General features: G+C 71.0%; 48 protein-coding genes and 1 pseudogene (1 of these 49 cut by a window edge). 29 read left to right on the plus strand and 20 right to left on the minus strand.

The genetic code is table 11. The annotated features are described in order from the left end of the window. Positions 1–146 precede the first annotated feature (146 nt). Positions 147–611: an ATP-binding protein gene (locus ACIREE_RS01675; RefSeq protein ID WP_404144813.1), complete on the minus strand. Its 465-nt coding sequence runs from the start codon at positions 609–611 to the stop codon at positions 147–149. Between the two features lie 394 nt (positions 612–1005). Here ACIREE_RS01675 and dapE point away from each other — a divergent pair, with 394 nt between their 5' ends. Together dapE and ACIREE_RS01685 are read left to right on the plus strand one after the other, a co-directional pair. Continuing rightward, positions 1006–2085 carry a succinyl-diaminopimelate desuccinylase gene (gene dapE, locus ACIREE_RS01680; RefSeq protein ID WP_404144814.1) on the plus strand — a complete coding sequence of 360 codons (1080 nt, stop codon included), beginning with the start codon at positions 1006–1008 and terminating at the stop codon, positions 2083–2085. Between the two features lie 87 nt (positions 2086–2172). Continuing rightward, on the plus strand, positions 2173–2922 hold the full coding sequence (locus ACIREE_RS01685; protein ID WP_404144816.1) for a TIGR00730 family Rossman fold protein: 750 nt from the start codon (positions 2173–2175) through the stop codon (positions 2920–2922). Between the two features lie 10 nt (positions 2923–2932). Here the strand turns inward: ACIREE_RS01685 and folP are convergent, their stop codons facing one another. Next, on the minus strand, positions 2933–3793 hold the full coding sequence (gene folP, locus ACIREE_RS01690; RefSeq protein WP_404144818.1) for a dihydropteroate synthase: 861 nt from the start codon (positions 3791–3793) through the stop codon (positions 2933–2935). A 143-nt stretch (positions 3794–3936) separates the two neighbouring features. Here folP and ACIREE_RS01695 point away from each other — a divergent pair, with 143 nt between their 5' ends. Both ACIREE_RS01695 and ACIREE_RS01700 read left to right on the plus strand, forming a co-directional pair. Continuing rightward, the gene (locus ACIREE_RS01695; protein ID WP_404144820.1) at positions 3937–4329 is read left to right on the plus strand and encodes a DivIVA domain-containing protein; all 393 of its coding nucleotides are present in this window, start codon (positions 3937–3939) and stop codon (positions 4327–4329) included. Between the two features lie 5 nt (positions 4330–4334). Next, positions 4335–4937: a DNA-3-methyladenine glycosylase I gene (locus ACIREE_RS01700; protein WP_404145312.1), complete on the plus strand. Its 603-nt coding sequence runs from the start codon at positions 4335–4337 to the stop codon at positions 4935–4937. 7 nt (positions 4938–4944) lie between these two features. On the opposite strand, the gene ACIREE_RS01705 is transcribed toward ACIREE_RS01700, so the two are convergent. Beyond that, positions 4945–5748, minus strand: a complete 804-nt coding sequence (locus ACIREE_RS01705; protein ID WP_404144821.1) for an enoyl-CoA hydratase/isomerase family protein — start codon at positions 5746–5748, stop codon at positions 4945–4947. A 325-nt stretch (positions 5749–6073) separates the two neighbouring features. Between ACIREE_RS01705 and ACIREE_RS01710 the strand changes: the two genes are divergently transcribed. Further along, positions 6074–6241 carry a DUF3117 domain-containing protein gene (locus tag ACIREE_RS01710; protein ID WP_003966491.1) on the plus strand — a complete coding sequence of 56 codons (168 nt, stop codon included), beginning with the start codon at positions 6074–6076 and terminating at the stop codon, positions 6239–6241. Positions 6242–6741: 500 nt separating this feature from the next. Here ACIREE_RS01710 and ACIREE_RS01715 read toward each other — a convergent pair whose 3' ends face one another. Continuing rightward, positions 6742–7458 carry an O-methyltransferase gene (locus ACIREE_RS01715; protein ID WP_404145314.1) on the minus strand — a complete coding sequence of 239 codons (717 nt, stop codon included), beginning with the start codon at positions 7456–7458 and terminating at the stop codon, positions 6742–6744. A gap of 157 nt (positions 7459–7615) precedes the next feature. Here ACIREE_RS01715 and sigE point away from each other — a divergent pair, with 157 nt between their 5' ends. The 5 genes from sigE to ACIREE_RS01740 all read left to right on the plus strand — a co-directional run bounded on the left by sigE (position 7616) and on the right by ACIREE_RS01740 (position 13062). After that, positions 7616–8395, plus strand: a complete 780-nt coding sequence (sigE, locus tag ACIREE_RS01720; protein ID WP_404144823.1) for an RNA polymerase sigma factor SigE — start codon at positions 7616–7618, stop codon at positions 8393–8395. Continuing rightward, complete coding sequence (locus tag ACIREE_RS01725; protein WP_404144825.1) at positions 8392–9378, plus strand: anti-sigma factor family protein; 987 nt, start codon at positions 8392–8394, stop codon at positions 9376–9378. The genes sigE and ACIREE_RS01725 overlap by 4 nt, the downstream gene beginning before the upstream one ends. Before the next feature lie 163 nt (positions 9379–9541). Beyond that, on the plus strand, positions 9542–11593 hold the full coding sequence (locus tag ACIREE_RS01730) for a trypsin-like peptidase domain-containing protein (protein WP_404144827.1): 2052 nt from the start codon (positions 9542–9544) through the stop codon (positions 11591–11593). 156 nt (positions 11594–11749) lie between these two features. Further along, a complete protein-coding gene (locus tag ACIREE_RS01735; RefSeq protein WP_404144828.1) occupies positions 11750–12241 on the plus strand; it encodes a sec-independent translocase in 492 nt (163 codons plus the stop codon). A gap of 164 nt (positions 12242–12405) precedes the next feature. Next, the gene (locus ACIREE_RS01740; RefSeq protein ID WP_404144830.1) at positions 12406–13062 is read left to right on the plus strand and encodes a hypothetical protein; all 657 of its coding nucleotides are present in this window, start codon (positions 12406–12408) and stop codon (positions 13060–13062) included. Positions 13063–13126: 64 nt separating this feature from the next. On the opposite strand, the gene ACIREE_RS01745 is transcribed toward ACIREE_RS01740, so the two are convergent. From ACIREE_RS01745 to ACIREE_RS01755, 3 genes are read right to left on the minus strand one after another with little or no spacing between them, the layout of a single operon-like run. Beyond that, positions 13127–14260, minus strand: a complete 1134-nt coding sequence (locus tag ACIREE_RS01745) for an Mrp/NBP35 family ATP-binding protein (protein ID WP_404144831.1) — start codon at positions 14258–14260, stop codon at positions 13127–13129. A gap of 44 nt (positions 14261–14304) precedes the next feature. Then, complete coding sequence (locus tag ACIREE_RS01750; protein WP_404144833.1) at positions 14305–14874, minus strand: DUF1003 domain-containing protein; 570 nt, start codon at positions 14872–14874, stop codon at positions 14305–14307. After that, a complete protein-coding gene (locus tag ACIREE_RS01755; protein WP_404144834.1) occupies positions 14864–16138 on the minus strand; it encodes a magnesium transporter MgtE N-terminal domain-containing protein in 1275 nt (424 codons plus the stop codon). The genes ACIREE_RS01750 and ACIREE_RS01755 overlap by 11 nt, the downstream gene beginning before the upstream one ends. Before the next feature lie 191 nt (positions 16139–16329). Here ACIREE_RS01755 and ACIREE_RS01760 point away from each other — a divergent pair, with 191 nt between their 5' ends. Beyond that, positions 16330–17082 carry a hypothetical protein gene (locus ACIREE_RS01760; protein WP_404144836.1) on the plus strand — a complete coding sequence of 251 codons (753 nt, stop codon included), beginning with the start codon at positions 16330–16332 and terminating at the stop codon, positions 17080–17082. A gap of 82 nt (positions 17083–17164) precedes the next feature. On the opposite strand, the gene ACIREE_RS01765 is transcribed toward ACIREE_RS01760, so the two are convergent. Together ACIREE_RS01765 and ACIREE_RS01770 are read right to left on the minus strand one after the other, a co-directional pair. Then, positions 17165–17683 (minus strand): hypothetical protein, encoded by a 519-nt coding sequence (locus ACIREE_RS01765; protein WP_404144837.1) that lies wholly within the window; start codon positions 17681–17683, stop codon positions 17165–17167. Between the two features lie 13 nt (positions 17684–17696). After that, entirely contained in the window at positions 17697–18827 is a 1131-nt protein-coding gene (locus ACIREE_RS01770) for a magnesium and cobalt transport protein CorA (protein ID WP_404144839.1), read from the minus strand. A 479-nt stretch (positions 18828–19306) separates the two neighbouring features. Here ACIREE_RS01770 and ACIREE_RS01775 point away from each other — a divergent pair, with 479 nt between their 5' ends. Next, positions 19307–19909: a suppressor of fused domain protein gene (locus ACIREE_RS01775; protein WP_404144840.1), complete on the plus strand. Its 603-nt coding sequence runs from the start codon at positions 19307–19309 to the stop codon at positions 19907–19909. Between the two features lie 16 nt (positions 19910–19925). Here the strand turns inward: ACIREE_RS01775 and ACIREE_RS01780 are convergent, their stop codons facing one another. Beyond that, positions 19926–21191: an MFS transporter gene (locus tag ACIREE_RS01780; RefSeq protein ID WP_404144841.1), complete on the minus strand. Its 1266-nt coding sequence runs from the start codon at positions 21189–21191 to the stop codon at positions 19926–19928. A 179-nt stretch (positions 21192–21370) separates the two neighbouring features. Between ACIREE_RS01780 and ACIREE_RS01785 the strand changes: the two genes are divergently transcribed. The 3 genes from ACIREE_RS01785 to ACIREE_RS01795 all read left to right on the plus strand — a co-directional run bounded on the left by ACIREE_RS01785 (position 21371) and on the right by ACIREE_RS01795 (position 23770). Further along, positions 21371–22024, plus strand: a complete 654-nt coding sequence (locus ACIREE_RS01785) for a DUF6758 family protein (protein ID WP_404144842.1) — start codon at positions 21371–21373, stop codon at positions 22022–22024. A 165-nt stretch (positions 22025–22189) separates the two neighbouring features. Continuing rightward, the gene (locus ACIREE_RS01790; RefSeq protein WP_404144844.1) at positions 22190–23062 is read left to right on the plus strand and encodes a PHP domain-containing protein; all 873 of its coding nucleotides are present in this window, start codon (positions 22190–22192) and stop codon (positions 23060–23062) included. 102 nt (positions 23063–23164) lie between these two features. Then, positions 23165–23770: a MarC family protein gene (locus ACIREE_RS01795; RefSeq protein WP_404144846.1), complete on the plus strand. Its 606-nt coding sequence runs from the start codon at positions 23165–23167 to the stop codon at positions 23768–23770. Between the two features lie 93 nt (positions 23771–23863). Here ACIREE_RS01795 and ACIREE_RS01800 read toward each other — a convergent pair whose 3' ends face one another. Beyond that, the gene (locus ACIREE_RS01800) at positions 23864–24016 is read right to left on the minus strand and encodes a hypothetical protein (RefSeq protein ID WP_181512666.1); all 153 of its coding nucleotides are present in this window, start codon (positions 24014–24016) and stop codon (positions 23864–23866) included. Between the two features lie 266 nt (positions 24017–24282). Here ACIREE_RS01800 and ACIREE_RS01805 point away from each other — a divergent pair. Further along, a pseudogene (locus ACIREE_RS01805) lies at positions 24283–25195 on the plus strand (NYN domain-containing protein). Positions 25196–25274: 79 nt separating this feature from the next. Here ACIREE_RS01805 and ACIREE_RS01810 read toward each other — a convergent pair. Both ACIREE_RS01810 and ACIREE_RS01815 read right to left on the minus strand, forming a co-directional pair. Beyond that, positions 25275–26144, minus strand: a complete 870-nt coding sequence (locus tag ACIREE_RS01810; RefSeq protein WP_404144848.1) for an alpha/beta fold hydrolase — start codon at positions 26142–26144, stop codon at positions 25275–25277. 84 nt (positions 26145–26228) lie between these two features. Then, the gene (locus ACIREE_RS01815; protein WP_404144849.1) at positions 26229–28571 is read right to left on the minus strand and encodes a DEAD/DEAH box helicase; all 2343 of its coding nucleotides are present in this window, start codon (positions 28569–28571) and stop codon (positions 26229–26231) included. Between the two features lie 513 nt (positions 28572–29084). Between ACIREE_RS01815 and ACIREE_RS01820 the strand changes: the two genes are divergently transcribed. Then, entirely contained in the window at positions 29085–29831 is a 747-nt protein-coding gene (locus ACIREE_RS01820) for a ferritin-like fold-containing protein (RefSeq protein ID WP_404144851.1), read from the plus strand. Positions 29832–29834: 3 nt separating this feature from the next. On the opposite strand, the gene ACIREE_RS01825 is transcribed toward ACIREE_RS01820, so the two are convergent. The 4 genes from ACIREE_RS01825 to ACIREE_RS01840 all read right to left on the minus strand — a co-directional run bounded on the left by ACIREE_RS01825 (position 29835) and on the right by ACIREE_RS01840 (position 31851). Continuing rightward, the gene (locus ACIREE_RS01825; protein ID WP_404144853.1) at positions 29835–30107 is read right to left on the minus strand and encodes a hypothetical protein; all 273 of its coding nucleotides are present in this window, start codon (positions 30105–30107) and stop codon (positions 29835–29837) included. A gap of 209 nt (positions 30108–30316) precedes the next feature. Beyond that, positions 30317–30544 carry a DUF3107 domain-containing protein gene (locus ACIREE_RS01830; RefSeq protein WP_363196368.1) on the minus strand — a complete coding sequence of 76 codons (228 nt, stop codon included), beginning with the start codon at positions 30542–30544 and terminating at the stop codon, positions 30317–30319. Between the two features lie 270 nt (positions 30545–30814). Then, on the minus strand, positions 30815–31456 hold the full coding sequence (locus tag ACIREE_RS01835) for a TetR/AcrR family transcriptional regulator (RefSeq protein WP_404144855.1): 642 nt from the start codon (positions 31454–31456) through the stop codon (positions 30815–30817). A gap of 176 nt (positions 31457–31632) precedes the next feature. After that, a complete protein-coding gene (locus ACIREE_RS01840; RefSeq protein WP_404144856.1) occupies positions 31633–31851 on the minus strand; it encodes a hypothetical protein in 219 nt (72 codons plus the stop codon). A gap of 230 nt (positions 31852–32081) precedes the next feature. On the opposite strand from ACIREE_RS01840, the gene ACIREE_RS01845 reads away from it, so the two are divergent. The 7 genes from ACIREE_RS01845 (at position 32082) to moeZ (ending at position 41486) form a co-directional block, all read left to right on the plus strand. Further along, positions 32082–33200: an alpha/beta fold hydrolase gene (locus tag ACIREE_RS01845; RefSeq protein ID WP_404144857.1), complete on the plus strand. Its 1119-nt coding sequence runs from the start codon at positions 32082–32084 to the stop codon at positions 33198–33200. An 8-nt stretch (positions 33201–33208) separates the two neighbouring features. Next, positions 33209–34567 (plus strand): DUF3152 domain-containing protein, encoded by a 1359-nt coding sequence (locus ACIREE_RS01850; RefSeq protein WP_404144858.1) that lies wholly within the window; start codon positions 33209–33211, stop codon positions 34565–34567. A gap of 200 nt (positions 34568–34767) precedes the next feature. Further along, positions 34768–36699 (plus strand): DUF3492 domain-containing protein, encoded by a 1932-nt coding sequence (locus ACIREE_RS01855; RefSeq protein ID WP_404144860.1) that lies wholly within the window; start codon positions 34768–34770, stop codon positions 36697–36699. Next, positions 36696–38270: a hypothetical protein gene (locus ACIREE_RS01860; RefSeq protein ID WP_404144862.1), complete on the plus strand. Its 1575-nt coding sequence runs from the start codon at positions 36696–36698 to the stop codon at positions 38268–38270. Before ACIREE_RS01855 ends, ACIREE_RS01860 begins: the two co-directional genes overlap by 4 nt. Positions 38271–38535: 265 nt before the next feature. Beyond that, the gene (locus ACIREE_RS01865; protein WP_404144864.1) at positions 38536–39507 is read left to right on the plus strand and encodes an NAD-dependent epimerase/dehydratase family protein; all 972 of its coding nucleotides are present in this window, start codon (positions 38536–38538) and stop codon (positions 39505–39507) included. Continuing rightward, positions 39495–40244 (plus strand): spherulation-specific family 4 protein, encoded by a 750-nt coding sequence (locus tag ACIREE_RS01870; RefSeq protein ID WP_404144865.1) that lies wholly within the window; start codon positions 39495–39497, stop codon positions 40242–40244. Before ACIREE_RS01865 ends, ACIREE_RS01870 begins: the two co-directional genes overlap by 13 nt. Positions 40245–40307: 63 nt before the next feature. Then, positions 40308–41486 carry an adenylyltransferase/sulfurtransferase MoeZ gene (gene moeZ, locus ACIREE_RS01875; RefSeq protein WP_404144867.1) on the plus strand — a complete coding sequence of 393 codons (1179 nt, stop codon included), beginning with the start codon at positions 40308–40310 and terminating at the stop codon, positions 41484–41486. Positions 41487–41610: 124 nt separating this feature from the next. Here the strand turns inward: moeZ and ACIREE_RS01880 are convergent, their stop codons facing one another. From ACIREE_RS01880 to ACIREE_RS01890, 3 genes are all read right to left on the minus strand, one after another. Beyond that, positions 41611–43242, minus strand: a complete 1632-nt coding sequence (locus ACIREE_RS01880) for an alpha/beta hydrolase (protein ID WP_404144869.1) — start codon at positions 43240–43242, stop codon at positions 41611–41613. A gap of 96 nt (positions 43243–43338) precedes the next feature. Next, on the minus strand, positions 43339–44883 hold the full coding sequence (locus ACIREE_RS01885) for an alpha/beta hydrolase (RefSeq protein WP_404144871.1): 1545 nt from the start codon (positions 44881–44883) through the stop codon (positions 43339–43341). Between the two features lie 107 nt (positions 44884–44990). Next, positions 44991–47747, minus strand: a complete 2757-nt coding sequence (locus ACIREE_RS01890; RefSeq protein WP_404144873.1) for a lysylphosphatidylglycerol synthase domain-containing protein — start codon at positions 47745–47747, stop codon at positions 44991–44993. Positions 47748–47911: 164 nt separating this feature from the next. Between ACIREE_RS01890 and ACIREE_RS01895 the strand changes: the two genes are divergently transcribed. The 5 genes from ACIREE_RS01895 to nudC form a co-directional block, all read left to right on the plus strand. After that, positions 47912–48277, plus strand: a complete 366-nt coding sequence (locus ACIREE_RS01895) for an MGMT family protein (RefSeq protein ID WP_404144875.1) — start codon at positions 47912–47914, stop codon at positions 48275–48277. Between the two features lie 287 nt (positions 48278–48564). Then, complete coding sequence (locus ACIREE_RS01900) at positions 48565–51867, plus strand: ATP-dependent helicase (protein WP_404144877.1); 3303 nt, start codon at positions 48565–48567, stop codon at positions 51865–51867. 63 nt (positions 51868–51930) lie between these two features. Beyond that, positions 51931–55464 (plus strand): UvrD-helicase domain-containing protein, encoded by a 3534-nt coding sequence (locus ACIREE_RS01905; RefSeq protein ID WP_404144879.1) that lies wholly within the window; start codon positions 51931–51933, stop codon positions 55462–55464. 10 nt (positions 55465–55474) lie between these two features. Further along, positions 55475–56923 (plus strand): dipeptidase, encoded by a 1449-nt coding sequence (locus tag ACIREE_RS01910; protein WP_404144881.1) that lies wholly within the window; start codon positions 55475–55477, stop codon positions 56921–56923. 82 nt (positions 56924–57005) lie between these two features. Beyond that, on the plus strand, positions 57006–57671 hold the 5' portion of the coding sequence (gene nudC, locus ACIREE_RS01915) for an NAD(+) diphosphatase (RefSeq protein ID WP_404144883.1). Its footprint extends 294 nt past the window's final position; the window shows 666 of its 960 coding nt (coding positions 1–666); its start codon is at positions 57006–57008; its stop codon lies beyond the right edge, outside the window.

Here is a 57671-nt window from a genome sequence, read left to right on the forward strand (position 1 = left end):
CCCCGCCCCGCTCCCCTCGCCCCGCCGGGCCCCGCGGGCCCCGGGGGGGGCCCGCCCGCGGGGGGGGGGGGGGCCCCCCCCCCCCCGGGGGGGGGGGGGCGGCGCCCCCCCCCCCCCCCCCACCCCCGTCGGCGTCGTCAGGGCGATCAGCCGAGCGGCAGGCCCTTGAGCGGCAGCTGGTCGGTGGGCAGACCGTTACCGGCGACCGGGAGGCCTCCCTTGGTGACGGAGTCGGTGGGCAGCCCGCCGTCCGTCGCCGCACCGGCCGTCTCGCCGACCACGTCACCGGCGCTGCCGGCGAGGTCGCCCGCGGCCTTCTGCGCCGCCGGCGTGGCGGTCTTGGCGCTCTTGCCGACCGTCTTGCCGGCGGCGGGAACGGCCTTCTTCACAGCTTTGCTGCCGGTTTCGCCCGCGAGACCGCTGACGTTCTGGGCCGCGCCGTCGACGCTGTTGCCCAGGTTCGCGCCGTCCAGCGCGGTCACACCGCCGAGGTCCGGCGTGGCCGGGAGTTCGGCAGCGCTCACGGAACCGGCCGCACCGACCACGGGCGCCGCTCCCGCCGCTACGAGCAGCGCGATGCGGGCGATCCGGCGGGTCAGGGGGAGGGACATGGTGCTCCTTTGACGGGAGAGAACGTTGGTCGTCCGGCTGCCCTGCGGCGATCGGACGACGTGACAACAGCCCCAGGGCCCATGAAGGTTGCGGGTCGGCAACGCAAAGGGTTGGTAATGCGTCGCATAATCGGCTCGGGATAAAAGTGGGCAAAAAGCTCGCGGTGTCGCGACGCTGAAGAACCCTTACGCCTCCCTGCCGCCAAGGAAAACGTGCAACGGGCCGCCCGCCGCCCGAAGGTCTCCGCCGACAGCCCGGCAGACTTGATCAACGTGCCCCGATCGGGTGACTGTCCGCACTGCTGCCCGACGCGGTTCGGGACGTGGCCGAAGCGCGGGAGGCACCCATGAGGGGGGACGGCTCCGTCGTTTCCCTGGGGATAGGGTCGACGGCATGGACCGCACCCCTCTCGACCTCACGCAGGACGCCGCTCTCCTCACTGCCCAGCTGGTGGATTTCCCCTCGCCCAGCGGCAGCGAGAAAGAGCTCGCCGACGCCGTCGAGGCGGCCCTGCGCCCCCTGCCGCACCTCACGGTCGACCGGTACGGCAACAACGTGGTGGCACGCACGAACCTGGGCCACGCCGAGCGGGTCATCCTCGCTGGCCACATCGACACGGTCCCGATCGCCGACAACGTGCCCTCGCGCCTCGACGCGGACGGCACCCTGTGGGGCTGCGGGACGAGCGACATGAAGTCGGGCGTCGCGGTCCAACTGCGTATCGCGCAGACGGTCCCCGAGCCCAACCGCGACCTCACGTTCGTCTTCTACGACAACGAAGAGGTCGCCGCACACCTCAACGGCCTCGGGCACGTCGCCGACGCCCACCCGGACTGGCTGGCGGGCGACTTCGCGATCCTCCTGGAGGGGACCGAGGGACTGGTCGAGGGCGGCTGCCAGGGCACGCTGCGCGTCATCCTGAAGGTGAAGGGCGAAAGGGCCCACTCCGCGCGCGCGTGGATGGGAAAGAACGCCATTCACGCGGCGTCCCCGATCCTGGCGAAGCTGGCCGCCTACGAGCCGCGCAAGCCGGTCGTCGACGGCCTGGAGTTCCACGAGGGCCTCAACGCCGTACGCGTCGAAGGGTTCGTCGCCACGAATGTCATCCCCGACGCCTGTGCCGTCACGGTCAACTTCCGCTACGCGCCGGACCGTTCGATGGAAGAGGCCGAGCAGTTCGTCCGCGACTTCTTCGCCGACTGCCCGATCGACGAGTTCGTCGTGGACGACCACACGGGCGGCGCCCGGCCCGGCCTCACGCACCCGGCGGCCGCGGCCTTCCTGGCCGCCGTGGGAGGTCAGGCACGCCCCAAGTTCGGCTGGACGGACGTCTCCCGCTTCAGCGCGCTGGGCGTCCCCGCGGTGAACTACGGGCCGGGCAACCCGATCTTCGCCCACAAGATCGACGAGCGAGTCGACACGGCGCTCATCCTGGAGGCGGAGAAGCGCCTGGCCGCGTGGCTCACCAGTTGACACTCCCGGGTCCCTCGTATGTAACCCGCGTAGACCTACCCTTGCTCTACGTAAGCGCGCGATACCTGCGCATGGAGGGAGCGGACCATGAGCAACCCGGAGGGCAAGCGGCATCCCAAGGAGCAGCGGACAGGGCCGGTGATCCGTCGTCGCGACCAGGTGCAGCCCGGGACGAGTGACCAACGTCTGCTCGACACGGAGGGCCCCTCGGGCTGGGTGCACACCGACCCCTGGCGGGTCCTGCGCATCCAGTCGGAGTTCATCGAGGGCTTCGGCACGCTGGCCGAACTGCCGCCCGCGATCAGCGTGTTCGGCTCCGCACGCACCCCGGTGGACTCGCCGGAGTACGCGGCGGGCGTCGCCATCGGCAAGGCCCTCGTGGAAGCCGGTTTCGCGGTCATCACGGGCGGCGGCCCGGGAGCCATGCAGGCCGCGAACCAGGGCGCCGTCGAGGCCAAGGGCATCTCCGTCGGACTCGGCATCGAGTTGCCCTTCGAGCAGGGCCTCAACCCGTACGTCGACCTGGGTCTGAACTTCCGCTACTTCTTCGTACGGAAGACGATGTTCGTGAAGTACGCCCAGGGCTTCGTCGTCCTGCCCGGTGGTCTCGGCACCCTGGACGAGCTCTTCGAAGCGCTCACCCTCGTGCAGACCACCAAGGTGACCCGCTTCCCGATCGTCCTCTTCGGTACGCAGTACTGGAGCGGCCTGCTCGACTGGCTCAAGAACACGGTGATCGCCCAGGGCAAGGCGAGCGAGGTCGACCTGCTCCTGTTCCACGTCACGGACGACGTGGAAGAGGCGATCAGCCTGGTCACCAAGGAGACCGGCAAGTAGCGCCCTTGGGCTACGCGAGCCCCCGGCGGGCGACCGCCGGGGGCCGATGCCCCGCGATGGACGCCACCATGTCGAGGACCTGCCGCGTCTCGGCGACCTCGTGCACCCGATAGACCTGCGCCCCGAGCCACGCCGACACCGCCGTCGTCGCCAGCGTCCCGATGACCCGCTCCTTGACGGGCTTGTCGAGCGTCTCGCCCACGAAGTCCTTGTTGGACAGCGAGACGAGCACCGGCCAGCCGGTCTCCACCATCTCCGGCAGCCGCCGCGTCGCCTCCAGCGAGTGCCGCGTGTTCTTCCCGAAGTCGTGCCCCGGATCGATCAGCACGGACTCGCGCGGCACACCGAGCGAGACGGCCCGCTCCGCGTACGCGACCGTCACGTCCAGGATGTCCGCCATCACGTCGTCGTACGTGGCCCGATGCGGCCTCGTCCGCGGCTCGGCGCCGCCCGCGTGCGTGCACACCATGCCCACCTGGTACCGCGCCGCGACCTCCGCGAGCTTCGGGTCGACGCCGCCCCAGGCGTCGTTGAGCAGGTCCGCGCCCGCCTCGCACACGGCCTCGCCGACCTCGTGCCGCCACGTGTCCACGCTGATGATCACGTCCGGGAAGCGGCGCCGTACCTCGGCGACGAACCCGACGGTCCGCCGCGCCTCCTCCTCGGCGTCGACCTCCTCGCCGGGGCCTGCCTTCACCCCGCCGATGTCGACGATCGCGGCACCCTCGGCCACCGCCTGTTCGACCCGGGCGAGCGCCGGCTCGTCCTGGAACGTGGCGCCCTGGTCGTAGAAGGAGTCCGGGGTCCGGTTCACGATCGCCATGATCACCGGCTCGTGCGCGTCGAACTCGCGCCGGCCCAACCTGAGCATCCCTGTGACTCTCCTCTGGATCCCACTTCAACAGTCGCCTGCGACCTTAACTGTCAGTGCGGCATGGCACGATCGGAGCCTGACGGTTTCGGGATGCCCGTGTACGCAGGTACCGGCCCGGTCGAGCCCAGGGGACGGCAGCGATGGTCATGTTCTTGTTTCTGGTCGCCGCGCTCGTCGTGGTGGTCGCGGCGGTGACGCTCGCGGTCCTCGGCGGGGGTGAGGGCGGCACGCTGCGCGACGAGCCGACCCAGTTCTACGCGGACCCGCTGCCCCAGGACCGCCCGCTGGCCCGCGCCGACGTGGAGGAGCTGCGCCTGCCCACGGCGGTGCGCGGCTATCGCATGGCGGAGGTCGACGACGCGCTGAACCGGGTGGGCGCGGAGCTGGCCGAGCGCGACGCCCGCATCGCCGAGCTGGAGTCCGCGCTCGCCGCCGCCCACGCGCAGGCCCGGCAGCCGGCCGACCGCGGCCCCGACACCGGGTTCGCACCACCCGGCGGGTACCACGGCGAGACGGGAGAGGACTTCCGGTGAGCGAGATGAGCGAGGTGAGCGAGCCGATCGGTGGCGCGGTGCCCGGGCCCGACGGCAGGCTGCGCTGCCCCTGGGGCCTGTCGACCGAGGACTACGTCGCGTACCACGACAAGGAGTGGGGCCGCCCGGTCCACGGCGACGACGCGCTGTTCGAGCGCCTGTCACTTGAGGCCTTCCAGTCGGGCCTGTCCTGGATCACGATCCTGCGCCGTCGCGAGACCTTCCGCGCCGCGTTCGCCGACTTCAAGATCGCGGATGTGTCGGCTTTCACGGACGCCGACCGGGAGCGGCTCCTCGCCGACCCCGGCATCATCCGCAACAGAGCCAAGGTCGACGCCACGCTCGGCAACGCGCGCGTGCTCGCGAACTGGTCGCCCGGCGAACTCGACGAGCTGATCTGGTCCCACGCCCCCGACGCGGCCACCCGCCCGGCGCCGCGGACCGTGGCCGACGTCCCGGCGATCACCGAGGAGTCGACCGCCCTCTCCAAGGCCCTCAAGAAGCGCGGCCTGCGCTTCGTCGGCCCCACGACGGCGTACGCGCTGATGCAGGCGTGCGGGCTCGTCGACGACCACCTGGCGACGTGTACGGCCCGCACACCGGTTTGAGGGCGGCTCAGCGCCCCAGGTAGTTCGGCTTCTCCTTGGCGATGAAGGCGTGCACGGCGATCGCGTGGTCCTCGGAGGCACCGGCCCGCGCCTGCAGTTCGTCCTCTTTTTCGAGGGCCTCGTCCAGGGAGTGGTCCGCGGCGAAGGCGACCGACTCCTTGAGCGCGGCGTAGGCGACCGTCGGCCCCGAGGCGAGCATCAAAGCCAACTTGCGTGCCGTGTCGGCCAGTTCGTCGCCCGGCACGATCCGGTGCACGGCCCCGATCTCGAACGCTTCCTGCGCCGAGATGGTGCGCGGGAACAGCAGGAGATCGAGGGCCCGGCCCGGCCCGACGAGGCGCGGCAGCGTCCACGACACGCCGGAGTCCGCGGTGAGGGCGACACCGGCGAACGAGGTGTTGAACGACGCCGTGTCCGCGACGATCCGGTAGTCCGCACAGAGCGCGAAGCCCAGGCCCGCGCCGGCCGCCACGCCGTTCACCGCGGCCACCACCGGCTTCGCCATGCCGGTCAGTGCCCGCACGATCGGGTTGTAGTGCTCCCGCACGGTGCTCATGGTCTGCCCCGAGCCGGCCTCCCGGTCCGCCACCAGGGAGCCCACGTGCTCCTTGAGGTCCTGGCCGACGCAGAACGCGCGGTCCCCGGCCGCCGTCAGCAGCACGGCCCGCACCGCTTCGTCGCCGGCCGCCGCCTGCACCGCGTCGCGGAGGGCGACCTTGGCCTCGGTGTTCATCGCGTTCATCGCCTCGGGGCGGTTCAGCGTGATCGTCGCGAGCCCGTCGCTCACCTCGTAGAGCACGGTGTCGGCCATGACACTCCTCCTACTATGCGGTTGCTTAGTCGTCCGTGCTCAGCATGACGGAGATCACGGCCCCTGGAGCACCCCCGGCATGTGACCTGCGTCAAACAATTTCCGTGTGGGAGGGGCTCGCGAGTGGCGCAGTATCGCAGTCACATCGCCGAATTGAGTGGTTTTGCTCAAGCGCGTTGCGCAAGCGATGCGGACTGATGTTGGTCATCGGGTCCCGCGATGCGGGATAATGGCCAGGAAGCAATGTGTGTTCGACGCCGGTGAGGTGTGCCCGTTCAGAGGGCCGTCGGCTGACGATGAGCTGGTTTCAGGAAGGGGAACGAGCATGGCGGCCATGAAGCCGCGGACGGGTGACGGCCCGCTCGAGGTGACAAAGGAGGGGCGGGGCATCGTCATGCGCGTTCCGCTCGAAGGCGGCGGTCGGCTCGTAGTAGAGCTGACGCCGGACGAGGCCGATGCCCTCGGTGACGCGCTGAAGAAGGTCGTCGGCTGACGCGGAAGCGACCATACCTTTTCGACTGCCCCGGCACACATCACGGTGCCGGGGCAGTCGCATGCCCGGCCCCGACGCGCCGGGCGGAGAACTTTCAGCGTGTTTTGGCGAGTTTTCGGCGGGGACTCGTGAGGGTTGCGGCGGGCCGCGGGTGCCGGTGGGGGCTTGGCGGGCCTGTGCCGGGTTGCAGGGGGACGTCGTCGGGTCTCGGTGGACCTTGCTGGGTTCCAGGAGGACGTCACCGGATCTCGGCGGGCCTGCCGGGCTTCACGGGGACCTCGGCGAGGTCTCAGCCGATCCAGCCGACTTCAGTCGGGGCCTCGTCGAGAGCGCAGCGGGTCCCGCGTCCCCGGTTCTCGGCGGGACGTCCGGCGCCTCGACGTCTCAACTTCTCAGCGCTTCACGGCGCAGAGCAACCCGTCCCCGACTCAGCGCTTCACGGCGCAGAGCAGCCCGTCCCCGACTCAGCGCTTCACGGCGCAGAGCAGCCCGTCCCCGACTCAGCGCTTCACGGCGCAGAGCAGCCCGTCCCCGACCGGCAGCAGCGTGGGCAGCAGCTCCGGGCTCTCCCGCACCGCGCGCAACAGCTCGCGCAACCGCAGCACCTCCACCGGCTGCGGCCCCGAGTCCACGGTCCGCCCATCGGCGAAGACGCCCTCGAAACACACCAGGCCACCGGGTCGCAGCAGGCGCAACGATTCAGCGAGATAGTCCAGGCTCTCCATGCGGTCGCCGTCGCAGAAGACCAGGTCGTACCCGCTGTCCGCGAGACGGGGGAGCACATCGAGGGCGCGCCCGGGGATGAACCGGGCCCGATTGGCGGCGAAGCCGGCCGCCCGGAACGCCTGCCGGGCGAACTGCTGCTGCTCCGGCTCGGGATCGACCGTGGTCAGCACGCCGTCGGGCCGCATCCCGTGCAGCAGATGGATTCCGGACACGCCCGTGCCCGTCCCGATCTCGGCGACGGCCTTCGCCCCCACCGTGGCGGCGAGCAACCGCAGCGCGGCGCCCGCGCCGGGGGACACCGAGCGCAGCCCCGCGTCCCGGGCCCTGTCACGGGCCCAGCGCACAGCGTCGTCCTCGGCGACAAAGGCGTCGGCGAACGCCCAGCTCGTCTGCCGGTTGCCGGTAATGGCCCTCTCCTGTCCCCGTTGTCCCCTGCTTGCCTGTGCTTGCCTGCGCGTGACTTTATCCGTTGGCGCCGGGAACTCGCAGATGGGACCGGGCGTTTAGAGAGGCAGGGGGAAAGAGCAGGCCGAAGCGGGGGACAGCGGGATGGCGACAGCGACAAAACCGGTGGTCTGCCGGGCGGCACAGAGCCGACCGGCAAATCTGAGTAAAAACGCTTATCCGGAGCTAACGGGCGAGGTGGCTATGGTAGGGGCTCCACTGGACACCACCAGAGCTGACAGGGGAGGTGCGGCTGCGCCTGTGGATCGGGGAGGAGTGCTGCGGCGCTTTCTCAGGTCGGCGGGTGAGCCGAAATCCGTGACCAACACCGCTGACCGATTCCGCACCGTTGACTCCGCGCAGCAGACCGCGACCTTTGCCGCTGACGCGGAATCGCAGGCGTGGACTCCGCCCACCTGGGAGGAGATCGTCAGCACGCACAGCGCCCGTGTCTACCGGCTCGCCTACCGCCTGACGGGTAACCAGCACGATGCCGAGGACCTCACGCAGGAGGTCTTCGTCCGCGTCTTCCGCTCGCTGTCGACGTACACGCCCGGCACGTTCGAGGGCTGGCTGCACCGCATCACCACGAACCTCTTCCTGGACATGGTCCGCCGCAAGCAGCGCATCCGCTTCGACGCGCTGGGGGACGATGCGGCCGAGCGTCTGCCCAGCCGCGAGCCGTCGCCGCAGCAGGTGTTCAACGACACGCACTTCGACGCCGACGTCCAGCAGGCGCTGGACACGCTGGCGCCCGAGTTCCGCGCCGCCGTCGTGCTGTGCGACATCGAGGGCCTCTCGTACGAGGAGATCGCCGCCACCCTGGGCGTGAAGCTGGGCACGGTCCGCAGCCGTATCCACCGTGGCCGCTCGCAGCTCCGCAAGGCGCTGCAGCACCGCTCGCCCGAGGCCCGCGCCGAGCGTCGTACGCTCGCGACCACGGGGGGGATCCCCCTCCTAGGAGGAGGGGGCGCGACCGCGTGAGTGGAGCACGTCTCAATCCTGCCGAGCGCCAACAGACCGCGGCCGACCAGCATTTGGGGGACCGGCTGGCCGCCCTGGTCGACGGCGAGTTGGACCACGATGCCCGCGAGCGCGTTCTCGCGCACCTGGCGACCTGCCCCAAATGCAAGGCCGAGGCCGACGCGCAGCGCCGCCTCAAGAGCGTTTTCGCCGAAGCGGCCCCGCCGCCGCCCTCCGAAAGTTTTCTCGCCCGCCTCCAGGGGCTGCCCGCCGGAGGTGACAGCGACGGTGGCTCACCACCGTTCGGGGGAGGAGGCTTCGGTGGTGGCCGAGCCTTCGGCAGCGGACCCGGATTCGGGAGGGGCGTCTTCGCCGTAGACCCCGAGCCCTTCGGTTACGCGCCGTCCGGCGCGCATGCCGCCGTACTCCCCAGCGACCAGCGTGGGTTCCGCATCCACGAAGTGGGCCGCCCCGACCGGCACGACAGCGACCGGGCCTCCCGCGGGCGCCGCTTCGCGTTCGCCGCGGCCGGAGCGGTCTCGCTCGCCGCGATCGCGCTCGGCGGGGTGACGGCCGGCTCCCCGGTCGTCACCCCCGAAGCGCGCGGAGGCGGCTCCGGCAGTAACGCCCTGCCGCTGCGCAGCCAGGTCTCCGGCGCCACGTCGGTGCCCGAGTCCCAGCGGCGCAGGTCGCTCTCCCCGCTGCTCGGCCAGAGCGGCGGCGCCCTGACGGCACCGGTCTCGTCGATCCGGGCGAGCGCGCCGCTGCTGCCCGGCGGCGGTCACGCGGACGGTGCGAGCTATCCGTTCTCGACCCCGTTGCTGTCCGGGGCGGCGCGTATGTCGCCCCTGATACGTCCGGCAGCGTCCTCGGCCACGGTCGAGGTGGCTCTCGCGCCGCACGTGGCGTCCGAGGCGACCGCGTTCAGCGGGACGCCGGACGGGTCGGCCACGGCCTCGGCGTCCGCACCGACCCTGTCCTCCCGGTCGTCCTCGCTCCGCTGACGCCCCCTGCGCCCGACCCGTCGAACCTGGTTGAATCCAGGTGAGAGCTTGATTTCGAACCCCCGTCGTTCGCGCGAAGCGCGGGCGCGGCCGGGTTCCATGGACAGGCTCTGAGAGTCCGCGGTGCGGTGCCGCGGGCCAGGTGCGGGGAGAGCGGCGGGACATGGACGAGGGCAAGCCCACAAAGGGCAAGTGGTGGAGCCGCCCCCGACCGAACACGGGGGACGACGGCGACTGGCACCTGCCCGCCCCCGCGCCTGCCTCCGGAGGTGGAGCGGTGGACGGTGCGGGTGCCCCACCCCCGGCCCAGGAGGCATCCGGTCCGGGGGAGGACAGTGCAGGCCCGACCCCGCCCCGACAGACAGCCGGCGCCGCTGACGCCGGCGCGGCTCCGACCATCCCGGCGGACGCCCCCGAGGCCGACGCGGGGTCGTACGACCCGGCTCTTCCTGCTGACGCCGGGCAGGGCTTTGTCGGGGATTCGGGCGCGGGTTCCGCGGGGCCTGTGGATGGGACCGACGCCGCACCGGACGCGTACGACCCGGCTCCCCCCGCTGACGCCGCCCGGGGGCTGGTCGCAGACTCCGGCGCGGGTTCCGCGCAGCCCGCGGGTGTGACCGACGCCGTCCCGGATGCGTACGACCTTGCTCCGGCGGGAGACGCTCCGCGGCCGCTGCATGATCCCGACCCGTACAGCACGCCGCCGTACGGCGAGCCGGGGCCGTGGGCGCTCGCGCCGCCCGTGCAGCACCCGGTGGCCACTCCGGCCCACGGCACGGCGACCCCTGCGGCCGCACCGCAGGCCGCCTACCCGGACGCGTCCGGCGCCGCCCAGCCCCCGGCCCAGCTTCCGCCGACCGCCCCGACCCCAGACCCCGCGGAGCCGTATCAGGCGACCCCCGTCCCGCCCCCGCACGGCGTGACATCCGCGCCGTACGGCGAGGCGGGGCAGGCGTATCCCGGCGGCCCCGCGCCCGTCCACCCCCCGACCCCCGGCGGCCCCGCGCCCGTCCACGCCGGGACCCCCGGCGGGCCCTGGCAGCAGTACGACCCGTGGGCCGGGCCCGTGTCGCTGTCCGGGAGCGGTGGGGCCGTCGGGGAGCGGCCGCGGCGCGGGCGGCGGGCGCTGGCGCTCGGGGCTCTGGTGGTCGCGCTCGTGTCGGGTGTCGTGGGCGGCGCCATAGGTTCCTACCTGGAGCGCAACGGCGGAACGGACGTCGAGCTCCCGCAGGCGGGCGCCGAGTCGACGCACCGGGCCGCCGGCAGCGTCGCGGGCATCGCCGCCAGCGCGCTGCCCGGCGTCGTCACCATCCACACCAAGGGCTCGTCGGAGCAGGGCACGGGCACCGGGTTCGTGCTCGACGACCGCGGCCACATCCTCACCAACAACCACGTCGTGGACCCGGCGGGCTCCGACGGCCAGATATCGGTCACGTTCGCCGGCGGCCAGAGCGCCGATGCCGAGGTCGTCGGCCACGACAGTGGTTACGACCTCGCTGTCATCAAGGTCTCCGGCGTCCGCGGCCTCAAGCCGCTGCCGCTCGGCAACTCGGAGAACGTGCAGGTCGGCGACCCCGTCGTGGCCATCGGCGCCCCCTTCGACCTGGCCAACACGGTCACCTCCGGCATCATCAGCGCCAAGGACCGGCCGATCACGGCGGGCGGCGAGAAGGGCGACGGCACCGACGTCAGCTACGTCGACGCCCTCCAGACGGACGCCCCCATAAACCCGGGCAACTCCGGCGGCCCGCTGGTCGACTCGAAGGCCCGTGTCATCGGCATCAACAGCGCCATCCGTTCCGCCGACAGCGGCGCGGAGCTCGACGGCGGTCAGTCGGGCTCGATCGGCCTCGGCTTCGCGATCCCGATCAACCAGGCCAAGCGCGTCGCCGAGGAGCTCATCAACACCGGCAAGGCCACGCACCCGGTGATCGGCGTCACGCTCGACATGGACTACTCGGGCGACGGCGCCCGCGTCGGCACGAAGGGCAACGACGGCGGCTCGGCGGTCAGCCCCGGCGGCCCCGGCGACAAGGCGGGCCTGCAGCCCGGCGACGTGATCACCGAGGTCGACGGTGTCCGCGTGCACACCGGCGAGGAACTGATCGTCAAGATCCGGGCCCATCGCCCCAAGGACAAACTGGCCCTTACGGTCGAACGAGGCGGAAACGAACAGCAGGTGACCCTCGTCCTCGGCTCGGCGGACGGAAACTGACCGCCCGGAGTGCCGCTTACGTGATCCTGGACGTAGCCCAGTGGCTACCGGACGGACAGCATCGCCGGGTACCGTGGACCCGGTCCGATGCCGGACCCTGCCGAAGACCTGCTACTGAAGACCGACCGCGGGCCGAGGACACGCTAGGAGCGCAAGGTGTTCAACGACATTGGCCCACTGGAGGTCGTCACGCTCGTCGTGCTGGCCGTACTCGTCTTCGGCCCCGACAAGCTCCCGAAGCTCATCCAGGACGTCTCGCGCACGATACGTAAGATCCGGGAGTTCTCGGACAGCGCGAAGGAAGACATCCGCAGTGAACTCGGCCCGGAGTTCAAGGACTTCGAGTTCGAGGACCTGAACCCCAAGACGTTCATCCGCAAGCAGCTGGACAGTGACGAGCTGGGGCTCAAGGAGATCCGCAACGGCTTCGACCTGAAGAAGGAGATGGCCGACCTCACCGACGCGGTGCACACCGTCGGTGAGCTGGACGACTCCGGTTCCACCACCTCGTCGGGCACCTCGTCGGCCACCTCGTCCGCAAGCGGCTCCGGCAACAGCATCGACATGCGCAAGCGCCCCGACATGGAGAAGCGGCCCGAGAAGCCGGCCGCCGACGCCCCGCCGCCGTTCGACGCCGACGCGACCTGACCCCTGTCGCTGAACGCCGACGCGACCCGAACCACGCCTCCCGGAACCGGGTCTCCTTGACCCGGTGTGGCATCCTGCCTTGTTGTTGCGCGGACCGGACGTGAGAACGCCCGAGGGGGGCGGGCCGCCCCGGTCCGTACGAGAGCGAGGAGGCGGCCGGGTACATGGAGACGACGAGTCGGGTGGGCGCGCAGGCGCCGGCCACCGGGGGAGCCGGTGAGGCTCCCACGGCCCGGCGTACGGTCGACGGCTACCTGCTGGCGCCCTTCCCGTGGTACGGCCTCGACGAGGCCTTCACGGGACCGCGTTGGCTGATGCAGGTCGGCACCACGGCGGACGGGTCCGTCGAGCACGGTTCGATCGGACACGGTGACGAGCCCTCCGTACGCAGCGAAGGCACGGCGGACAGCGAGCGGTTCGCGGTCGTGGTGACCGTCGCCACGAATCCGGTGCGGCGCAGTTCCGACGGCACGGGCGTCCTCGACGCCACGTCCGTCTCCTCGGCGGCCTGGCTCGCCGGGGTCGGGCTGCTCTCGTACACCTGGCCGAGCCAGATGGACCACACCCTGCGAGACGACTGGCTGGACCAGCAGACCGAAACGGCCTGGGTGCTCGCAGACGACCTGGGCTCCGCGGACTGGGCGACGCTGTCGCTGCCGGTGGACGGGGTGCCGACCCAGTTCCACTACCGCGAGTCCGAGTACGGGTGGGTGCTGGCCGGTTCCACGCAGGGCGGCGTGCACCTGGGCGCGTACGGAAGAGGTATGAGCGCCTACGGGCTCGGCTTCGCCGAGGTCAAGGACGTCGAGGCGCTCGCCTGACGCACGCACGCGAGAGCGGGCCGCACCCACAAACCGGTGCGGCCCGCTCTCGTGTGCTCAGGGCTCAGAACTTGTTGCGCGGCGTGATGCCCAAGGACATGCCCGACAGACCACGCTGCCGCTCGCTCAGCTTGCCCGCGATGGCGCGCAGCGCCGAACCGGCGGGGGAGTCGGGGTCGGTCAGCACCACCGGCTTGCCCTCGTCGCCACCCTCGCGCAGGCGCACGTCGATCGGGATGGAGCCGAGGACCGGCACCTTCGTCCCCGTCGTCTTCGTCAGCCCCTCGGCGACCCGCTCGCCGCCACCCGTGCCGAAGACGTCGACCATCTCGCCGCAGTGCGGGCAGGGCAGCCCGGACATGTTCTCGACGACACCGACGATCTTCTGGTGCGTCTGCACAGCGATGGAGCCGGCCCGCTCGGCGACCTCGGCGGCGGCCTGCTGAGGCGTCGTCACGACGAGGATCTCGGCGTTCGGCACCAGCTGCGCCACGGAGATGGCGATGTCACCTGTGCCCGGCGGCAGGTCGAGGAGGAGCACGTCCAGGTCGCCCCAGAAGACGTCCGCGAGGAACTGCTGCAGGGCGCGGTGGAGCATCGGGCCGCGCCACACCACCGGCGCGTTGCCCGGCGTGAACATCCCGATGGAGATGACCTTCACGCCGTGCGCCGACGGCGGCATGATCATGTTCTCGACCTGGGTGGGCTTGCCGTCGGCGCCGAGCATGCGCGGGACGCTGTGTCCGTAGATGTCCGCGTCGACGACACCGACCTTCAGACCGTCCGCGGCCAGCGCCGCCGCCAGGTTCACGGTCACCGAGGACTTGCCGACGCCGCCCTTGCCGGAGGCCACCGCGTACACGCGGGTCAGGGAGCCCGGCTTGGCGAACGGGACCTCGCGCTCGGCGGTCCCGCCGCGCAGCGCGGAGGCGAGCTCCTTGCGCTGCTCGTCGCTCATCACGTCGAGCTCGACGTCGACACGCGTGACACCCTCGACGGCGGCGACCGCCTTCGTCACGTTCTCCGTGATGGTCCCGCGCATCGGGCAGCCGGAGACGGTCAGGTACACGGCGACCGCGACGGCTCCGTCCGCACCGATGTCCACCGATTTGACCATCCCCAGTTCGGTGATGGGTCGCTGGATCTCGGGGTCGTTCACTGTCGCGAGTGCTTCACGCACCGCGTCTTCCGTAGCCATACGACCGATAGTACGGCGCGGTAACCGGGGCACGGAAAGCCCCGTCAGCGGTCGTCTACGTCACGTCCGCGCTCACTGTCCGCCGGGAATACCTCGGCACGCCGCTGCTCCTCCAGCTCTTTGAGGACGTCCTGCAGCTCGGAGCGGATCCAGTCGCGGGTGGCGACCTCGCCCAGACCGATCCGCAGGGCCGCCACCTCGCGGCTCAGATACTCGGTGTCGGCGATCGACCGCTCGTTCTGTTTGCGGTCCTGTTCGAGGTTGACGCGGTCGCGGTCGTCCTGCCGGTTCTGCGCGAGCAGGATCAGCGGAGCGGCGTACGACGCCTGCAGCGACAGCATCAGGGTCAGGAAGATGAACGGGTAGTTGTCGAAGCGCAGGGCGTCGGGCGCCGCGATGTTCCATGCGACCCACGCGATGATGAGGACCGTCATCCAGACGATGAACCGTCCGGTCCCCAGGAACCGCGCGATGCGCTCGGAGAGCCGCCCGAAGGCCTCGGGGTCGTAGTCCGGCAGGATCCTGCGCCGCGGCGGCAGCGGCTGGTCGAGCCGGATGCGCGAGCGGCGCGTGCTGTCGGCGATGGCCCGCGGGTCGCGCTCCTCACTCCCCATGGTTCACGTCCCCCGCGAGATGGAACTCCTGCTCGCGCCAGTCGTCGGGCAGCATGTGGTCCAGTACGTCGTCGACGGTCACGGCGCCGAGCAGCGAACCGCCCTCGTCGACGACGGGGGCGGCCACCATGTCGTACGTCGCGAAGAACCCGGCGATCTCCGGGAGTTGGGCGCCCGGCGAGAGGGCCTGCAGATCGTCGTCGAGGATCGAGCTGACCATCGTGTACGGGGGGTCGCGCAGCAGCCGCTGGAAGTGGATGGTGCCCAGGTACTTGCCGGTCGGTGTCTCGTCGGGGGGCCGGCAGACGTAGACCTGCGCGGCGAGCGCGGGCGACAGGTCGGGGTTGCGGACGCGGGCGAGCGCGTCGGCGACGGTCGAGTCCGGGCGCAGCACGATCGGCTCGGTGGTCATCAGGCCGCCCGCGGTCTTGTCCTCGTAGGCCATCAGGCGTCGCACGTCGGCCGCGTCGCTGGGCCGCATGAGGGCGAGCAGGCGCTCCTTGTCGGCCTCGGGGAGCTCGCCGAGCAGGTCGGCTGCGTCGTCCGGGTCCATCTCCTCCAGGACGTCGGCGGCGCGCTCCTCCTGCAGCTTGCCGAGGATCTCGATCTGGTCGTCCTCGGGGAGCTCTTCGAGGACGTCGGCGAGCCGCTCGTTGGTGAGGGCGGCGGCGACCTCGGCGCGGCGCTTGGGGGAGAGGTGGTGCAGCACGTTCGCCAGGTCGGCCGGGCGCAGCTGCTCGAAGGTGGCGAGCAGGTTCTCGGCGCCCTGCCCGTGCTCCTCGAGGGAGAACCCGTCGACGGCCGCCCAGTCGACGGTCAGCGCCTCGCCCTTGCGCCGGAACGTGCCGCCCTTGCCCTTCCGTACGAAGATCCGGTCGATCTCCCAGTCCCGGCGGGCGGGCAACTGCTGGATGGAGACGTCGAGCACGGTGACGTCCTCGCCCGACTCCACGAGCCGCACGCGCCGGTCGAGCATCTCGCCGAGGACCAGGCGCTCGGTGGGGCGCCGCTCGAAACGCCGGACGTTGAGCACGCCCGTCGTGATGACCTGGCCCGACTCGATGCCGGTCACCCGGGTCATCGGCAGGAAGATGCGACGGCGTGTGGACAGCTCGACGACGAGCCCGAGGAGCCGCGGCGGCCGCCGGTCCGTGCGCAGCATGGCGACGAGGTCGCGCACGCGCCCGACCTGGTCCCCGTTCGGATCGAAGACGGCGATGCCGGAGAGGTGGGAGACGAAGATCCGCGGGGCGACTGCTGCCATGGTTCCGAGTACCGCCCTTTCGCGCTCATCCATCCCTATATATGTGCAATCCGTGGCTCAGGTTATCCGGTGCCCGTCAAACACGCCTTTGCGCTCGTCGGTCCCCGGACCCGTACGAGTAACCGCAGATGTCACAGGTACGCTGCCGTACTGCTGCCGAGCCCGATGCCGTACGAGAGGTAGTCCCGCCCGTGACCGCACTTTCCCTGGACCGCCGTACCCGCAGAACGCTTCTGGTCGGCGCGCTGTGCACGGGGCTCGCGGCCGGGCTCGCGGGGTGCGGCGCGGACGATCCGGACGCGGGCACCAACGGGGTCGGCAAGCTGGACCCCGCCAAGATCCAGAGCCGTACGGTCGAGGCGGCGCGGGGCGCGGACACCGTGCACGTCGCCGGCACGGTGGTCAGCGGCGGCCGGACGTACAAGCTCGACATGCGGCTGAAGGGGGACGGCGGCTCGGGGTCGGTGACGACGGGCGGCAGTACGTTCCGGCTGCTGCGGGTCGGGGAGCACCTGTACCTCAAGGCGAACGCCGACTTCTGGACGCACTCGGACGACGCCAAGGGCGGGGGCGGGGACGGCGCGGCCGCGGAGAAGCTCGACGACAAGTACGTGAAGGTGCCGACGGGCGACGCGGCGTACAAGCGGCTCAGCACGTTCACCGACAAGGGCGTGCTGCTCGACGGGCTGCTCACCTTGCACGGCACCCTGAACAAGGGCGACCACGGCTCGTCCGGTGGCACCCGCACGATCCAGCTCACCGGTGACGAGGGCGCGGGCGGCACCCTCGACGTCTCCCTGGAGGGCACGGCCTACCCCATGCGCCTGGAGCGGGCCGGGGGCGCAGGCACCCTCCAACTGACGGACTGGGGCCACGATTTCACCCTCACGGAACCGAAGTCGACGGACACGGTGGACTACGGCAGAGCCCTCCCGGCGTCGTAACCCGTCTCACCTCAAGCGGGCCGTCTCACCTCAAGCCCGTCCGGCGATTGAGGACTGGGGTCCGGGGCGAAGCCCCGAGGCCTCAGCCCTTCTTCCGCCGCCCGAGCAGACGAGGCAACCCGGCGGGCACCGCATCCCGCGTAATGGCCGGCGACGGCAGAGGCGGGGCGGCCAGCGACCCACCCGAAGCAGGAACCACCCCCGCACCCACCACCGGCTCCAAGCGGAGCACCCGGCACTCCCGCCCCCACCGCAGAGGCATCGTCTCCGCGTCGGGCGCGTTCAGCCGCTTGCCCTTCAGCTCACCGACGGCCGCCTCCCACGCAGGGGTTCCGGAGCCGAGCTCCACGACCTTGGCCTGCCAGCCGACGAGCCGCCCGCCCTTGTCCTTGCTGCGCACGGTGACCGTGGCCGCGCCGCCGTCGACGAGGTCGGGCAGCGGCTGCTCGCCGGGCCCGTCACCGACCAGGAGCGCCGCGCCCTCGTGCCACACGTGCCACAGCGCGCGCTCCACGCCCTGCGCCCCGCGCACCCAGATGAGCCCGGACTTCTTCGTGGCCTCCTCGACGAGGGCGGCGTCGAGCAGTTCAGGAGTCGTCATGCGGCCAGCGTAGCTATAGCCAGCCGTTGCGCTTGAGGGTGCGGTGGATCGCGAAACAGGCGGCGACGGTGACGCTGAGGACGAGCGGGTAGCCGAACCGCCAGTGCAGCTCGGGCATGTGCTTGAAGTTCATGCCGTAGACGCCGCACACCATGGTCGGTACGGCGACGATCGCGGCCCACGAGGTGATCTTGCGCATGTCCTCGTTCTGGGCGACGGAGGCCTGCGCGAGGTTGGCCTGGAGGATCGAGTTGAGCAGTTCGTCGAAGCCGATGACCTGCTCCTGCACACGCTCCAGGTGGTCGGCGACGTCCCGGAAGTACTTCTGGATGTCCGGGTCGATCAGCCGCATCGGCCGCTCGCTCAGCAGTTGCAGCGGGCGGCGCAGGGGGGCGACGGCGCGCTTGAACTCCAGCACCTCGCGCTTGAGTTGATAGATGCGGCCGGCGTCGGAGCCGCGCGGCGCACCCTTGCCGGTCTGCGAGAAGACGTCGGTCTCGACCTCGTCGATGTCGTCCTGCATCGCGTCGGCGACCGCGAGATAGCCGTCGACGACGTGGTCGGAGATGGCGTGCAGCACGGCGCTCGGCCCCTTGGCGAGCAGCTCGGGGTCGTCCTGCAGCCGGTGGCGCAGCGCCCGCAGCGAGCCCTGGCCGCCGTGCCGCACGGTGATGAAGAAGTCCCGGCCGGTGAAGCACATGACCTCGCCGGACTCCACGACCTCACTGGTGGCGGTGAGTTCGGCGTGCTCCACGTAGTGGATGGTCTTGAAGACGGTGAAGAGCGTGTCGTCGTACCGCTCCAGCTTGGGCCGCTGGTGCGCGTGCACCGCGTCCTCGACGGCGAGCGGGTGCAGCCCGAACTCGGCGGCAATACCGGCGAATTCGGCCTCGGTCGGCTCGTGCAGGCCGATCCAGGCGAAGCCCCCGTCGCGGCGCACCTGGAGGCGGGCCTCGCGGGGCGTGAGGCAGGCGGGGGATGCGGCGCGGGCCCCGGCGCGGTAGACGGCGCAGTCGACGACCGCGGAGACGGCGGACGGGTCGCGGGTGGAGTCGTAGGAGGTACGGGCTTCGTTGCCGTACGGGGCCACGCTCTTGCGCAGCGAGGGGCGGACGGCGGCACGCAGGTCGCGAATCATCGACATGGGCAGGCTCCTTCGCGGGCGGGAGCCGCGCCGCGGCGGGTGGAACTACCCGGAATGAGGACGTCCGTGCCGATCGGACATGCTGCACGTCCACAAAGCGGGGAGCACCGCACCGACGCTGGGCGGCTTCGCGTACTGATTCAGATCAGGAAGATCAGAAAGATCAGGCGGTAACGAAGCGCTCTTCCGGCATACGCGGGCAGCCCGGGACGCAGACGGTTTCTGCTGGCTGCGGAGTGGCGTGCTGGCCTAGAGGCCGGAAGAACGGGTGATACTGCACGGTCGACTTCGATCCATGACAGCCCCACCTCCTCCGGCCGGTCCCCCGTGAGGGACGTCTGTGGTCGGTTCTTCGAGGGCTCCGAGAGCTCCCGGCGGGCGCACACTGTGCACCATCCCGACCAGCGGCCAAGACTATCAGCCGACTGAAGAAGCGAGCCCCGTCTTTACCCGTTGCTGGCGAGTTCTATGCTCGCTGGATGGCAGAAGTTCTAGCGCTTGTGGAAGCCCGGCTGACCACGGCCCTGGGCGCACCGGACGCGCGCGCGGCGGTCACGTTCCTCGGCACCGACCGGATCGAGGTGCTGCGTTTCACCGACGGCGGCAGCGACGGTGACGGGGGCCTTGTGCGGTACGCGACCCTCGGCATGTCCGCGGCCCCGATGTCCGACCCCACCGCGGCGCTCGCCGACCCCGTGCAGGGGCCGCGCGTCGAACTGATCCTGACGGTCCGCGCCGCCCTCGCCGACACCGACAAGGTGCTGCGTCCCCTGGCCGTCCTGGCCGCGTCGCCGCAGGTCGAGGGCGTCGTCGTGGCGCCGGGCGCCTCGCTGGACGTGGGGGAGGCGCTGTGGCCAGGGGCTCCGTTCACCTCGGTGCTGGTGGCGGAGCCGGGCGGCCTGGTCGAGGACCTGGACCTGGACGAGCCGCTGGATCCCGTACGTTTCCTGCCGCTGCTGCCGATGACGCAGAACGAGGCGGCGTGGAAACGGGTGCACGGCGCGGCCGCGCTGCAGGAGAAGTGGCTGAACAGCGGGACGGACCTGCGCGATCCGCTGCGCAAGTCCGTTCCCCTCGACTGACGGGAGCCTTCGGGTTCTAGCGGGCGAAGACGCTGACCCCGTCCTCGGAGGCGTGCTTGGGCTCCAGCTCCTCGGCGTCGTGGGTGAGCGCGTTCCTGCGCACATAGACGACGACCGCGCCGAGTACCGCCGTGATCGCGGCGACCACGAACGGGATGTGGATGTTGCTCCACTCCTCGATCTTCGGCGCGAAGAACGGGGCGGCCGCCGCTGCGAACCACCGGACGAAGTTGTAACCGGCGCTGGCGACGGGCCGCGGTGCGTCCGACACACCCAGCGCGAGTTCGGTGTAGACCGTGTTGTTCACGCCGATGAAGGCGCCGGACAGGATCGTGCACACGACGGCCGCGGTGTGGTTGCCGTAGCCGAGGACGAGCACGTCCACGGCGAGCAGGACCAGCGAACCGCCGAGCACCTTCAGCGAGCCGAACCTGGCCTGCATGCGCGGCGCGACGATCACCGAGAACAGCGCGAGCAGCACGCCCCAGGCGAAGAAGACGGCGCCGCTCTTGTACGGGGTCATGTTCAGTACGAACGGCGTGAAGGCCAGCACCGTGAAGAACGTGTAGTTGTAGAAGAAGGCCGAGACGGCGGCCGACGCGAGTCCGCCGTGGCCGAGCGCCTTGATCGGGTCGAGGATCGACGTCTTCGTGGCGGGCTTGGGCTGTTCCTTGAGGAACACCGTGATGCAGACGAACCCGATGGCCATCAGGGCGGCGGTGCCGAAGAACGGGTAGCGCCAGCTCGCGTTGCCGAGCAGGGCGCCGACCAGCGGCCCGCACGCCATGCCCAGGCCGAGCGCGGACTCGTACAGCAGGATCGCGGCGGAGCTGCCACCCGCCGCGGCGCCGACGATGACGGCGAGGGCGGTCGACACGAAGAGTGCGTTGCCGAGACCCCAGCCGGCCCGGAAGCCGACGAGTTCGCCGACGGAGCCGGAGGTGCCGGCGAGCGCGGCGAAGATCACGACGAGTGCGAGCCCGACGAGCAGGGTCTTCTTGCCGCCGATCCGGCTGGAGACGAATCCGGTCACCAGCATCGCGACGGCGGTGATGAGGAAGTACGAGGTGAAGAGCAGGGAGACCTGGCTCGGCGTCGCCTGGAGGCCCTTGGCGATCGACGGCAGGATCGGGTCGACGAGCCCGATGCCCATGAAGGCGACGACGGATGCTCCGGCGGTCGCCCAGACCGCCTTCGGCTGACGCAGGAGGCTGGTCGCGCCGGTCGCTCCCGCGTCGAACGGGTCCCCTTCCGCGGGACCTCCTGAACTGCTGTGGCTCATTCCCGGCTCCTTGTCCGTATCGGATCGTTGGCCTATACACATAATAAGTTAGCCGGGCTAATGAATGCAAGCTACATCTATATTGTCCGGGCCGACCTGCCCGGACGCCCCGGATCAGCGCCCTCCGGACGGGTGATCGTCCTTGACGCGGCGCGGGACGGGGAGGACCGTGGAGTTTTATGAGGGGCGAACCCAGTTGCCCGAAGTGTGGTGGCCGGGTCAGGGCTCCCGGCCTCTTCTCCGACTCCTGGCAGTGCGATGCGCACGGGGCGGTACACCCGCTGCAGCCCGTGATCCCGCCCAGCGTCGAGGCTCTCAGCGTCGTGGTGCGCCGCGCGCAGGTCCCCGTCTGGATGCCCTGGCCGCTGCCCGTCGGCTGGCTGTTCACCGGGGTTGCCAACGCGGGGGACGACCGCACCGGCGGCCGCGCCACCGCCGTCGCCTGCTCGGGCCCCGGCCCCCTCGGCGGCTTCGGTGAGCTGGTGCTCGTCGCCGAGGAGCTCGGCGTCGGACTCGGCGCGCGCTACGCGGGCATCGACGGCCCCGACCCCGGCCCCTACATGGACGTCGCCGGACCGCCCCAGGCCAAGCTGCTCGCGGCCGGCCGGCCCACCCCGATGTGGCACGTCTCCGGAACCCCCGACGACCGCGCCGTCTTCGCGGGCGAGGCGCGCGGGCTGTGGCTGTGGGCGATCGTGTGGCCGGAGCAGTCCGGGCTGCTGATGTACGACGAGCTGGTCCTCACCGACCTGCGCGACGCGGGGGCCGAGACGGATCTGCTGCCGTGCGGGGCGTTGTCACCGCGCATCCTGCAGCAGGTTGCCGAGCCGTAAGCCGTGCCGTAAGGGGTCGAGGCAGGCTTTGGTGGTGACGGGACTGTTGGAAATCACCGTTACCCTGGAGCGTCCCCCTCTGTGCGAAGTTCTGTGCGAAGTTCTGTGCGAGTTCCGCGCGAGGTGGGCCCGAACCCCGTCCGTCCGAGCCTGGAGTACGCAGCAGTGCGCATCGATCTGCACACCCACTCCACCGCTTCCGACGGCACGGACACCCCGGCCGAGCTGGTGCGCAACGCGGCGGCGGCCGGTCTGGACGTCGTCGCGCTCACCGACCACGACACCACCCGCGGCCACGCCGAGGCGATCGCCGCGGTCCGCGAACTTCCGGCCGGTCCGACCCTGGTCACCGGCGCCGAGCTCTCCTGCCGCCTCGACGGCGTGAGCATGCACATGCTGGCGTACCTCTTCGACCCCGAGGAGCCCGACCTGCTCGCCGAGCGCGAGCTGGTCCGCGACGACCGCGTCCCGCGCGCCAAGGCCATGATCGCCCGGCTGAACGGACTCGGGGTCCCGGTCACCTGGGAGCAGGTCGCCCGGATCGCGGGCGACGGCTCCGTCGGCCGCCCGCACATCGCCTCCGCGCTGGTCGAACTCGGCGCCGTGCCCACGGTCTCCGACGCCTTCACGCCCGAGTGGCTGTCCGACGGCGCCCGCGCGTACGTCGAGAAGCACGAGACGGACCCCTTCGAGGCGATCCGCCTGGTCAAGGCCGCCGGTGGGGTCACCGTCTTCGCGCACCCGGCCGCCGCCAAGCGCGGCAGGACCGTCCCCGACTCGGCGATCGCGGAGCTGGCCGCGGCCGGCCTCGACGGCATCGAGGTCGACCACATGGACCACGACCGGGCGACCAGGGACCGGCTCCGCGGCCTGGCCGCCGACGTCGGCCTGCTCACCACCGGTTCCTCGGACTACCACGGCAGCCGCAAGACCTGTGTGCTCGGCGAGTACACGACCGACCCCGAGATCTACGGGGAGATCACGCGCCGCGCCACGGGCGCCTTCCCGGTGCCGGGCGCCGGCGGACACCGCGCCTGAGAGCTCGAGAACAAGCCCCCGCGGTCCGGGGGTTTCGCGCACGGGCTCCGACCGCGCGCCCGCCCCCACTTCCGCCCAACTCCCGCAAGGCAAGCCCTCACTGTGTTCGACGTCGCCGTTTTCGGATCCCTTTTTCTCACGCTTTTTGTGATTATGGATCCCCCCGGAATCACCCCGATCTTCCTCGCCCTCACCGCGGGCCGCCCCGCCAAGGTCCAGAAGCGCATGGCCTTCCAGGCGGTGTGCGTCGCCTTCGGCGTCATCGCCGTCTTCGGCGTCCTGGGCCACCAGATCCTCGACTACCTGCACGTCTCGGTCCCGGCCCTGATGATCGCGGGCGGTCTGCTGCTCCTGCTCATCGCGCTCGACCTGCTCACCGGCAAGACCGACGAGCCCCAGCAGACGAAGGACGTGAACGTCGCCCTCGTCCCGCTCGGCATGCCGCTGCTCGCCGGGCCCGGGGCGATCGTCTCCGTGATCCTGGCCGTCCAGAAGGCCCACTCGGTCGCGACGCAGCTCTCCGTCTGGACGGCGATCATCGCCATCCACGTGGTCCTGTGGCTCGTGATGCGCTACTCGCTGGTGATCATCCGCATCATCAAGGACGGCGGCGTGGTCCTGGTGACCCGGCTCGCCGGCATGATGCTCTCGGCGATCGCCGTGCAGCAGATCATCAACGGCGTGACCCAGGTGATCCAGAACAGCTGAACCCGCTGCACGCTCGGCAACCCCGCGGAACACACGAAGCCCCCGTACGCAGTGTGCGTACGGGGGCTTCGAAGTGTGTGAGTCGCTACGCCGTTACGAGGCGGACGACTCGGCCGGGCGGATGTAGAGGCGCTGCCCGATGGCGGCGGCCTGCTGAACGATCCGGTTGACGGAGGCGGCGTCCACGACGGTGGTGTCCACGGCGGTGCCGTCGACGTCGTCCAGTCGCATGATTTCGAAGCGCAAGGGCTTCTCCCTTCGTCTGGTGATCCTCCTGAAGGAGAACTACTGGTGCAGGACCCAGACCCAGTCTGGTCCTGCCGTACGGCCAGGCGGTTGCCCGACCGTTAAGAGTGGATTGCGTGGCTAGAGTGCCCCGCGTTCTGTATGGGTACAACGAGTTGCCCCCAGCAAACATTCCCTACGCTAAGGAAATTTTTCGGGAACCTAATTACCTGCGAGTAGCGAGGCCGGTTGTGCACGGGGCGTGACGCCCAGGACAATGAGCGGCAATGAACGAAACCAACGCGGAGAGCCCTCTCGACGCGGTCGAGGCCCGCCTCGCCATCACGAACGACCTGCTCAGGCGGATGCTCGCCGGTCGCGAAGACACCGTCGACGCACGCGATCTTCGTGGACGCGGGGTACTTGTACGCGGCGGCCGGCCGGCTCGTCGCGGGCACCGAGGACCGGCGCTCCTTCGACCTGGACGCCGAAGGGCTCATCGACGCGCTGATCGACAAGGCCCGCACGATCTTCGCGGACAGCCGGCTGCTGCGCGTCTACTGGTACGACGGGGCTCGCCGCCGCATCCACACCACCGAGCAGCAGTCGATCGCCGCCCTGCCCGACGTCAAGGTCCGCCTGGGCAACCTCAACGCGAACAACCAGCAGAAGGGCGTCGACTCGCTCATCCGCAGCGACCTGGAGTCCCTCGCCCGGCACCGTGCCATCAGCGACGCGGCCCTGCTCGGCGGCGACGAGGACCTGGTCTCCGCCGTCGAGGCCGCCCAGGGGTACGGCGCCCGCGTCCACCTGTGGGGCATCGAGGCGCCCGACGGCCGCAACCAGGCCGAGCCGCTTCTGTGGGAGGTCGACAGCCAGCGCACGCTCGACCTCGACTTCTTCAAGCCGTACGTGTCCCGCCGCGCCATCACGACGTCGTACGAGAACACGGAGGCGCCGCGCCCCTCCCGCGACCAGGTCCGTTTCGTCGGGGCGCAGATCGCGGCGCGCTGGCTCGGGGAGCGCGGGCGCGGGGCGTTCGCGGAGGTGCTGCCCGGCCACCCCTACCTGCCGGGGCCGGTCGACCAGGACCTGCTGGTCGAGGCGGAAGGCGTGCTCCAGTACTCGCTGCGCGGCCAGTCCGACCTGCGACGGGCGCTGCGCGACGGGTTCTGGGCGCATCTGCAGGCCCAGTTCTAGACGGTCGTGACAGGCCAGTTCCAGGCTGTTGTCCCCGGCCGGTTCCAGGCTGTCGTCCCCGGCCGGTTCCAGGCTGTCGTCACCGGTCCTGTGCCGGGTGCCGGTGCCAGAAGGCGGCCAGCGCCGCGGCCGTCTCGTCGGGGCGGTCGGTGTTGGGGGAGTGCTCCGCCCCGGCGATCACCGACCGCTCGGCCTTGAGACGTCGCGCCATCTCGTCGAGCAGCGGCACGGGCCAGGCATCGTCCCGCTCCCCGGACAGCACGTGCACCGCCGGCGCGACCGCGGCCAGCTCGTCGACGCGGTCGGGCTCCGTGCACAACTGGCGCCCCGTGGCGATGAGTTGGGCTGGACTGTTGCTCAACCAGCGGCGCCGTAGATCCTCTTCGTCACCGCGTACGTCGACGACGTCCCCGGTCGCCTCCATCGCCTGGATGGCCTCCCACACCTGTGCCATGTCGAGCGTGCCGAGCGCCTGCTGGAGCAGCTCGACACGCTGTCGCTGCGGCAGCGAGACGGCAGCCGGGCCCGAGGCCATCAGTGTCAGCGAGGCGAAGGGGGCCGGGTCCGCGATGACCGCGGCGCGGGCGACGAGGCCGCCGAGCGAGTGCCCGAGCAGATGGACCCGCGCCGGGCCCAACGCCGCGGCCTGGGCGAGCACGTCCCGCGCCAACTCGGCCTGCGCGTAAGGGCGTTCGTCATCCGATGGGCCCGCGGTCTGGTACTGGCCCCGGCCGTCGACGGCGACGCTGCGATACCCGGCCGCGCTCAGCGGCCCGTGCAGCGCGATGAAGTCCTCCTTGCTCCCGGTGAACCCCGGAAGCAGCAGTGCGGTGCCCCGCACGGGACCGGACTCCGGCGCCCCCACGAGCGCGGCGAAGTCGCCTCTGGCGGTCCGCAGGACGTGGGCGCGGGTGCCGGGCGGCGGGGTGAAGGTCGGGGGCCTGCTCATGCGGTGAGGGTACGTGTCCGGCGTGGGCACGACGAAGGCCCGGGCCCCCGCAGTGCGGGACCCGGGCCTTCGGCGCGGTGCGGATCAGGCCTCGGGAGCCTTGGCCACAGCCTTCTTGCGGGTGCGCTTCGGCTTGGCCTCGGCGGCGGGCGCCTCTTCCGGAGCGGCGGCGACGGCCTTCTTACGGGTCCGCTTCGGCTTCACCTCGGCGGCGGGCGCCTCTTCCGGAGCGGCGGCAACGGCCTTCTTACGGGTCCGCTTCGGCTTCGCCTCGGCGGCCTCGACCGTGTCGGCGACGACGGGCTCGGCCTTCTTGCGCGTGCGCTTCGGCTTGGCCTCGGCGGTGTCGACGGCGGCTTCCGCCTGCGCGTCGACGACAGGCTCGGCCTTCTTGCGCGTGCGCTTCGGCTTGGCCTCGGCGACAGCCACCTCCGCGGGAGCGGCGGCGGCAGCCTTCTTACGGGTACGGGCCGGCTTGGCCTCGACGGCCTCCGCCGTGTCGACGGCGACCTCCGCCTTCTTGCGCGTACGACGCGGCTTGACGGGCGCCTCGACCTCGACGGTCTCGGCGACGGGCGCCACGGCCTCGACCGTCTCGGCGGCGGCTTCGGCCTTCTTGCGTGTACGGCGACGCGGCTGCGCCGGCACCTCGACCTCGACGGTCTCGGCGACGGGCGCCACGGCCTCGACCGTCTCGACGGCGGCTTCGGCCTTCTTGCGTGTACGGCGACGCGGCTGCGCCGGCACCTCGACCTCGACGGTCTCCGCGACGGGCGCCACGGCCTCGACCGTGTCCACGGCGCCTTCGGCCTTCCTGCGCGTACGACGACGCGGCGCGGCCGGGGCCTCGACCTCGACGGCCGGCTGGGGTACCGGTGCGACGACGGTCTCGACCGACTCGACGACGGCCGCGGCGGCGGGAGCGGCCTGCGCGGCACCGCGCGTACGACGGCGACGACGCGGCGTCCGCGGCTCGGAGGCGTCGTCCGGGGCGGGTGTGACAGGAGTCACGGGAGTCGCGGGGGCGGCCGCCGCCTCCGCGGCGACCGGCTCGCCATTGCGCGTGCGGCGACGACGACGCGGCGTACGGGCGGAACGGTCCTGGTCACGATCACGGTCGTGGTCCCGGCCACCGCGGTCACGGTCGCGATCCCGGCCACCGCGGTCGCGGTCACGGTCACGGTCCTGGGTGGGACGGCCACCGCGGCCACCGCGCGGCGAAGCGCCACGGCCACCGGTCTCGCCCAGGTCCTCGATCTCCTCGGCGCCGAGCCCGGCACGCGTGCGCTCGCCCCGCGGCAGGACACCCTTGGTGCCGACCGGGATGCTGAGCTCCTCGTACAGGTGCGGCGAGGAGGAGTACGTCTCGACCGGGTCGTTGAACTTCAGGTCGAGGGCCTTGTTGATCAGCTGCCAACGCGGGATGTCGTCCCAGTCGACCAGCGTGATCGCGATGCCCTTCTTGCCCGCGCGGCCGGTGCGGCCGATGCGGTGGAGGTACGTCTTCTCGTCCTCCGGCGTCTGGTAGTTGATGACGTGCGTGACGTCATCGACATCGATTCCGCGCGCGGCGACGTCCGTGCACACGAGCACGTCCACCTTGCCGTTGCGGAACGCGCGCAGGGCCTGCTCGCGCGCGCCCTGCCCGAGGTCACCATGGACGGCACCGGAGGCGAAACCGCGCTTCTGCAGCTGCTCGGCGATGTCGGCGGCGGTCCGCTTCGTCCGGCAGAAGATCATCGTGAGCCCGCGGCCGTCGGCCTGCAGGATGCGCGAGACCATCTCGGGCTTGTCCATGTTGTGCGCGCGGTACACGTGCTGCGCGGTGTTGCGCACGGTCGCGCCCTCGTCGTCCGGCGAGGTGGCGCTGATGTGCGTCGGCTGCGACATGTAGCGACGGGCGAGGCCGATGACGGCGCCCGGCATGGTCGCCGAGAACAGCATCGTCTGACGCTTCGGCGGCAGGTAGTTGATGATCTTCTCGACGTCGGGCAGGAAGCCCAGGTCGAGCATCTCGTCGGCCTCGTCGAGGACGAGCGCCTTCACGTGCGAGAGATCGAGCTTGCGCTGACCGGCGAGGTCGAGGAGGCGGCCCGGGGTGCCGACGATCACGTCGACGCCCTTCTTCAAGGCCTCGACCTGGGGCTCGTAGGCGCGACCGCCATATATGGCGAGAACGCGCACATTGCGCACCTTGCCGGCGGTCAGCAGGTCGTTGGTCACCTGCGTGCACAGCTCGCGCGTGGGAACGACGACGAGCGCCTGCGGGGCGTCGGTCAGCTGCTCGGGCTTGGCCCGGCCCGCCTCGACGTCCGCGGGGACGGTGACGCGCTCCAGGATCGGCAGACCGAAACCGAGGGTCTTGCCCGTGCCGGTCTTGGCCTGGCCGATGACGTCCGAGCCGGAGAGCGCTACGGGGAGCGTCATCTCCTGGATGGGGAAGGCGGTGATGATGCCGACGGCCTCGAGGGCTTCGGCGGTCTCGGGAAGAATGCCGAGTTGACGGAAAGTGGAAGTCTGCGTAGTCAGGGTGCTGCCTCTTCTGTGAGGTGCGGTGCGAGGCGAACGCGGGGGTCGTGACCGTGCCGGTGTTACACCGGTCTCGATCCGCGGGTGCGGTGGACCGGGTGACGCGGGACCACTGCCGACGCTCGAGCGCTCGTGCCGCTGAGGGCCCCTCCACATGCTCTACGTCGTGTGACGGACGAGCTGGAGGGCTGTCGGGTCGGAGCCGATCGGGCCTCCGACCGGGCATCCTCATTCGTGCGGCCCGTCGCATGTGTACGCGCAAGCGCCATAATTCGCGCTTGCACTCGGCGGGCTCTTTACCACCATACCCCGGAAACCCGCATGTGCGATGGCCGAATTGGTCACGTAGCCGTCGTCACACTCCTTGACCAGGGAGTTCCGCGGGGCGGTCGGCGGGCTATTGTGCGCTCCATGGAGACGCCTGACAACGCCACGCCGTCCGCCGAAGCAACCCCCGCGCTCACCGGCATCGCCGCCCAGAACTGGGCCACCGCGTCCGCGGACGCGAACTACTGCGCCGCCGTCGTCGACCTGCTCGGTGCTCTCGCGTACGGGGAGCTGGCGGCGTTCGAGCGGCTCGCGGAGGACGCCAAGCTGGCGCCGACGCTGGGCGACAAGGCGGAGCTGGCGAAGATGGCGTCCGCCGAGTTCCACCACTTCGAGCAGTTGAGCAACCGGCTCTCGGAGATCGGTGTCGAGCCGACCGACGCGATGGACCCGTTCGTCAGCGCCCTCGACGGCTTCCACAAGCAGACCGCCCCGTCGGACTGGCTGGAAGGCCTGGTCAAGGCGTACGTCGGTGACTCGATCGCCAGTGACTTCTACCGGGAGGTCGCGGCCCGGCTCGATTCGGACACCCGCTCCCTGGTGCTCGCCGTGCTCGACGACACGGGGCACGCCTCGTTCGCCGTGGAGAAGGTGCGTGCGGCGATCGATGCCGACCCGCGCGTGGGCGGGCGCCTCGCCCTGTGGGCGCGACGGCTGATGGGCGAGGCCCTGTCCCAGTCGCAGCGGGTGGTCGCGGACCGCGACGCGCTGTCGACGATGCTGGTCGGGGGCGTGGCCGACGGCTTCGACCTGGCCGAGGTCGGCCGGATGTTCTCGCGTATCACCGAGGCGCACACGAAGCGGATGGCGGCGCTGGGACTCGCTGCCTAGTCCCTACGCGTTAGGGCTCAGCCGGGGGGCTCTGCCCTGAGTAGGGCGGAGCAGCAGCGACAGCAGGGCCGCCGAGAGGACGAGCGCGCCGACGAGCGTGGCGATCTCGTGGCCCGCGCCCAGCGCGCTGTGTGTGACGAACGCCCCGAACAGGGCGCCCGCGACTCCGGTCGGCAGCACAAGGGTGCGCGACGGAAGTCGGTGTGGCATCCGCAGGCCCGCGGCCCATGCGAGGGCCAGGCCGAGCAGTGCGGAGCCGAGAGCTTCAAGAAGCATGGTGAGGGTCCCTCCCGCGCTGCCAGTTGGTGCAAATCGGTCGTAGCCGGTCTACCCCCGGCACCCGGGGTGCAATCATCCCGGTGTGCATCCGCTGTGCCTGCCCTGTGAACACCGAAAGGGCCTGACGGCGCGATGCCGTCAGGCCCTTTCGGTGCTGCTGGGTACTGCTTGGTGCTTATCCGTGCTGCTTGACGCTTCCTGGTGCCCTACAGCGGGCCGAAGCCCACCTTGCGCACCGCCGGCTCACCGATCTCCACATAGGCGAGCCGCTCGGCCGGGATCAGCACCTTGCGACCCTTCTCGTCCGTCAGGGAGAGCAGCTGCGCCTTGCCGGCCAACGCCTCGGACACCGCGCTCTCGACCTCCTCGGCGGACTGGCCGCTCTCCAGAACGATCTCGCGGGGCGTGTGCAGCACGCCGATCTTGACCTCCACGGCCTTGTCCCTCCGACGATCCGTGATGTGCGCGGACGACCGCGCGCCGTACGCAGCAAACATTAGCCCGGTGAGGCGAGGCACCCGCCGCCCCGGCTGCACGCCAAGAGCGAACAGCGGGACGGGAACAAAAGTGCGTGACTGCGAATCGTGACTGCGTATCAGTGGCGCTCGGTGGTGCACAGCGTTGTGAAACGGCGCTCTGTGGCGCTCAGTGGTGCTCGGTGGCGCTCAGTGGTGCTCAGCGTTGTGAAACGGCGTCTGTGGCGCTCAGTGCTGCTCGACGCCGTGCAGCGGGAACCCGGCGATGCCCCGCCAGGCCAGCGATGTCAGCAGCTCGACCGCCTTGTCCCGAGCGACCGGGCTCGCGCTGGACAGCCAGTAGCGCGCGACGACCTGCGAGACACCGCCCAGGCCCACGGCCAGCAGCATCGACTCGTCCTTGGACAGTCCCGTGTCCTCGGCGATCACGTCCGAGATGGCCTCCGCGCACTGCAGGCTGACCCGGTCGACGCGTTCGCGTACCGCCGGCTCGTTCGTCAGGTCGGACTCGAAGACGAGCCGGAACGCGCCGCCGTCGTCCTGGACGTACGCGAAGTAGGCGTCCATCGTCGCCGCCACGCGCTGCTTGTTGTCCGACGTGGAGGCGAGCGCCGTGCGGACCGACTGCAGCAGCGACTCGCAGTGCTGGTCGAGCAGGGCCAGGTAGAGGTCGAGCTTGCCCGGAAAATGCTGGTAGAGCACCGGCTTGCTGACGCCGGCCCGCTCCGCGATGTCGTCCATCGCGGCCGCGTGATACCCCTGCGCGACAAAAACTTCCTGGGCCGCGCCCAGGAGTTGGTTGCGTCGGGCCCGGCGCGGCAAGCGCGTGCCCTTGGGGCGTGCTGCCTCCGTCTGCTCGATGGCTGTCACGCCGCCTCCCAAATCGTCAGTATGCGGTGTGCACCGCGTCGTCATCGTACTTTTGGGTAACCGCGATGTGCGCGGTGCGAGCGCAGAATTTCACGGACCGGACGACTGTGTAAGACGCACGTAGCACATGTACATACGCAAAGCGGCGCATACCGACGCGCTCTTTGCACAAGCTCTCACCGATAGTCGTCCTCGTCGATCGCGACGACCCGCGCCTGTTCCGCCCGGTCCGCCTCGTCGGATCCGTCCGGGTCGCCCGTTTCGTCCGGTGCGTCGTCCTGCTCGGGGGAGAGCTCCGTGTGCTGCTCGGCGGTGTCCGCCTCCGGGGCCTCCACGTCCATCTCTGGCGGCTCGCTCACCGCGAAGGTCTCGGGGTCCCTGGGGTCGACTGTCATGAATGGCTCCCTTCCTCACCTGTTCCGTGCGTGGGCGGGTGCCCTGAATCGAGCGTAGGAGACACAAGAAGGGGGCGCTATGTGGTCTCTTTGCGAGGAGGCCGGCGAGCGGGTCTGCGGACGGGGCGGTGGGCGTCACGGGGCGCCGGACGAGCTCTGGGCAGAGCTATGAGCTATCTGTGACGGCGAACACACGATCCACTGCGTGATCGTCTCGTAACATATGCCGCATGTCTTCGACCGAGCCGCCGCGTGTGCCTCTTGCCGTCGCCGCCGCGGTGCCCAAGCCGGGCACCGTCAAGGTCGCTGAAGGAGAACGGCTCCGATCGGTCGGCCTGCCCGGCCTCACGCTGTCGGTACGGTCCCGTCCGGGCACCCGCGCAGGACTGCCGCCCGCGCTGTACGTCCACGGGCTCGGCGGCTCCTCGCAGAACTGGTCGGCGCTGATGCCGCTGCTCGAGGACAGTGTGGACGGCGAGGCCGTCGACCTCCCCGGCTTCGGCGACTCGCCGCCGCCGGACGACGGCAACTACTCGGTGACCGGGCACGCGCGTGCCGTCATTCGTTTCCTCGACGCGCGCGACCGCGGCCCCGTCCACCTCTTCGGGAACTCCCTGGGCGGCGCCGTCACCACGCGCGTTGCCGCCGTCCGTCCCGACCTCGTACGGACGTTGACGCTGGTGTCGCCGGCCCTGCCCGAGATTCGCGTCCAGCGCACCGCACTGCCGACCGGGCTGCTCGCGGTGCCTGGCATCGCCGCGCTTTTCACGCGTCTTACGAAGGAGTGGACGCCGGAGCAGCGAGTGCGCGGCGTCACGGCCCTTTGCTACGGCGACCCGGGCCGGGTCTCGCCCGAGGGCTTCCAGGCCGCCGTGGAGGAGATGGAGCGGCGACTGCAACTCCCGTATTTCTGGGACGCGATGGCCCGCTCCGCGCGCGGGGTGGTGAACGCGTACACGCTCGGCGGCCAGCACGGACTGTGGCGCCAGGCCGAGCGGGTGCTCGCGCCGACGCTGCTCGTCTACGGGGGGCGTGACCTGCTGGTCTCGTACCGGATGGCGGCGCGCGCGGCGCGGACTTTCCGGGACTCGCGCCTCCTGACGCTGCCGGACGCGGGGCACGTCGCGATGATGGAGTACCCGGAGAGAGTCGCGACGGCGTTCCGGGAACTTGTCGCCGACACCGGGGCGTTGAAGGGACAGTACGATCTCGGAGCGACGGGCGAGAGCACCGAGAACATCCCGGACCACGAGAGCGTCACGGGCCACAAGAGCATCACAGAGCACAAGAGCATCACAGAGCACAAGAGCATCACAGAGCACAAGAGCATCACAGAGCAGGGGAGCTGAGGCGGCCAGTGGGACGGCACAGCCGCCGAGAACCGGCAGACAACGGCGACACCGCCGACATATCCGTAAGTTCCCCCATAGGTCCTTCCGTGGATCCTTCGATCATCCCCTCGAATCCCTCCACCCCTTTCGCGAGCGCTGAGGCGACCGGCCCGGTGCATCCGGGCAGTGGGCGCCGCCGCAGGAAACCCGCCGAGGCGTCCGCCGCCACGCATCCGCCCACGCATCCGCCCACGCGGCCTGCGCCGCATGTTCGCGGTGGCCATCCCGAGCGGCGGGAGTCGACCGGGGGCTGGGGCGCGCCCGGTGGCCGGGAGAGCGCCGGGCGCGGGTTCAAGGCGCCTGACGGGCCCCCGTTGGTGCCGCGGCAGAGGCCCCGGCAGGAGTACGTCGACGCGTTCGACAAGGGTGCCGCCAAGGGTGCCGCCGAGGACCCGTACGCCTCCGTGACCGACTGGGACGACGAGGCGCGCACGCCCTCGGGCGAGCCCTCGCCCGCGGCGCCCGATCCGGCCTCGGCCGAGGCGGACGGCGGACGCGAGAAGCGGGGTAAGGGGCTTACTTACACGGGCATCGCCGCGGCCGCCGTCACCACCGTGCTCGCCGTGGTCGTCGCCGGACAGGTCACCGACCGGGACACGGGCTCCGACGACGCGCACGCGCAGGCCGCCGATGGATCCCGCGTCCACGACGGCTCGGCTTCGCGCTCGGACGGCCGGGCCACCCCGTCGAAGACGGAGCAGGCCGCCCCCGCGACGTACACGCAGAAGATGAGCAAGAAGTACCCGCTGGCCGCGAACCTGAAGGCTTCGGGGGACTTCGAGGGAGTTCCCGGCTTCGCCAAGGCGCCGGGGCAGGGGCAGAAGTTCCGCTACCGCATCGACGTCGAGAAGGGGCTCGGCCTTGACAGTGATCTGTTCGCCCAGGCCGTACAGAAGACTCTGAACGACAAGCGGAGTTGGGCCCACGACCACGCCCGCACCTTCGAGCGGATCTCGTCGGGCAAGCCGGACTTCGTGATCACGCTCGCCAGCCCCGGGACCACGGCCGACTGGTGCGCCAAGTCAGGTCTCGACACGACCGAGGACAACGTGTCGTGCGATTCCGCCGCCACCGAGCGCGTGATGATCAATGCCTATCGGTGGGCGCAGGGTTCGAAGACCTACGACGACGTACTCCACGGCCAGTCCATCTACCCGTACCGGCAGATGCTCATCAATCACGAGGTCGGCCACCGGCTGGGGTTCAACCACGTGACCTGCTCGCAGAAGGGCGCGCTCGCGCCCGTCATGCAGCAGCAGACCAAATTCCTGAGCTCCGGCGGGATCACGTGCAAGCCCAACCCCTGGGTGTTTCCCAAGGCTTGACGCTCCGTAGCGTTCTGTAGCGGGGCGATCTCTTAGCGCGACCGAACGTCGCGCGCACGGGAAAGTTACGACCGTTCACCCCTTTTGGTGGCGCGATGGACAACCGTCCACCGCGCCACCGGCATGTCCGCATACGTTCGTCCCGCTGCGAGCCACCGGACCAACGGTGGCTCCCCATACGGGAGATCGGGGGTGTACTCGTGCGTATCGGACTGTTGACAGAGGGTGGCTATCCGTATGTGAGCGGCGAGGCCAGACTCTGGTGCGACCGGCTCGTGCGCGGGCTCGAGCAGCACGAATTCGACATTTACGCACTCAGCCGCAGCCAGGAGCAGGAAGACGCCGGCTGGCTCGAACTGCCCCCGCAGGTCAACCGGGTGCGGACCGCCTCGGTGTGGTCGGGTGGCCCGGGGAGCGAGGACGGCGCACGCGGCGGCACACTCGGGCGGCGAGTCCGGCGACGGTTCGCCTCTCTGTACGAAGAACTCGCGGCCGCGGTCGTCCGCGGCCCAGGTGGTGAGACGGGCGGCGCGAACGGCTCGGGCGGCGAGGCGGACCGTTTCGCCACCGCGCTGTACGGGCTTGCCGAACTCGCCCGCGAGGCAGGAAACCTGGGCCCCTCCCTCCGCTCCGAGGCGGCCGTGCGCATTCTGGAGCGCGCCTGTCGAGCACCCGGCGCGCAGCGCACTGCCCGCGCCGCCCGCGTGCCCGACCTCCTTGCTTTCGCCGGGCACGTGGAGCGCGCGCTGCGCCCCCTCTCCCTCGACTGGTACCAGGACGCCTCGGGCGGCTTCGGGGGCGACGGACTCGCCTCCGTAGATCTGTGCCACGCGACATCGGGCGGCGCGGCGGCCCTGCCCGGCCTGCTCGCCAAGCGGTTCTTCGGCGTCCCGCTGCTCGTCACCGAGTACGGGGTACAGCTCAGGGCCCGCTACATCGCCGCGGGCGACGCCGAGTTGAGTGCGCCGGTGCGCGCGCTCCTCGCCGCCTTCCATGGACTGCTCGCCGCCGAGGTGTACCGGCAGGCCGCCGTGATCACCCCGGGCAACGCGCACGCCCGCCGCTGGCAGGAGCGGTGCGGCGCCGACCGCGCGAAGCTGCGTACCGTCCACCCCGGCATGGAAGCCTCACGCTTCGCCGAGGTCGGCGAGCGCGAGGAACCGGGGGAGCCGGACACCCTCGTCTGGGTCGGGCGCATCGACCCCTCCAAGGACCTGATCTCCTTGCTGCACGCGTTCGCGGAGATCCGCAAGGAGGAACCGAAGGCGCGGCTGCGCATCGTGGGGGCGATGCCGGCCCGGCACGTGGCGGGCGGGGCCGACCGGGACCACTCGTCGGACCACGACGCCGAGGTGTACCTCGGGCACTGCAAGGCCCTGGCCGCGCAGCTCTTCCCCGACGAGGCCGAGGGGATCCACGCCGTCGGCGAGAATCCGGTCTCCTTCGAGGAACTCGGCGCACCCGAGGCGCCCGACCTCGCCGACGTCTACGGCGCGGGCGGTGTCGTCGTCCTCTCCAGCGTCGTCGAGGGGTTCCCGATCAGCCTGGTCGAGGCCATGTTCTGCGGGCGGGCGACCGTGTCGACCGACGTGGGTGCCGTCGTCGAGGTCATCGGCGGTACCGGTCTCGTCGTGCCGCCGCGCAACCCACGGGCACTCGCCGAGGCCTGCGTGGCGCTGCTGCGCGACTCAGGGCGCCGGGAACGCCTCGGGGCGGCGGCCCGGGCCCGGGCCTTGGAGCTCTTCACCGTCGAACAGAACATCGCGGCATTTCACAGCATTTACCTGGAGATCGTCTCGCACTGCCCGGTCCGCCGGGACGCCCTGGACGACGCAGGCAAGCCCCTGCCGTTCGCCCATCCGCCCGAGGCCCACGTGCCGGGGCGGTGGACGGCCGCAGCCACCGGAGGCATCGGCGGGTCATGGCTCGCCGGACGGTCCACCAGTACGGGGGCGCCCAGTTGGGCGTCCGACATCGGGGCGCCGGGCGTCGGAGCTGCCGGTATCGGGGTTGCTGGCGTCGGTGCTGCCGGTGACATGGGCGGCGCTGTCGGCGGTGTCGGCGGTGTCGGCGGCGGTGAGCGGGAGCAACTGGCCGGAGTGACGCCGGGTCGCGGGGAGGGTGACGCATGAGCGGGCGTGAGGGCGCAAGGCGCGGGGCGGCCGGCGGTGTCGGTGCGGACTTGCCGCGCGTACCGCTGAGCGCCGGGGCTTGGGGAGCCGGATCGACCCAGGCGCTGAAGGACGTTCCGGACGCCCCAGACGCGCTGGATATCCCGGGCACCCCTGACGGCACGGATGGTCCGGACTTCTCGTACGGTGAACTGGCAGACCTCGGCGGCGAGTTGCTGCGCGACTCGAGCGCCTGGAAGGCCGAGGCCGGCACCGAGGCCGGCACCGATGCCAGTGCCGGTGCTAGTGCCGATGCCGATGCCGATGCAGAGATCGACGGCGCCGATGAAAACCATGGCGTCGACGGCACAGCGGCAACCGGGCGGAGCGAGAGGCAGGGCCACGGCGCGGAGAGCGGCCGCCCCCTGCCCGGCCCCAAACCGCCGCAGGACCCGAGCCCCGGCGCACGCGGTCGCGAGCTCGCCTCCCGGGTGCCCCACCGCCGCTCGGGCGTCGACCCGGTCAAGGTCCTGATGCAGCGGCACCGAGACCTGTGCGAGCGCGCTGTAGATCCCCTGGAGATCGCCGCGGGCCTGGAAGCCCTCGGCGTGACCGACAGGACCGCCGCCCGTTTCCGCCACAGGGACGTGTTCTCGCTCGCCGAGGAGATGTACGCACGCGTGGCCCGTGGCGGCGAACAGGGCGAGCCGGTCGCCGCCACCCCCGCCACCCCCGCCAGACGTACCGGCGTACGCGGCGCATGGGCTCTGCTCGCGCTGCTGCCGGGCGCCGTCTGCGCGCTCACGCTCCCCGCGCTGGACGCCACCACGGGCACCGCCCGGCTGGCCGTCGGCATGAGTGGAGCGCTCGCCGCCGCCGCCGCGCTGCGCACGACCTTGCGGCATGGACCGCTCCGCGCCTCGGACGGCCCGCCCGCACCCGCGACCCGCCTGTGGGTCTGGTGGCTGCTCGCCTACGCCCTGCTCGGCGACGGCCTGCTGAACGCCGCGCTGACCGGCGGCCCCGACGAGCCCTGGGCCCCGGCGACCGCAGATCTCCTCGCGCTCGCCGTCGCCGTGGCGCCCGCGCTCTGGTGCGCCGGGCTCTACACGGCCGGGGCCCACCGCCGACTCGCCGTCAGCCGCGGACTCGCCGAATTCGCCGCCTCCGTACGGCCGTTGCTCCTCGGCGCCGTCGCCCTGTTCGCCCTCGCGCTGGCCGTGCTGCTCGGCCTGTCCGGAGCCCTGCTCGACCAGAGCGTGGACTACGCCGGAGCGGGAGCGCTGGGGCTCCTGCTGCTGCTCGCCCGCCTCCTCGCCGCGCACGGGCGCACGCACGCCCCCGCGGTCGTACTCGGCGCGGCCGCCGCCGTCGAGACCCTGGCCGTCGCCTCCGTCTTCGCCGCGCGTCTGCCCGGCTGCGACGTCCTGGGCACGCCGGTCGAGGCGGCCGTCGGTGCCCTGGGCGCGGCCGTCGTACCCGGTGTCGCCTGCGGGGTCGCGGCCCTGGCGCTGCTCGTACACGCCACCCGCACGCTGACCCGAGCCTCCGCCCACGCGAGCGCCGACGGCACGACCGGAGGCGCGCCATGACCACTGCGGAGCCCCCCGCCGAGCGGACCGCACCGCCCGCCGCATGACCAGGAACACCCCCTGCAACACCCCTTTCCCGCGGGGCCGACACCGCGGGCCCACCCCACGACTCACGGCACCACTCATAAGGAGAACGCCAGATGACCACCCCTCCTCCCCGAGGCGCCGGATACGCCGGATACTCCGGGCCTCACGGGCAGCGCGACACCCACGGTTCGCGCGCACGGCGCGCAGTGCGCGGAGCGCGAACCCAGGGAGGCGTCCGATGAGGGTCCTGCTGACCGGAGCCAACGGATACCTCGGGCGCTTCGTCGCCGACCGGCTTCTGGCGGACCCCGCCGTGCAGCTCACGGCACTCGGCCGGGGCGACGACGCCGATGTCCGCTTCGACCTGGCCACCGGCAGTCCGGGGGCGCTCACCCGCTTCCTGGACGCCGTCCACCCCGGGGTGGTCATCAACTGCGCCGGTGCCACCCGCGGCGGCGCCCGCGACCTCACCCGGCACAACACCGTCGCCGTCGCCACCGTCTGTGAGGCTCTGCGCCGAAGCGGCTGCGGCGCCCGCCTCGTACAGATCGGCTGCGGTGCCGAGTACGGCCCGTCGCAGCCCGGCTCGTCCACCGCGGAGGACGCGGTGCCCCGGCCCGGCGGCCCGTACGGCGTCAGCAAGCTCGCCGCCACCGAACTCGTCCTCGGCTCCGGCCTCGACGCCGTCGTCCTGCGCGTCTTCTCGCCCGCGGGCCCCGCCACCCCCGCCGGATCCCCGCTCGGCAGGCTCGCCGAGGCCATGCGCCGCGCGATGCAGGCCGGTGACGGGGAGCTGAAGCTCGGTGGCCTCGGCGCCCAGCGCGACTTCATCGACGTACGCGATGTGGCGCGCGCCGTGCACGCCGCGTCGCTCTCCGCCGCCCAGGGGGTCATCAACATCGGCTCGGGCCGCGCCGTGCGACTGCGCGATGCCGCCGCCGTGCTCGCCCGGGTCGCCGGATTCGGCGGCGCCCTCCACGAACTCGACACGCCCTCCGTCGGCCTCAGGCAATCCGTCGGCCACCCGCGCTCCGAATCCGACCACGGGATGCAGGGCCCTCCGTCCGCCGCGTACCCGTACCCCGACGGCTGCGGCAGCTGGCAGCAGGCCGACGTGCGTACGGCTCGCGACCGGCTCGGCTGGCGTCCCCGCATCAACCTCGAAGAGTCCCTCGCCGACATCTGGATGGAGGCGGCATGCCGTATCTGACCCCCACCACGACCGGCCTGTCGAGCACCGACGTACGCCTCGGCTTCGGCATCCCCGGCTTCGCCCACCCGCTCGTCGCCCCCGCGGAATGGGCCGAACTCACGCGCCCCGCAACCCCTTTGCACTGGGTCGTCCTGAATATCGCCGACGGCCCGGGCGCCCGCCCCGACCCGCACTGCCTGGAGGCGGCAGGCCGGCTCCGCAACGCGGGCGTGCGTGTCCTCGGTCACGTCGACATGACCTACGGCGCCCGCTCCTTCGGGGAACTCGTCTCGGACGCCCACCGCTACCTCGACTGGTACCAGGTCGACGGGTTCAGCCTCGACCGCTGTCCCACCGAGCGAGCCGCGCTCCCCGAGGTCCGGCGCACCGTCACGACGCTGCGCGCGCTCGTCGACGACGCGTACATCGTGCTCGGGCACGGCATCCACCCGTATCCCGGATTCGCCGAGACCGCCGACCAGTTGGTGACGTTCTCCGGCCCGTGGAGCGACTACCGCTGGTCCCAGGTCGCGGAGTGGACCGCCGACTATCCGCCCGAGCGGTTCTGCCACTTCGTGCACAGCATGCCCCGCGGCCACCTCGACGAGGCGCTGCGCATCGCGCGCTGGCAGGGCGCGGGCACGATCTACTTCACCGATCACACGGACCGCGGCGGCGCGACGGACCCGTGGGAGTCGATGCCCGGCTACTGGGACGAAATCGTCTCGCGTATCGGACCTGGTGTCTCGGAATGACGAGGGGCGTGGCAGTGTTACAGACGGAACAACCGTACGTAGATACCGACCAACGGAGTCCCCGTGTCGCTGCCACCCCTGGTCGAGCCAGCTGCTGAGCTCACCGTAGACGAGGTCCGCAGGTACTCCCGCCACCTGATCATCCCGGATGTCGGGATGGACGGGCAGAAGCGGCTGAAGAACGCCAAGGTGCTCTGTGTGGGCGCCGGCGGCCTCGGGTCGCCGGCCTTGATGTATCTGGCCGCGGCCGGCGTGGGCACGCTCGGCATCGTGGAGTTCGACGAGGTCGACGAGTCGAACCTGCAGCGCCAGATCATCCACAGCCAGGCCGACATCGGCCGCTCGAAGGCGGAGTCCGCGAAGGACTCGGTCCTCGGCATCAACCCGTACGTGAACGTGATCCTTCACGAAGAGCGGCTCGAAGCCGAGAACGTGATGGACATCTTCAGCCAGTACGACCTGATCGTCGACGGCACCGACAACTTCGCGACGCGCTACCTGGTCAACGACGCGTGCGTGCTGCTCAACAAGCCGTACGTGTGGGGTTCCATCTACCGCTTCGACGGCCAGGCCTCGGTCTTCTGGTCCGAGCACGGCCCGTGCTACCGCTGCCTGTACCCGGAGCCCCCGCCCCCCGGCATGGTCCCCTCCTGCGCCGAGGGCGGTGTCCTGGGTGTGCTGTGCGCGTCCATCGGCTCCATCCAGGTCACCGAGGCGATCAAGGTCCTGGCCGGCGTCGGCGACCCGCTGGTCGGCCGCCTCATGATCTACGACGCCCTGGAGATGCAGTACCGCCAGGTCAAGGTCCGCAAGGACCCCGACTGCGCGGTCTGCGGTGAGAACCCGACCGTCACCGAACTCATCGACTACGAGGCCTTCTGCGGCGTCGTGTCCGAGGAGGCGCAGGAAGCTGCCGCCGGTTCGACGATCACTCCCAAGCAGCTCAAGGAGCTGATCGACGACGGCGAGAACATCGAGATCATCGATGTCCGCGAGCCGAACGAGTACGAGATCGTCTCCATCCCGGGCGCCAAGCTGATCCCGAAGAACGAGTTCCTCATGGGCACCGCCCTCGAAGGTCTCCCGCAGGACAAGAAGATCGTCTTGCATTGCAAGACGGGTGTCCGCAGTGCGGAAGTTCTCGCGGTGCTGAAGTCCGCGGGCTTCTCGGATGCTGTGCACGTCGGCGGCGGCGTCATCGGCTGGGTCAACCAGATCGAGCCCGACAAGCCGGTCTACTAGCCGGTTAGCTCGCCGGTCTGCCGGGCCACCGCTCGGCCGTGACCTTTCCGGACGGGCCTCGCGCACTGTGCGCGAGGCCCGTCCGGCATGTCGGGGGCCCCTCGCGCGTGCGGGCCGCCCACGGTCAGGAGCACACCTTGCCGTCGCGCGGTATTCGCCCCTCCAGCAGGTACGTGTTCACCGTCGAGTCGACACAGGAGCTGCCGGAGCCGTACGCCCCGTGTCCCTCGCCCTTCCATGTCAGCTCGACACCGACGCCCTTGCCCAGCTCGTCCGCCATGCGCCGCGCGCCTTCATAGGGCGTCGCCGGATCACCGGTGTTGCCGACGACCAGGACCGGCGCCGCACCCGGTGCGCTCACGTCCGGGTCGGCCCACTGCCCCGGCACGGGCCAGTCGTGGCACCAGCCCGCGGTGTCCCAGCCCATGTACTGCCCGAAGACGGGTGAGATGGCGCGGAACTTCGCCAGCTGTGCTTTCGTCTGCGCGGCCGTCGGCCGCGCCTTGTCGTCGAGGCAGGAGATCGCACGTTGCGAATGACTCGCCGTGCCGTAATGCCCGCTCTCATCGCGGTCGTTGTAGGAGTCGGCGAGCGCCAGCAGTGCCGTGCCGTCGCCCTTCTCCGCGTCCTGCAGACTCCTTGTGAGGGCGGGCCAGCTGTTCTTGCTGTACAGGGTGACCGCCATGCCGGTGGTCGCGAGCGACTCGTTCAGCTCGCGGCCGCCCGATGCGGGCAGCGGCCGCGCGTCGAGCCGCTTCAGGAGGGCCGCGATCTCGCGCGACCCCTCTTTCGGGTCCTTGCCACGGGACGTGAAGTAGTTGTCGAGGGCGCGCTGGAAGCCGCGTGCCTGGTTCTCGGCCTGCCCGACGCGCCCCGCCGTCGGGTCGACGACACCGTCCAGGACGAGCCTGCCGACCTTGCCGGGGAACAAGTGGGCGTAGATCCCGCCGAGTTCGGTGCCGTACGAGACACCCATGTAGTGCAACTCGTCGTCCCCGAGAGCCTGACGCATCAGGTCCAGGTCGCGGGCCGCTTCGATCGTCGACACATGGCCGAGCAGCTTCCCGGCCTTCTTGCAGCCCGTGCCGAAATCGTCGGCGTCCTTGAGGTACGCCCTCTCCTCCGCCGGGGTGTCGGGCGTGAGGTCGACGGATTCGGCCGCCTGCGTGGCCTTGTCGCTGCGGCACCGCACCCCTTCGCTCGCCGAGACCCCGCGCGGGTCGAAGCTCACCAGGTCGTAGCGCTCGCGCAGCTTCGCGTACTGAGGGGCGAAGGCCGGCATCAGCTCGACTCCGGAACCGCCCGGACCACCGAAGTTGAACAAGAGGGAGCCGATCCGGTCGTCCCCGCCGCCCCGGTCCTTGGCGCGGATGAGGGCGACGGCGATGGTCGGCCCGTCCGGCTTCGCGTAGTCGAGCGGAGCCTTGAGCTTCGCGCACTGCCAGTCGGATCCGGGCGCGGACCCGCTCGCGGTCGCCCCGCAACGGCCCCAGTCCAGACGCTGGCTCGTGAGCGACGAGGGAAGAGGCGGCAGTGTGGCCGCGCGTGGTGTCGTCGGGGCCGTGGATCGCGAGGCACCGCCCGTCGACGGTTTCGGATCGTCCCCGCCGCCCCCGCCCCCGCCCCCGCTCGAGCCGCTGCACCCCGTGAGCAGTCCGGTCGTGAGGACGACGGTCGCCGCCAGAGCCAGTGCCCTGGCCCCTGTTCCCGCATGTGTGCGTGCGCCTGCGCGGGCACGCGAATCCCGTGGTGCCATGGCACCTCCCCCCTCAACCGCCCCCGTTCGAGAGACAGTCAGGCCATCGTAGGAGGAGGCGTCGACATCCGTTCCGGCCTGTGGACAACTCCGCGATCACGAGCAGACCGTTCCCTCTTTCGGGACCGTCCCGTCGAGGAGATAGCCGTTCACGGCGGCATGCACGCACTTGTTTCCGCTGTCGTACGCGCCATGGCCCTGGCCCTTGTACGTCAGCTCGACCCCGACGCCGTCGCCCAGCGCGTCCGCCATCTTCCGCGCGCCCTCGTACGGGGTCGCAGGGTCGCCGGTGTTGCCGACGACCACGATCGGCGCGGAGCCACGAGCGCTGACGTCCGGGTGGGCGGCTGCTCCGTCGACGGCCCAGTCGGTGCAGCCGAGCATCCCCCAGGCCAGGTAGTCACCGAACAGCGGGGACGCGGCACGGAAATCGGGCAGCTTCGCCTCGATGCCCTTCGTCGTGTAACGCGGCTTGTCGTCGGCGCAGTTGACGGAGACGTTGGCGGCCTGGATGTTGCTGTACTTGCCGTCCTCATTGCGTCCGTTCATCGAGTCGGACAGCAGCATGAGGATCTTGCCGTCGCCGTCGTACGCCTGCTGTAGGCCCTCGGTGAGGTACTCCCAGAAATCCTGTGAGTAGAGGGACTGGGCGATTCCGTTGGTCGCGGCGGTCTGTGTCAGATCACGCGGAAAGATACCCGGGATCGGCTTGTCGTCGAGCTCGTCGAGCAACTTGGCGATCTTGTCCTTGACGTCCTGAGGAGTGTCGCCGACCGGGCAGTCCTCGGCCTTTGACGTGCAGTCCTTCGCGTAGTTGTCGAGGGCGAGCTGGAACCCCTTGGCCTGGCCGAGTGAGCTCTGCTCCGCGTCCTGCGTGGGGTCGACGACGCCGTCGAACACGGCGCGGCCCACGTTCTTGGGGAACAAGTGAGCGTAGACGCCGCCGAGTTCGGTGCCGTACGAGATGCCGAAGTAGTGCAGCTTGTCGTCGCCGAGGACCTGACGCATCAGGTCCATGTCGCGGGCCGCGTCCGTGGTGCGGACGTGGGGGAGGACCTTGCCGGAATTCTTGTCGCAGGCGCCGTTGAACGACGTGATGTTGTCGACGAGCTTCGTCTGTTCCGCCGTGTCGTCCGGAGTGGAGTCCTGCTGGAAGTACTCGTCGAGCTTCTCGTCGTCCTCGCATTCGACGCCGGCGCTGCGGCCCACCCCGCGGGGGTCGAAGCTGACCAGGTCGTAGCGGGTGCGCAGTTGCGCGTAGTCGGCGCCGAACGAGGGCAGGGAGGTGACGCCCGAGCCGCCCGGGCCTCCGAAGTTGAGGACGAGCGAGCCGATGCGCCGGTCCTGGTCGCCGCTCGCCTTCGCGCGGATCAGCGCGAGGCCGATCGTCTTGCCCTTGGGGTCGCCCCAGTCGAGGGGCGCCTTCATGGTGGCGCACTGCCACTCGGCGCCTCCGGGCAAGGGAGACGGGGCAGCGCCGCCGCCCTCGGACTCCGCCGGAGCGGGGCAGTCCTTCCAGCTCAGCGTCTGGGACGGCAGATCCACGGCGTCCTCGGACTCGCTGCAGGCCGCGAGTGAGGCGGACAGCAGGGCGGCGGTGACGGCCAGGGCGGCGGCGCGGGGCCGGGACGGATTGGGCATGCGTCCATCCTGCGGCGGCCTCGTGCGGCGCGCTCGGGCTGCGGGCTGTGCGGGTGAGGTCGGTTCAGGCGGTTACGACCAGGGCGCGGACTGTGGCAAGGGCCCGCTTACAGAGCGCCCTTGCGCGTCAGGTGGTTGAAGAACAACCAACCGGGCAGGACGGGCAGCCACAAGGTGAGCAGTCGGTACAGGAGCACGGCCGGGGCGGCCACTTCCTTGGGAAGACCGACCGCGATGAGCCCCACCGTCAGGGTGGCCTCGACGGCGCCCACACCGCCGGGGGTCGGTGCGGCGGAACCGAGCGCGTTACCGGCCAGGAAGACCACCGCGACGCTGGCCAGGCTCAGGCTCGTCGTGTTGTCGCCGAAAGCACGGATCGAGGCGTCCAGGCACATCACGAAGCAGGCGGTCAGCAGCAGCATGCCGCCGATACCCGTGAGCAGTTTCCGAGGCCGCTGGAGCACGTCGAGCATGCGCGGCACGACACCGGCGAACAGCGACCGTACGCGCGTGCTGACGAACTTACGTAGGAAGGGGATCGACGTCATGACGAGCACGAGCACGGCCACCGTCAGCAGACCCGCGATGACGGTGCGGGACGGCGACAAGGAAGGCGTCTTCTCCGTCCCTGTCAGGTAGCCGAAGGTCAGCAGCAACACGATGTGGCTGCCCATACCGAACAGCTGCGAGGCGCCGACGCTGGCGACCGCGAGCCCGGGGCGCACGCCGGAACGCTGCAAGAAGCGCGTATTGAGCGCCACACCACCGACCGCCGCGGGAGCCACGATCTTCACGAACGACCCGGCGACCTGGGCGGCGACGGTCCGCATGAAGGGCACCCGTTCGGGCACGAAGCCCAACAGGCTCATCGCCGCCGCTACGTAGCTGAGTGCGGAGAACAGCACCGCGAGACCGACCCAGCCCCACTCGGCCTCGCCGACGATCGCGCCCAAGTCCATGTGCGTGAGCTGCGACAACAAGAAGTACGCGCCGATCGCACCGGCGATGAAACTGATCAGTGTGCGCGGCCGGATGCGCTCCAGGCGGGCCGGCTCGACGGGCGCCTGGGGTCGGATGCGCAGCACCTGATGGCGGATCTGGGTGAGCAGATCCTCCTCGCGCGCTTCGTCGAGGGCCACGTCGATGGCCCGCTTCTCGGCCTGCCGCTCGGCCTTCTCGGACTTCTTCTCGGCGCGTACGGACTTCCTTCCGTCGCTGTCGACCTCGGCACTCTCGTCCAGGCGTGTCTGCTTGGCCTTGCTGGACGCCTCCAGAACGGCCTCGCGCTCGCGCTGGGCGCGCTCCCGCCCTAGCTTGCGCAGCGTCCCCCTGGTGGAGCGTGTGAGCGCGATCGGCTGCAGCAGCGGCAGACAGTCGGCGACGGTGTCGGGGCCGAGTACGCCGACGGCGGCGGCGACGGACCGCTCGGCACCCACCCGCAGGCCAAGAGTGGTGAGCATCTGCGCGATGTCCATGCGCAGGACCAGATCGCCCGCGGCGATCTCACCGCCGCGCAGATCCGTGAGGAACACCGTGCCGGAACGATCCACCAAGATCGCGTCGCCTGCGAGCCGCCGGTGCGCGATCCTCCTGGACTGCAGCGCCTGCACCTGGTGCCAGGTGTCGCGCAGCAGGTCGTCGGTGATCTCGTCGTCCGCGATCGCGTCCAGGGACCGGCCGCCGATGTGCTCGTACACGAGGATCACGGCGTCGGGACCGAGCTCGGAGGTGGCGATGAGCTTCGGCGCGTTCGCCCCGGCCGAGATCGCCGCGTAGGCGAGCAGCGCCTCCTGCTCCAGGGCCTGACGCAGTGACTGGAGGCTGCGGCGCTGGGTGATGCCGCGCAGCGTCAGACGTCGCCACACACGGTAGAAGAAGCCCTGCGCCTGCTGTTCGCGGTCGACGACGGTGATGTCCAGCGGTGGGCCGTCCTCCAAGGTGACGAAGTAGCGCCGCCCCCTGTCGCCGTTCTCCGTGGTGCCTTCGTGGGCCTCCTCGCGGGAGGCGCTGACGGGGTGGAAGCCGACGTGCCGGAGGCCAGCGAGGAGCGTCTGGCCTGTAGGTCGCACGTTGGGGGAGCCGACGGCATAAAGCGTTCCGTAGGCGACCGTCCAGCCGATGAGGATCGTCAGGATGATCGAGAACGGTGTGGTGTAACCGGTGACCAGCATCGCGAACGCGTCGAGCAGCAGCACCACCCACAACACCACGCGCCATCGTGGTCGTCGGGACATGCCGACGGCGGTCATGTAGGCGATGACGGGCGCCAAGTAGCCGTGTACCGGGTCGGTGAGCGCATGGATGTCGCCCGGCGACACCTTGGTGAGCGCGTCCTGGATGGACTGTGGCGCGGCCTTGGCGACCCAGAGGTCGGTCGCGAGCGTCACCCCGTGGGCGAGGACCGCCGCGAGCACGCCGTCTGCGATCCGAAGGCCGTCGCGCTTGATGAGCCGCTCGATGGCGAACGCGACCGGTACGAGAAGGATGGCGATGCTCGAGGTGAGACCCGCGAACTTGGTGAGCAGGTCCGGAGCCTGCCCTGTGCCCTTGTTGATGTCCTGGGCGAAGCCCGAGGTCGTGGCGTGCGCGAACGCGGCGATGGCCAGCAGAACGGCGATCGCGAGTACGCCCACCATCAGGCGCATCAGGTCGGAGGGGCGGTGCACGCGCGCGGGGAGCAACGGTTCGTCACCGTCGACCCGCTCGGCGTGCGTGTCCGCGTCCACGCAGTCGGGGTCGTGCAGCGGTTGCTCGTGTTTGGCCTCGGCCGGATCCTCAGGGCGCGCCGGTGTCACAGAGGTGCCCTCCGCCTTGTCGGGGTGCACGCTCTGCTGCTCCGTCGTCTCTTCTTGATCTCGTATCACCAGTCACCGCCCGCACGATGGTGGCATGTCCTATCGCCACAGGGGGGTATCAGGGTGCATTCGAGGTGCGCGAAGTCGCCCGCAAGCGCCTTCTTGTACGTCTCTCCATGAGGCCGCTTGTATGTCTCTCCATGTTGTCGGTGCCGTGGGGCAGGATGGACCGGATGAGCGAGGAGAACGAGCCGACAGGTGAGCTGCCCGAGTACGCGGAGCGGGTCCTCGAGGTCGCCGAGCTGATTCCGTCCGGCCGGGTCATGACGTACGGGGACGTCGCCGAGTGGCTGGAGCAGGGAGGGCCGCGCCAGGTGGGACGCGTGATGGCCCTCTACGGAGGCGCCGTGCCGTGGTGGCGCGTGGTGCGTGCCGACGGGGCGCTGCTCCCGGGCCACGAACTGCGGGCGCTCGGCCACTACAGGGAGGAGAGCACGCCGCTGCGCGATGCCTCCCGTGCCTCGGAGGGCCACCTGCCGCGCCTTGACATGAAGCGAGCGCGGTGGGACGGCCGAACGCGTACAGAAGCTCACAATTGACAGCTTCGACCATTCGGTGCGCGGGCGGGGTGCTGATGGCTCGTACGGGGGAAAAGGGGGAAAGGGGACGCCTCGGGCACTTTGCCACGGCAGTGCTCGTTCGTGAGACAGCGCACACCTGCGCCGAGAGTGACGTGAGGGAGGCTTCGGAAGCTCGGCTTCCGCCACACTCGACGGCGTAGCGTCGACGGCACCGTCGATGGCAGACACCTCCTTCACCCCGTAGCCACCGCTCCGCGCAAACGGCGTTTCGACCATCAGCACACCCACCAGGACCAGCGATCCACGTGAGTTCCTCTTCGTCCACCCGGCACCTGTCGCACCACCAGGTTCGACAGGCGATGCCGGGCGCGTATCGCCTGGTGCGTACCCCAGCGGTTCCCGTGGCCCCCCCTCGTTTGGACGCACCTCAGCGTGCCGTGGTTGACCACGCCCATGGCCCGATGCTCGTCCTGGCCGGACCGGGGACGGGTAAGACCACGACTCTTGTAGAAGCGGTGTCGGCGCGCATCGCCAAGGGCACCGCTCCCGCTCGCATCCTTGTGCTCACGTTCAGCCGCAAGGCGGCCGTCGAACTGCGGGACCGGATGGCACTGCGCATAGGAGCCGCGCGCGCCCCCCAGGCGACGACCTTCCACTCGTTCTGTTATGCGCTCGTACGCGCCCACCAAGACGCGGACCTCTTCGCGGAACCCCTCCGTCTCCTGTCCGGTCCCGAGCAGGATGTCGCCGTACGCGAGCTGCTCGCCGGCCAGGTCGACCTGGAGCAGGCCGGGCTCGCGCATGTGCGCTGGCCCGACGAGCTGCGCGCCTGCCTCACCACGCGGGGTTTCGCCGACGAAGTACGCGCAGTCCTCGCCCGCAGCCGTGAGCTGGGTCTGGGGCCCGCTGCCCTGGACGCCTTCGCGCGCCGTATCGGCCGCCCCGACTGGCGCGCGGCCGCCACGTTCCTCGCCGAGTACCTGGACGTACTCGACATGCAGGGCGTGCTCGACTACGCGGAACTCGTGCACCGCGCCGTGCTTCTCGCCCATCGTCAGGACGTCGCCGGCCAACTCGCCGCGCAGTACGACGCCGTGTTCGTCGATGAGTACCAGGACACCGATCCGGCTCAGGTCCGGCTGCTGCACGCGCTCGCGGGCGGCGGCCGGACCCTGGTCGCGTTCGGCGACCCGGACCAGTCGATCTACACGTTCCGCGGCGCCGACGTGAACGGCATCCTGGACTTCCCCGACGACTTCCCGCGCGCGGACGGCACTCCCGCGCCGGTCGAGGTACTCACCACGTCCCGGCGCTCCGGAAGCCACCTCCTGGAAGCCACCCGCCGCATCACCCAGCGCATGCCGCTGACGCGCCTGCCCGCGCAGAAGGTGCGCGCCCACCGCGCGCTCACACCCGTGCGCGACGGCGGCCGGGCCGAGGTCTTCACGTACCCGACGTCCGGCACCGAGCTCGACAACATCGCGGACATCCTGCGCCGAGCCCACTTGGAGGACGGCGTCCCGTGGAGCGACATGGCTGTGCTGGTGCGCGCGGGCACGCGCAGCATCCCGTCGGTGCGGCGCGCGCTCACGGCGGCCGGCGTCCCCCTGGACATCGACGGCGACGACCTGCCCCTGCGCCATGAGCCGGCGGTCGCGCCCCTGCTCGCCGCGTTGAAGGTGGTGGCACAGAGCCCGCCCGAGGGCGACGCGGAGGACGACACCGAAAGTGACCTGCGCTTCGACACCGAGACCGCGCTCACGCTCCTGGCCTCGCCCCTGGGCGGCATGGACGCCGCCGATCTGCGCCGCTTGGGCCGCGCCCTGCGCGAGGAGGAGCGCGCCGCGGGCAACCATGTGCCGCCGCCCTCCGACGAACTCCTGGCCCGCGCCCTTGCCGAGCCGGGGCGCCTCGCTCTGCACGATCCGGCGTACGCGCGCGGTGCGCAGCGCCTCGGCGCACTGCTCGCGACGGCCCGCGGGAAACTCGACGACGGCGGCACCGCGGAGGAAGCCCTTTGGGAGCTGTGGAACGGCACGCCATGGCCGCAGCGTCTGGAGCGCGCCGCCCTCCGCGGCGGAGCCGCGGGACGCAACGCCGACCGCGACCTGGACGCCGTCTGCGCTCTGTTCGCCATCGCCTCCCGCGCCGAGGAGCGCACCGGGGGCCGCGGCGCCCGCAACTTCCTTGCGGAGCTGGACGCCCAGGACATCGCCGCCGACACCCTCGCCGGACGGGCGGTGCGTCCCGATGCCGTCCGTCTGATGACCGCGCACCGCTCCAAGGGCCTGGAGTGGCGGCTGGTCGTCGTCGCGGGCGTACAGGAGGGCCTCTGGCCCGACCTGCGCCGTCGGGGTTCCCTCCTGGAGGCCGACCGCATCGGACGCGACGGTCTTGCCGAGCCCCTCACCCCAGGTGCGTTGCTGGCCGAGGAGCGGCGCCTGTTCTACGTGGCTGCCACGCGCGCGCGGGAGCGGCTCGTCGTCACCGCGGTGAAGGCGCCCGCGGACGACGGCGACCAGCCGTCCCGGTTCCTGACCGAGCTCGGCATCGAGCCCAAGGACGTCACCGGCCGTCCGCGTCGGCCGCTCTCCGTGGCGGCCCTCGTCGCGGAACTGCGCGCCACGACGGTCGACCCCCGCATCTCCGATGCCCTGAGGGAGGCCGCCGCCCGGCGTCTCGCCCGCCTCGCCGCGCTCAGCGACGACGACGGCCGTCCGCTCGTGCCGTCCGCCCACCCTTACCGCTGGTGGGGCATGTACGAGCCCACCGAGAGCAAGGTCCCGCTGCGGGACCGTGACAAGCCCGTCGTGCTCTCGGGAAGCGCCCTCGACCAACTCGCCAACACCTGTTCGCTGCAATGGTTCCTGGGCCGTGAGGTGAAGGCCGACGCCCCCGCCACCGCCGCCCAGGGATTCGGCAACGTCGTGCATGTTCTGGCCGACGAGGTCGCTTCCGGCCGCACTCCGGCCGATCTCGCCGTCCTCATGGAGCGCCTCGACTCCGTATGGGACGCCCTTGCCTTCGACGCGCCCTGGAAGTCGGCCCAGGAGAAGGAGCACGCGCGCGTGGCGCTCGAACGCTTCCTTCAATGGCACGTCACGGACCGCACCGGCCGTACCCCGGTCGCCAGTGAGCACGGTTTCGACGTGACCCTCGAAGCAGGCTCCTACGAAGTACGCATCCGCGGATCCATGGACCGCGTCGAGCGCGACACCGAAGGTCGTGCCTACGTAGTCGACTTCAAGACCGGCAAGCAGGTGCCCAGCGCAGCCGACGTGGCCCGCCATCCGCAGCTCGCCGTGTACCAGCTCGCCGTGCGCGAGGGTGCCGTGGACGAACCCTTCGATGGGGCCCGCCCCCACCCCGGCGGAGCCGAACTGGTGCAGCTGCGTCAGGGGGCGCCCAAGAAGGACGGCGGCGACACGTTCCCCAAGGTGCAGGCGCAGGAGCCTCTCGAAGGGGAGTGGGTCGGCGACCTCCTCGCCACCGCCGCGGGCAAGGTCCTCGACGAGCGCTTCACGCCGACCACCGGACAGCACTGCACGCACTGCGCCTTCCGCGCCTCGTGCAGTGCGCGGCCCGAGGGCAGTCACGTCGTGGAGTGACGTGCGCCTCGGCTGAGCCGGAACAGACCGGCGCTGTCAGTGGTGCCCGTTAGCCTCGACGAGGTGACCACACGCCTCACCGACCCCGAGCAGCTCAAGGAGCTGCTGGGCATCCCGTTCACCCCGGAGCAGACGGCTTGCATCATCGCGCCGCCCGCCCCGCAGGTGATCGTGGCCGGGGCGGGTTCCGGTAAGACGACGGTGATGGCGGCGCGGGTGGTCTGGCTGGTGGGCACCGGGCAGGTCGCGCCCGAGCAGGTCCTCGGCCTCACGTTCACCAACAAGGCCGCGGGCGAGCTGGCCGAGCGCGTCCGCAAGGCCCTCGTCAAGGCGGGCGTCACCGACCCCGACACCATCGACCCGGACAACCCTCCCGGCGAGCCCGTGATCTCCACTTACCACGCCTTCGCCGGCCGCCTCCTCACCGACCACGGGCTGCGCATAGGGCTCGAACCCACGACGCGGCTCCTCGCCGACGCCACCCGCTTCCAGCTCGCCGCGCGGGTGCTGCGCGAGGCTCCGGGTCCGTATCCCGCCCTCACCCGCTCCTTCGCCGACCTGGTCAGCGATCTGCTCGCCCTTGACGCCGAGCTGTCCGAGCACCTCGTACGGCCCGAAAAACTCCGGGCGTACGACCATGAACTGCTGCGCTCCCTCGAAGGCGCCAAGCTCAGTAACGCGGATCTGCGCAAGGTCCCTGAGGCCGCCGCCGCCCGGCTGGAGCTGGCCGAGCTGGTGGGCCGCTACAGGGAGGCGAAGCGGACGCGGGACGTCCTCGACTTCGGTGATCAGATCGCGCTGTCGGCCACGCTCGCCGACACCCGGCCCGAGGTCGGCGAGATCCTGCGCGACGAATTCCGGGTCGTCCTGCTCGACGAGTACCAGGACACGTCCGTGGCCCAACGAATCCTGTTGGCAGGCCTGTTCGGCGCCGACACGGGCCACGCGGTGACGGCCGTGGGCGACCCCTGTCAGGCGATCTACGGATGGCGCGGCGCCTCGGTCGCCAACCTGGACGACTTCCCGCGGCACTTCGCGTACGCCGACGGCCGCCCGGCGGCCCGCTTCGCGCTCAGTGAGAACCGGCGCAGCGGCGGCCGCCTCCTCGACCTGGCCAACGGACTGGCCGAGCCGCTGCGGGCGATGCACGCGGGTGTGGAGGCGCTACGGCCCGCCCCAGGGGCCGAGCGCGACGGCATCGTGCGCTGCGCCCTCCTGAACACCCACAGCGAGGAGATCGACTGGCTCGCCGACTCCATCGCCCACCTCGTCGCAACGGGTAAGGAGCCCGGCGAGATCGCCGTCCTGTGCCGCACCGCCACCGACTTCGCCGAGATCCAGGGCGCACTCGTCGCCCGCGACATCCCCGTCGAAGTGGTCGGCCTCTCCGGGCTGTTGCACCTTCCCGAGGTCGCCGACCTGGTCGCCGTGTGCGAGGTGCTCCAGGACCCCGGGGCCAACGCCTCTCTGGTGCGGCTGCTGACCGGCCCTCGGTGGCGCATCGGCCCGCGCGACCTGGCCCTTCTGGGACGCAGGGCCCGCTTGTTGGTCTCCCACGCGCGCGGGGGAGACGAAGACGATCCGGACCGTCGTCTGGCCGAGGCCGTCGAGGGCGTCGACCCGTCCGAAGTGATATCGCTGGCGGACGCGCTCGACACCTTCCTTGAAACCTCCGTCGAGGCCGACGGGGACGGCGACGGGCTGCCCTTCTCGCCGGACGCGCGCGTACGCTTCGCCCGGCTCGCCACCGAACTGCGCGACCTGCGCCGCTCGTTGGCCGACCCGCTCATGGACGTGCTGCACCGTGTGCTGGCCGTCACCGGCCTGGAGGTCGAACTCTCGGCGTCCCCACACGCGTTGGCGGCCCGTCGCCGCGAGACGCTGTCCAACTTCCTCGACGTCGCGGCCTCCTTCGCGGCCAACGACAACTCCGCGTCGCTGCTCGCCTTCCTCGGATTCCTGCGCACTGCGGCCCAGTACGAGAAGGGCCTCGACAACGCGCTCCCGGGCGGCGAGAACACCGTGAAGGTACTCACCGCCCACAAGTCCAAGGGCCTCGAATGGGACGTCGTCGCCGTCCCCGGACTCGTCAACGGCACGTTCCCGAGCAGCCAGGGGCGCGAGAAGTGGACCGCGCAGGGCAAGGTCCTGCCCCACGAACTGCGCGGGGACGCGGCCATCCTGCCCGGCATAGAGGCCTGGGACTCCAGGAGCATGAAGGCCTTCGCCGCCGACATGAAGGACCACCAGCACACCGAGGAACTACGCCTGGGGTACGTCACCTTCACGCGCCCTCGCACACTGCTGCTCGGTTCCGGCCATTGGTGGGGGCCGTCCCAGAAGAGGCAGCGCGGCCCGTCCGACTTCCTTCAGGCGCTGTACGAGCACTGCGCCGCCGGGTACGGCGAGATCGAGGTCTGGGCGGACGAACCGGCGCAGGACGAGGAGAACCCGGCACTCCAGGAGGCGTCGGCCGAGCACGCCTGGCCGCTGCCGCTCGACGAGACGTCCCTGGCCCGCCGCCGCGCGGCAGCCGACACGGTTCTCGCTCACGTGGAGCGTGCCGGGGGCCCCCCGCAAGCCCGCGCGCACACGGAGACCCACCCCGCTGCTTATGGGGAGCCGCCCTTCGAGGACCCGGACTGGCCGCCCCCGCCCGACGATGAGCTTCTCCTCGACGAAGAAGAGTTCCTGGGCGATGCCCCGGACGACTGGGAGGACCTGTCCGCCGAGCGTCCCGCCGTCCCGCACCCCGCCCCGGAGCCACCGTCCCACGCGCGCGCGGCAGAGCCCCCGCACACGGTCGCTGTGCCCGTGGTCCCACACCCCGCGCCCGCTCCCGAGACCGTGCTCACCACGGAGGAGGCCCGCACCATCGCGTCCTGGGACCGAGACCTCGACGCCCTCACGGGCGAGCTGCTGCGTGCCCGCGCCGGTGTACGCGACGTGCCCGTGCCGCACTCGCTCACCGCGTCGCAGGTGCTGCGCATGGCTGCCGACCCCGATGGTTTCGCCCAGGAGCTGGCCCGCCCCATGCCGCGCCCGCCCCAGCCTGCGGCCCGCCGGGGGACGCGCTTCCACGCCTGGGTCGAGTCCCGCTTCGAGGAACTGCGACTGCCCATGCTCGGTCCGGATGAGCTGCCCGGCAGCGACGCGGAGATCGCCGACGAGCAGGATCTGGAAGCGCTCAAGGAAGCCTTCGAGCACACCTCGTACGCGCACCGGGCCCCCTACAGGGTCGAGCTGCCCTTCCAGATGGCCGTCGCGGGACGCGTCGTCCGCGGCCGTATCGACGCCGTCTACAAGACAGGCGACGGGGACGCGGTGACGTACGAGATCGTCGACTGGAAGACCGGCCACCAGCAGACCGGGGACCCCCTCCAGCTCGCTGTCTACCGACTCGCCTGGGCCGAGCTTCAGGGCGTGCCCCTGGAGTCGGTGAGCGCCGCCTTCGTCTACGTACGCAGCGGGGAGACGGTCCGGCCGCAGCGGCTGCCCGGCCGTGCGGAGCTGGAGCGGATCCTCACGGAGGAGCCGCAGGCCCCGGAGGAGCCCGCCCAGGAGCCGCCGGACGGGCTTGCTCCGGTGGGGGACTAGGCTCGTGAGCATGAGCAAGCCCGTCGACAACGCTGGCAACGCCGCCAACGCTGATACCGCTGACAGCGACGTCAGCACCGTCCGTGCGTACATCGAGAACCACCGCGAGGCGTTCCTCGACGACCTCGCGGCGTGGCTGCGGATTCCCTCTGTCTCCGCCCAGCCCGCCCACGCACCGGACGTGCGACGCAGCGCCGACTGGCTCGCCGCACAGCTGGCCGAGACCGGCTTCCCGACCACTGAGGTGTGGGAGACGCCCGGCGCCCCCGCCGTGTTCGCCGAGTGGCCCTCCGGCGACCCGAAGGCCCCCACCGTTCTCGTCTACGGACACCACGACGTGCAGCCCGCAGCCCGCGAGGACGGCTGGGTCACCGAGCCCTTCGAGCCCGTCGTCGTCGGGAACCGGCTCCACGCGCGTGGCGCGGCCGACGACAAGGGGCAAGTGTTCTTCCACACATTGGGAGTGCGCGCCCACCTCGCCGTCACCGGGCGCACCGCCCCCGCCGTCAACCTCAAGTTGCTGATCGAAGGCGAAGAGGAGTCGGGCTCGCCGAACTTCCGCGCCCTCGTGGAGGCCCGGAAGCAGCGCCTCGCCGCCGACGCCGTGATCGTCTCCGACACCGGCATGTGGTCCGAGGACACCCCCACGGTGTGCACCGGAATGCGCGGCCTCGCCGATTGCGAGATCGAGCTGCGCGGTCCCGACCAGGACATCCACTCCGGTTCGTTCGGCGGCGCCGTCCCGAACCCGGCGACCGCCGCCGCCCGCCTCGTCGCCGCGTTGCACGACGAGCACGCGCGCGTGGCCGTGCCCGGCTTCTACGACGGCATCCTCGAGCTCACCGACCGGGAGCGCGAACTCTTCGCGGAGCTGCCCTTCGACGAGGCGCAGTGGCTGCGCACGGCCAAGTCCCATGCCACTTACGGAGAGGCCGGTCACAGCACTCTGGAGCGCATCTGGGCCCGCCCCACCGCCGAGGTCAACGGCATCGGTGGCGGCTACCAAGGCCCGGGCGGCAAGACGATCGTGCCGTCCTCCGCGCTGCTCAAGCTCTCCTTCCGGCTCGTCGCAGGACAGGACCCCGACCACATCGAGAAGGCGGTCACCGCCTGGGTCGCCGAGCAGCTGCCCGCGGGGATCGGCCACACCATCACCTTCGGCGCCGCCACCCGGCCGTGCCTCACGCCCCTCGACCACCCAGCCCTGCAGTCCGTCGTACGCGCCATGGGCCGCGCCTTCGAGGAGAAGATCCGCTTCACGCGCGAAGGCGGGTCGGGTCCGGCGGCCGACCTACAGGATGTCCTCGAAGCCCCCGTGCTCTTCTTGGGCATCTCTGTCCCCTCCGACGGCTGGCACGCCCCGAACGAGAAGGTCGAACTCGACCTCCTTATGAAGGGCGTCGAAACCACCGCCTACCTGTGGGGCGATCTCGCGGAGAGCTGGACGGACGCACCCTGAACGACGCCCCGCCCCTCCCACCGAACGCCCTGCCGAACCGCCCGCCGAACCGCCCTTTCCACCGGGGGAGTTGGAAGCACCTGTGACCACCTGGACCGACCGCACCGCCGACATCGCCGCAGACCGGCCGCTCTCGCTCGCCGCGCCGAGCGGGATCGACCGTGCCGCGCACCACCGCCTCGACGAAGCCTGGCTCGCCGCCGCGTGGAGCCACCCGACGACCCGTGTCTTCGTGGTCTCCGGTGGCCAGGTGCTCATCGACGAGACACCGGACGGCGCGACGGAACTGGTCATGACCCCGTCCTTCGAGGCGCCCCTCACCGAGGCCCACCGCTACTTCCTGGGCACGGACGAGGACGGTGTGAGCTACTTCGCGCTGCAGAAGGACACGCTCCCCGGGCGCATGGACCAGTCCGCGCGCCCCGCAGGACTGCGCGAGGCGGGTCTACTGCTCTCGCAGCGGGACGCCGGCCTGATGGTGCACGCCGTCGCGCTGGAGAACTGGCAGCGACTGCACCGCTTCTGCTCCCGCTGCGGCGAGCGCACCGTCATCGCCGCCGCGGGCCACATCCGCCGCTGCCAGGCCTGCGGGGCCGAGCACTACCCGCGCACCGACCCGGCCGTGATCATGGCGGTCATGGACGAGCAGGACCGCATTCTGCTCGGTCGCCAGGTGCACTGGCCCGAGGGCCGCTTCTCGACGCTGGCGGGCTTCGTGGAGCCCGGCGAGTCCATCGAGCAGTCGGTG

It is taken from the genome of Streptomyces sp. NPDC102467, assembly GCF_044765445.1.
Classification (GTDB): Bacteria; Actinomycetota; Actinomycetes; order Streptomycetales; family Streptomycetaceae; genus Streptomyces.

Coding starts and splice junctions, on each gene's coding strand:
- ACIREE_RS01710 (WP_003966491.1), top strand. CDS start 6,074: ATGGCGGCCATGAAGCCGCGGACGGGTGACGGCCCGCTCGAGGTGACA.
- ACIREE_RS01895 (WP_404144875.1), top strand. CDS start 47,912: ATGAGCGAGGAGAACGAGCCGACAGGTGAGCTGCCCGAGTACGCGGAG.
- ACIREE_RS01910 (WP_404144881.1), top strand. CDS start 55,475: ATGAGCAAGCCCGTCGACAACGCTGGCAACGCCGCCAACGCTGATACC.
- ACIREE_RS01885 (WP_404144871.1), bottom strand. CDS start 44,883: ATGCCCAATCCGTCCCGGCCCCGCGCCGCCGCCCTGGCCGTCACCGCC.
- ACIREE_RS01810 (WP_404144848.1), bottom strand. CDS start 26,144: ATGAGCAGGCCCCCGACCTTCACCCCGCCGCCCGGCACCCGCGCCCAC.
- ACIREE_RS01785 (WP_404144842.1), top strand. CDS start 21,371: ATGAGGGGCGAACCCAGTTGCCCGAAGTGTGGTGGCCGGGTCAGGGCT.
- ACIREE_RS01770 (WP_404144839.1), bottom strand. CDS start 18,827: ATGTCGATGATTCGCGACCTGCGTGCCGCCGTCCGCCCCTCGCTGCGC.
- ACIREE_RS01860 (WP_404144862.1), top strand. CDS start 36,696: ATGAGCGGGCGTGAGGGCGCAAGGCGCGGGGCGGCCGGCGGTGTCGGT.
- ACIREE_RS01780 (WP_404144841.1), bottom strand. CDS start 21,191: ATGAGCCACAGCAGTTCAGGAGGTCCCGCGGAAGGGGACCCGTTCGAC.
- dapE (WP_404144814.1), top strand. CDS start 1,006: ATGGACCGCACCCCTCTCGACCTCACGCAGGACGCCGCTCTCCTCACT.
- ACIREE_RS01705 (WP_404144821.1), bottom strand. CDS start 5,748: ATGGCCGACACCGTGCTCTACGAGGTGAGCGACGGGCTCGCGACGATC.
- ACIREE_RS01695 (WP_404144820.1), top strand. CDS start 3,937: ATGGTCATGTTCTTGTTTCTGGTCGCCGCGCTCGTCGTGGTGGTCGCG.
- folP (WP_404144818.1), bottom strand. CDS start 3,793: ATGCTCAGGTTGGGCCGGCGCGAGTTCGACGCGCACGAGCCGGTGATC.
- ACIREE_RS01845 (WP_404144857.1), top strand. CDS start 32,082: ATGTCTTCGACCGAGCCGCCGCGTGTGCCTCTTGCCGTCGCCGCCGCG.
- ACIREE_RS01700 (WP_404145312.1), top strand. CDS start 4,335: ATGAGCGAGGTGAGCGAGCCGATCGGTGGCGCGGTGCCCGGGCCCGAC.
- ACIREE_RS01765 (WP_404144837.1), bottom strand. CDS start 17,683: ATGACGACTCCTGAACTGCTCGACGCCGCCCTCGTCGAGGAGGCCACG.
- sigE (WP_404144823.1), top strand. CDS start 7,616: ATGGTAGGGGCTCCACTGGACACCACCAGAGCTGACAGGGGAGGTGCG.
- ACIREE_RS01865 (WP_404144864.1), top strand. CDS start 38,536: ATGAGGGTCCTGCTGACCGGAGCCAACGGATACCTCGGGCGCTTCGTC.
- ACIREE_RS01815 (WP_404144849.1), bottom strand. CDS start 28,571: ATGACGCTCCCCGTAGCGCTCTCCGGCTCGGACGTCATCGGCCAGGCC.
- ACIREE_RS01755 (WP_404144834.1), bottom strand. CDS start 16,138: ATGGCAGCAGTCGCCCCGCGGATCTTCGTCTCCCACCTCTCCGGCATC.
- ACIREE_RS01870 (WP_404144865.1), top strand. CDS start 39,495: ATGCCGTATCTGACCCCCACCACGACCGGCCTGTCGAGCACCGACGTA.
- ACIREE_RS01775 (WP_404144840.1), top strand. CDS start 19,307: ATGGCAGAAGTTCTAGCGCTTGTGGAAGCCCGGCTGACCACGGCCCTG.
- ACIREE_RS01745 (WP_404144831.1), bottom strand. CDS start 14,260: ATGGCTACGGAAGACGCGGTGCGTGAAGCACTCGCGACAGTGAACGAC.
- ACIREE_RS01675 (WP_404144813.1), bottom strand. CDS start 611: ATGTCCCTCCCCCTGACCCGCCGGATCGCCCGCATCGCGCTGCTCGTA.
- ACIREE_RS01685 (WP_404144816.1), top strand. CDS start 2,173: ATGAGCAACCCGGAGGGCAAGCGGCATCCCAAGGAGCAGCGGACAGGG.
- ACIREE_RS01730 (WP_404144827.1), top strand. CDS start 9,542: ATGGACGAGGGCAAGCCCACAAAGGGCAAGTGGTGGAGCCGCCCCCGA.
- ACIREE_RS01880 (WP_404144869.1), bottom strand. CDS start 43,242: ATGGCACCACGGGATTCGCGTGCCCGCGCAGGCGCACGCACACATGCG.
- ACIREE_RS01825 (WP_404144853.1), bottom strand. CDS start 30,107: ATGCTTCTTGAAGCTCTCGGCTCCGCACTGCTCGGCCTGGCCCTCGCA.
- ACIREE_RS01840 (WP_404144856.1), bottom strand. CDS start 31,851: ATGACAGTCGACCCCAGGGACCCCGAGACCTTCGCGGTGAGCGAGCCG.
- ACIREE_RS01740 (WP_404144830.1), top strand. CDS start 12,406: ATGGAGACGACGAGTCGGGTGGGCGCGCAGGCGCCGGCCACCGGGGGA.
- ACIREE_RS01750 (WP_404144833.1), bottom strand. CDS start 14,874: ATGGGGAGTGAGGAGCGCGACCCGCGGGCCATCGCCGACAGCACGCGC.
- ACIREE_RS01820 (WP_404144851.1), top strand. CDS start 29,085: ATGGAGACGCCTGACAACGCCACGCCGTCCGCCGAAGCAACCCCCGCG.